At 68.8% G+C, this 57671-nt stretch carries 44 protein-coding genes (1 of these 44 running past the window's edge); 23 read left to right on the top strand and 21 right to left on the bottom strand.

Annotated elements, in window-relative coordinates:
* The 3 genes from HNQ61_RS23580 to HNQ61_RS23590 all read left to right on the top strand — a co-directional run.
* A partial coding sequence (locus HNQ61_RS23580) for an ISAs1 family transposase (RefSeq protein ID WP_183685819.1) occupies positions 1-292 on the top strand: 292 nt, incomplete at its 5' end.
* A 144-nt stretch (positions 293-436) separates the two neighbouring features.
* A complete protein-coding gene (cmk, locus tag HNQ61_RS23585) occupies positions 437-1156 on the top strand; it encodes a (d)CMP kinase (protein WP_205762069.1) in 720 nt (239 codons plus the stop codon).
* Positions 1157-1258: 102 nt separating this feature from the next.
* Positions 1259-3094: a 30S ribosomal protein S1 gene (locus tag HNQ61_RS23590; protein WP_170038742.1), complete on the top strand. Its 1836-nt coding sequence runs from the start codon at positions 1259-1261 to the stop codon at positions 3092-3094.
* Positions 3095-4897: 1803 nt separating this feature from the next.
* Here the strand turns inward: HNQ61_RS23590 and HNQ61_RS23595 are convergent.
* The 3 genes from HNQ61_RS23595 to HNQ61_RS23605 all read right to left on the bottom strand — a co-directional run bounded on the left by HNQ61_RS23595 (position 4898) and on the right by HNQ61_RS23605 (position 10870).
* Positions 4898-9769: an RHS repeat domain-containing protein gene (locus HNQ61_RS23595; protein WP_170038740.1), complete on the bottom strand. Its 4872-nt coding sequence runs from the start codon at positions 9767-9769 to the stop codon at positions 4898-4900.
* 458 nt (positions 9770-10227) lie between these two features.
* Positions 10228-10464, bottom strand: coding sequence for a hypothetical protein (locus HNQ61_RS23600; protein ID WP_170038738.1), 237 nt, complete (start codon positions 10462-10464; stop codon positions 10228-10230).
* 160 nt (positions 10465-10624) lie between these two features.
* Entirely contained in the window at positions 10625-10870 is a 246-nt protein-coding gene (locus tag HNQ61_RS23605) for a hypothetical protein (protein WP_170038736.1), read from the bottom strand.
* A gap of 347 nt (positions 10871-11217) precedes the next feature.
* Between HNQ61_RS23605 and HNQ61_RS23610 the strand changes: the two genes are divergently transcribed.
* Together HNQ61_RS23610 and HNQ61_RS23615 are read left to right on the top strand one after the other, a co-directional pair.
* The gene (locus tag HNQ61_RS23610; RefSeq protein WP_170038734.1) at positions 11218-11571 is read left to right on the top strand and encodes a hypothetical protein; all 354 of its coding nucleotides are present in this window, start codon (positions 11218-11220) and stop codon (positions 11569-11571) included.
* A 269-nt stretch (positions 11572-11840) separates the two neighbouring features.
* Complete coding sequence (locus HNQ61_RS23615; RefSeq protein ID WP_205762059.1) at positions 11841-13040, top strand: S8 family peptidase; 1200 nt, start codon at positions 11841-11843, stop codon at positions 13038-13040.
* 142 nt (positions 13041-13182) lie between these two features.
* On the opposite strand, the gene HNQ61_RS23620 is transcribed toward HNQ61_RS23615, so the two are convergent.
* The 4 genes from HNQ61_RS23620 to HNQ61_RS23635 all read right to left on the bottom strand — a co-directional run bounded on the left by HNQ61_RS23620 (position 13183) and on the right by HNQ61_RS23635 (position 15265).
* The gene (locus HNQ61_RS23620; RefSeq protein WP_170038730.1) at positions 13183-13470 is read right to left on the bottom strand and encodes a hypothetical protein; all 288 of its coding nucleotides are present in this window, start codon (positions 13468-13470) and stop codon (positions 13183-13185) included.
* Between the two features lie 144 nt (positions 13471-13614).
* The gene (locus HNQ61_RS23625) at positions 13615-14178 is read right to left on the bottom strand and encodes a hypothetical protein (RefSeq protein WP_170038728.1); all 564 of its coding nucleotides are present in this window, start codon (positions 14176-14178) and stop codon (positions 13615-13617) included.
* 119 nt (positions 14179-14297) lie between these two features.
* Positions 14298-14801, bottom strand: coding sequence for a DMT family transporter (locus HNQ61_RS23630; protein ID WP_170038726.1), 504 nt, complete (start codon positions 14799-14801; stop codon positions 14298-14300).
* Entirely contained in the window at positions 14798-15265 is a 468-nt protein-coding gene (locus HNQ61_RS23635) for a DMT family transporter (protein ID WP_170038724.1), read from the bottom strand. Before HNQ61_RS23635 ends, HNQ61_RS23630 begins: the two co-directional genes overlap by 4 nt.
* A gap of 306 nt (positions 15266-15571) precedes the next feature.
* Here HNQ61_RS23635 and HNQ61_RS23640 point away from each other — a divergent pair, with 306 nt between their 5' ends.
* Both HNQ61_RS23640 and HNQ61_RS23645 read left to right on the top strand, forming a co-directional pair.
* The gene (locus HNQ61_RS23640) at positions 15572-16039 is read left to right on the top strand and encodes a hypothetical protein (protein WP_170038722.1); all 468 of its coding nucleotides are present in this window, start codon (positions 15572-15574) and stop codon (positions 16037-16039) included.
* Positions 16036-16608, top strand: a complete 573-nt coding sequence (locus HNQ61_RS23645) for a helix-hairpin-helix domain-containing protein (protein ID WP_170038720.1) — start codon at positions 16036-16038, stop codon at positions 16606-16608. The genes HNQ61_RS23640 and HNQ61_RS23645 overlap by 4 nt, the downstream gene beginning before the upstream one ends.
* Before the next feature lie 72 nt (positions 16609-16680).
* On the opposite strand, the gene HNQ61_RS23650 is transcribed toward HNQ61_RS23645, so the two are convergent.
* The gene (locus tag HNQ61_RS23650) at positions 16681-17664 is read right to left on the bottom strand and encodes a PDDEXK family nuclease (RefSeq protein WP_170038718.1); all 984 of its coding nucleotides are present in this window, start codon (positions 17662-17664) and stop codon (positions 16681-16683) included.
* 151 nt (positions 17665-17815) lie between these two features.
* Positions 17816-19327, bottom strand: a complete 1512-nt coding sequence (locus HNQ61_RS23655; RefSeq protein WP_170038716.1) for a DNA recombination protein RmuC — start codon at positions 19325-19327, stop codon at positions 17816-17818.
* Positions 19328-19450: 123 nt separating this feature from the next.
* Between HNQ61_RS23655 and HNQ61_RS29920 the strand changes: the two genes are divergently transcribed.
* The gene (locus tag HNQ61_RS29920) at positions 19451-19597 is read left to right on the top strand and encodes a type II toxin-antitoxin system HicB family antitoxin (protein WP_170038714.1); all 147 of its coding nucleotides are present in this window, start codon (positions 19451-19453) and stop codon (positions 19595-19597) included.
* Positions 19598-19845: 248 nt separating this feature from the next.
* The gene (locus HNQ61_RS23665; protein WP_205762057.1) at positions 19846-20664 is read left to right on the top strand and encodes an ATP-binding protein; all 819 of its coding nucleotides are present in this window, start codon (positions 19846-19848) and stop codon (positions 20662-20664) included.
* A 66-nt stretch (positions 20665-20730) separates the two neighbouring features.
* Here HNQ61_RS23665 and HNQ61_RS23670 read toward each other — a convergent pair whose 3' ends face one another.
* The 3 genes from HNQ61_RS23670 to HNQ61_RS23680 form a co-directional block, all read right to left on the bottom strand.
* Positions 20731-22179 carry a hypothetical protein gene (locus tag HNQ61_RS23670; RefSeq protein WP_170038710.1) on the bottom strand — a complete coding sequence of 483 codons (1449 nt, stop codon included), beginning with the start codon at positions 22177-22179 and terminating at the stop codon, positions 20731-20733.
* Positions 22180-22326: 147 nt separating this feature from the next.
* Positions 22327-23067: a hypothetical protein gene (locus HNQ61_RS23675; protein ID WP_170038708.1), complete on the bottom strand. Its 741-nt coding sequence runs from the start codon at positions 23065-23067 to the stop codon at positions 22327-22329.
* Complete coding sequence (locus tag HNQ61_RS23680) at positions 23067-24749, bottom strand: hypothetical protein (protein ID WP_170038706.1); 1683 nt, start codon at positions 24747-24749, stop codon at positions 23067-23069. Before HNQ61_RS23680 ends, HNQ61_RS23675 begins: the two co-directional genes overlap by 1 nt.
* Before the next feature lie 568 nt (positions 24750-25317).
* Here HNQ61_RS23680 and HNQ61_RS23685 point away from each other — a divergent pair.
* Positions 25318-25569 carry a hypothetical protein gene (locus tag HNQ61_RS23685; RefSeq protein WP_170038704.1) on the top strand — a complete coding sequence of 84 codons (252 nt, stop codon included), beginning with the start codon at positions 25318-25320 and terminating at the stop codon, positions 25567-25569.
* Between the two features lie 169 nt (positions 25570-25738).
* Here the strand turns inward: HNQ61_RS23685 and HNQ61_RS23690 are convergent, their stop codons facing one another.
* A complete protein-coding gene (locus HNQ61_RS23690; protein ID WP_170038702.1) occupies positions 25739-26563 on the bottom strand; it encodes a murein L,D-transpeptidase catalytic domain-containing protein in 825 nt (274 codons plus the stop codon).
* A 337-nt stretch (positions 26564-26900) separates the two neighbouring features.
* Between HNQ61_RS23690 and HNQ61_RS23695 the strand changes: the two genes are divergently transcribed.
* Positions 26901-27725: a HEAT repeat domain-containing protein gene (locus HNQ61_RS23695; RefSeq protein ID WP_170038700.1), complete on the top strand. Its 825-nt coding sequence runs from the start codon at positions 26901-26903 to the stop codon at positions 27723-27725.
* A 107-nt stretch (positions 27726-27832) separates the two neighbouring features.
* On the opposite strand, the gene HNQ61_RS23700 is transcribed toward HNQ61_RS23695, so the two are convergent.
* On the bottom strand, positions 27833-32782 hold the full coding sequence (locus HNQ61_RS23700; protein WP_183685824.1) for a DUF3320 domain-containing protein: 4950 nt from the start codon (positions 32780-32782) through the stop codon (positions 27833-27835).
* Between the two features lie 378 nt (positions 32783-33160).
* A complete protein-coding gene (locus HNQ61_RS23705; protein ID WP_170038696.1) occupies positions 33161-33943 on the bottom strand; it encodes a DUF5995 family protein in 783 nt (260 codons plus the stop codon).
* A 323-nt stretch (positions 33944-34266) separates the two neighbouring features.
* On the opposite strand from HNQ61_RS23705, the gene HNQ61_RS23710 reads away from it, so the two are divergent.
* A complete protein-coding gene (locus HNQ61_RS23710) occupies positions 34267-36174 on the top strand; it encodes a CHASE3 domain-containing protein (RefSeq protein WP_170038694.1) in 1908 nt (635 codons plus the stop codon).
* A gap of 411 nt (positions 36175-36585) precedes the next feature.
* The gene (locus HNQ61_RS23715; protein ID WP_170038692.1) at positions 36586-38268 is read left to right on the top strand and encodes an AMP-binding protein; all 1683 of its coding nucleotides are present in this window, start codon (positions 36586-36588) and stop codon (positions 38266-38268) included.
* Positions 38269-38391: 123 nt separating this feature from the next.
* Here the strand turns inward: HNQ61_RS23715 and HNQ61_RS23720 are convergent, their stop codons facing one another.
* The 3 genes from HNQ61_RS23720 to HNQ61_RS23730 form a co-directional block, all read right to left on the bottom strand.
* A complete protein-coding gene (locus HNQ61_RS23720) occupies positions 38392-39717 on the bottom strand; it encodes a PAS domain-containing sensor histidine kinase (protein ID WP_170038690.1) in 1326 nt (441 codons plus the stop codon).
* A gap of 2 nt (positions 39718-39719) precedes the next feature.
* On the bottom strand, positions 39720-40532 hold the full coding sequence (locus HNQ61_RS23725) for an alpha/beta fold hydrolase (RefSeq protein ID WP_170038688.1): 813 nt from the start codon (positions 40530-40532) through the stop codon (positions 39720-39722).
* A gap of 427 nt (positions 40533-40959) precedes the next feature.
* Positions 40960-44604 carry an ATP-binding protein gene (locus HNQ61_RS23730; RefSeq protein WP_170038686.1) on the bottom strand — a complete coding sequence of 1215 codons (3645 nt, stop codon included), beginning with the start codon at positions 44602-44604 and terminating at the stop codon, positions 40960-40962.
* Positions 44605-46224: 1620 nt separating this feature from the next.
* Here HNQ61_RS23730 and HNQ61_RS23735 point away from each other — a divergent pair.
* The 3 genes from HNQ61_RS23735 (at position 46225) to trpD (ending at position 49395) form a co-directional block, all read left to right on the top strand.
* Positions 46225-46707 carry a hypothetical protein gene (locus tag HNQ61_RS23735; protein ID WP_170038684.1) on the top strand — a complete coding sequence of 161 codons (483 nt, stop codon included), beginning with the start codon at positions 46225-46227 and terminating at the stop codon, positions 46705-46707.
* A 424-nt stretch (positions 46708-47131) separates the two neighbouring features.
* A complete protein-coding gene (locus tag HNQ61_RS23740) occupies positions 47132-48343 on the top strand; it encodes a GAF domain-containing protein (RefSeq protein ID WP_170038682.1) in 1212 nt (403 codons plus the stop codon).
* A gap of 8 nt (positions 48344-48351) precedes the next feature.
* Complete coding sequence (trpD, locus tag HNQ61_RS23745; RefSeq protein WP_170038680.1) at positions 48352-49395, top strand: anthranilate phosphoribosyltransferase; 1044 nt, start codon at positions 48352-48354, stop codon at positions 49393-49395.
* Between the two features lie 143 nt (positions 49396-49538).
* Here the strand turns inward: trpD and HNQ61_RS29340 are convergent, their stop codons facing one another.
* Together HNQ61_RS29340 and lexA are read right to left on the bottom strand one after the other, a co-directional pair.
* A complete protein-coding gene (locus HNQ61_RS29340; RefSeq protein WP_276510319.1) occupies positions 49539-49673 on the bottom strand; it encodes a hypothetical protein in 135 nt (44 codons plus the stop codon).
* Positions 49674-49815: 142 nt separating this feature from the next.
* Positions 49816-50439, bottom strand: coding sequence for a transcriptional repressor LexA (gene lexA / locus HNQ61_RS23750; RefSeq protein WP_170038678.1), 624 nt, complete (start codon positions 50437-50439; stop codon positions 49816-49818).
* Positions 50440-50532: 93 nt separating this feature from the next.
* Between lexA and trpC the strand changes: the two genes are divergently transcribed.
* Genes trpC through trpB form a run of 3 tightly spaced genes read left to right on the top strand, consistent with a single transcriptional unit; the run spans position 50533 to position 53206 of the window.
* Complete coding sequence (gene trpC, locus HNQ61_RS23755) at positions 50533-51342, top strand: indole-3-glycerol phosphate synthase TrpC (RefSeq protein ID WP_170038676.1); 810 nt, start codon at positions 50533-50535, stop codon at positions 51340-51342.
* Complete coding sequence (locus tag HNQ61_RS23760) at positions 51339-51989, top strand: phosphoribosylanthranilate isomerase (RefSeq protein ID WP_170038674.1); 651 nt, start codon at positions 51339-51341, stop codon at positions 51987-51989. Before trpC ends, HNQ61_RS23760 begins: the two co-directional genes overlap by 4 nt.
* Positions 51990-52003: 14 nt before the next feature.
* Positions 52004-53206 carry a tryptophan synthase subunit beta gene (gene trpB, locus HNQ61_RS23765; protein WP_170038672.1) on the top strand — a complete coding sequence of 401 codons (1203 nt, stop codon included), beginning with the start codon at positions 52004-52006 and terminating at the stop codon, positions 53204-53206.
* A gap of 12 nt (positions 53207-53218) precedes the next feature.
* Here trpB and HNQ61_RS23770 read toward each other — a convergent pair whose 3' ends face one another.
* Positions 53219-53428 carry a hypothetical protein gene (locus HNQ61_RS23770; RefSeq protein WP_170038670.1) on the bottom strand — a complete coding sequence of 70 codons (210 nt, stop codon included), beginning with the start codon at positions 53426-53428 and terminating at the stop codon, positions 53219-53221.
* Between the two features lie 294 nt (positions 53429-53722).
* On the opposite strand from HNQ61_RS23770, the gene HNQ61_RS29720 reads away from it, so the two are divergent.
* The 4 genes in view from HNQ61_RS29720 to HNQ61_RS29725 are tightly spaced (each overlapping or abutting the next) and all read left to right on the top strand, a layout consistent with a single transcriptional unit that may run on beyond the window.
* On the top strand, positions 53723-55402 hold the full coding sequence (locus HNQ61_RS29720) for a HEAT repeat domain-containing protein (RefSeq protein ID WP_170038668.1): 1680 nt from the start codon (positions 53723-53725) through the stop codon (positions 55400-55402).
* On the top strand, positions 55399-56850 hold the full coding sequence (locus tag HNQ61_RS23780) for an HD-GYP domain-containing protein (protein ID WP_170038666.1): 1452 nt from the start codon (positions 55399-55401) through the stop codon (positions 56848-56850). Before HNQ61_RS29720 ends, HNQ61_RS23780 begins: the two co-directional genes overlap by 4 nt.
* The gene (gene trpA / locus HNQ61_RS23785; RefSeq protein WP_170038664.1) at positions 56828-57643 is read left to right on the top strand and encodes a tryptophan synthase subunit alpha; all 816 of its coding nucleotides are present in this window, start codon (positions 56828-56830) and stop codon (positions 57641-57643) included. Before HNQ61_RS23780 ends, trpA begins: the two co-directional genes overlap by 23 nt.
* Positions 57640-57671, top strand: the beginning of a protein-coding gene (locus tag HNQ61_RS29725) for a methyl-accepting chemotaxis protein (RefSeq protein WP_205762055.1). The gene runs 2086 nt beyond the window's last position; only the first 32 of its 2118 coding nucleotides appear in the window; the start codon lies at positions 57640-57642; its stop codon lies beyond the right edge, outside the window. The genes trpA and HNQ61_RS29725 overlap by 4 nt, the downstream gene beginning before the upstream one ends.

Below are 57671 nucleotides of genomic sequence, written 5' to 3' on the forward strand. Positions count from 1 at the left end.
GAAGCCGTACCACGAGACGGTGTTCTACATCAGCAGCCACACGGCTTCGGCGGAGGCGTTCGCCCGCATCGTGCGCGGCCACTGGCAGGTGGAGAATGGTTTGCACTGGGTCAAGGACGTGGTGCAGGGCGACGACGCGTGTACGACAAAGGCGGGCAATGCCCCCGAGAACCTCAGTCTGCTACGGAGCCTTGCCCTGACCCTGTACCGCCTTTCCGGGGAGTACTCTATCAAGCGTGCCCTGCGGCGCTTCGCCCATGACCTCCCTCGCCTCATCCAACTCCTAGTATGAAACAGCCCTGGGGGTCGGGGGAGGGGCCCCAAGCCGGCGACGAGACAGTCTGTCCGATCCGCAATCGCACTGACGCACTCACGCACCCAGCACTCACGCACTTTCGCACTTTACGCACTTTCGCACTCCTTCCCAAGCACTCCCGTGACACCTCCCAAACGCCCCGACGGAATCATCATCGCGCTGGACGGGCCAGCGGGGTCGGGCAAGAGCTCCACCGCCAGGGCCGTGGCCGCGCGGCTGGGCTACCGCCACCTGGACTCCGGCGGCTTCTACCGCGCCATCACGTACGCCGCCCTGCGCGCCGGCATCGACCCGGACAGCTGGGGTTCGCTGACGCACGCCCAGCTGGACACGCTGGACGTCCACGGCCACGCCACGGAAACCGGCTACCGCATGACGGTGGGCGGGCGGGACGTGAGCGCCGAGATCCGCGCGCCCGAGGTGAACGCGCACGTGTCGCAGATGGCCGCCGTGGCCGGCGTGCGCGAGTGGCTGATGGACGCGCTGCGCGAGGCGGGCGCCCGCGGCGGGCTGGTGGCGGACGGGCGCGACATCGGCACCGTCGTCTTTCCCGACGCGGAGCTCAAGGCGTACCTCATCTGCGACCCGGAGGAGCGCGCCCTGCGCCGCCTGCGCGAACAGGGTGCGGACGACCTCTCGACCGAGCACGTGCGGGCCGAAGCGGCCCGCCTGCAGGGGCGCGACCAGATCGACAGCAGCCGCGAAGCCGCCCCTCTGCGACAGGCCGACGACGCAGTTGTGATCGACACCACGCAGCTCACCTTCGACGAGCAGGTGGCACGCATCGAGGGGCTCGCGAGGGAGCGGGCCGGGATTGACCGGAACGCGGATGTGTCATAGATTATTCCGTTTTCCCGGGCTTCGCCCCATCACCCTTTCACCCTCAACCCGCCGCGGGCAGCCACACCGCCTGCGGAGAGTCTACGGGAGACCCGCGTCCACATGTCCGACACCACTGAGCAGTTCGCTCGCGAAGACGGCGGCATTGCCACCGTCGAGACCCCCAACCGCAACTGGGGGAGCGAGCTTACCATCCAACAGATCGCCGATCGCGCCAAGTCGCTCGGCATTCGTCCGGACCTCTTCGACGAGGACGAGTACACCTCGGACGAGTACGAAGAGCTTCTCGCGATGTATGAGCCTACCCTCAGCAACATCGAGGAAGGCGAGATCGTCAAGGCCCGCATTCTCCGCATCACGGACAAGGCCGTGATCCTGGATCTGGGCTTCAAGAGCGAAGGCGCGGTCACCCGCGACGAGTTCAAGGACCCCGACTCGCTGCAGATCGGCGACGAGGTCGAAGTCTTCCTGGAGAACCTGGAAGACGAGGACGGCGTCGTCGTCCTGAGCAAGAAGAAGGCGGACTTCCTGCGCGTGTGGGAGAAGATCCGCGAGGCGTACGAGGCCGGCACCGCCGTGCAGGGCATTCTGACCCGCAAGATCAAGGGCGGCGTCACGGTGGACCTGATGGGCGTCGACGCCTTCCTGCCGGGTTCGCAGATCGCGCTGCGCCGGGTTCCGAACATCGAGGACCTGATCGGCGAGAACTACGAGTTCAAGATCATCAAGCTCAACAAGCGCCGCCGCAACATCGTCGTGTCGCGCCGCGTGCTGCTTGAGGCCGACCGCGAGATCAAGCGCGAGAAGCTCAAGAAGGAGCTCGAGGTCGGGCAGGTGCGCAAGGGCATCGTCAAGAACATCACCGACTTCGGTGCGTTCATCGACCTGGGCGGCATGGACGGCCTGCTGCACATCACCGACATGTCGTGGGGCCGCGTGGGCCACCCGTCCGAGGTGGTGGGGATCGCCGACGAGCTGGAAGTCAAGATCCTGGACATCGACTGGGAGCGCGAGCGCCTGTCGCTGGGCCTGAAGCAGCTGCAGGACTACCCTTGGAAGGACGTCGAGAAGAAGTACCCGGTGGGCGCGCGCGTCCGCGGCCGGGTGGTCTCGATCACCAACTACGGCGCCTTCGTGGAGCTGGAGAAGGGCGTCGAGGGCCTGGTTCACATCAGCGAGATGAGCTGGACGCGCAACGTCCGGCACCCGTCCAAGATCGTGTCGCTGGGCGATGAGATCGAGGCCGTGATCCTGAAGGTGGATCCGGAAGGCGAAAAGATCTCGCTGGGCATGAAGCAGATCGAAGAGGATCCGTGGCACGCGCTGCCGGCCAAGTACCCGGTGGGTACGCGCCTCAGCGGCAAGGTGCGGAACCTGACGAGCTTCGGCGCGTTCGTGGAGATCGAGCCGGGCATCGACGGCCTGGTGCACATCTCCGACATGAGCTGGACCAAGCGCATCCAGCACCCCTCCGAGGTCGTCAAGAAGGGTGACGACGTCGAGGTGGTGATCCTGGGCGTGGACGCCGACAACAAGCGCATCTCGCTGGGCCTGAAGCAGACCCAGGACGACCCGTGGGGCGACATCGCCACGCAGTACCACCCGGGCCAGGAGATCACCGGTCCCATCACCCGCCTGCAGGACAAGGGCGTGGCGGTGGACCTGGGCAACGACGTCGAGGGCTTCGTGCCCGTTTCGCAGATCGGCGTGACCGGCCTGCAGAACCCGGCGGACCTGTTCGCCGAGGGCGACGAGCTGGAAATGCGGATCACCGAAGTCGACGCGGCCAACCACCGCATCGTGCTGGAGACGATCCGCGTGCCCAAGTTCGAGGGCGGACAGCCCACCCTTCCCGTCGCCGCCGCGCAGGATGCCGATGAGGCTCCCGCCGGTGACGAGCCCGCGGAAGAGACCGCTCCGGCGGGCGACGAGGCGTAAGCTTCAACGCTTTTCGGCAGTGTTTTGAGAATGAGGGCGCGGAGCTTCGGCTTCGCGCCCTCATTCTTGTTCTGGCCAGGTGTCGGGCGGGGGCCGGGTTCACCACCGTTTCACGCGGGGGGCGCGGAGGTCACGCGGAGGTCGCGGGGACAGCGGGAGATCCGGCCGCGTGATGGTCAGCCGAGATCGTGCGCCGGGGATGCGAAACGGGCGCGGAGCATCGGCTCCGCGCCCGTTTCGCCTCGTAAGAACTCAGCTGCTCCCATGCTGGGTGTGGGACAGCGCGGCATGTCTCATCGAACGGGTAGCCCGGGACTCGGTCGATCGACTGGAATACGCAACCGGATTGCGCCGGACCAACGATCGTAAACTCCAAGGGGCCTATTCAGCCCGGAGGACTCAGGCCAATCGTTTCACTGCACCGAATGGCCCTGAATGCGATCGAACGATTGGAAAACGCAACCAGGTCGGACCGGAACAAAGATGCGGGGGGGAATTCCTGCGTCTCTGCGATCCGCGAAGATTGGAACGCCGTCCAGTTCTCCATGCTGTTTCAGGTCTCTGACAGCCTTGTGTGACATGGTTTGTTCCGGGTAGTTCGCCGCGAAGCTCTGCCCCTCAAAGCGGACAGCCCGATTTGCATCGAAGGTCCGCACCTGTTCTGAATAGGGCGGCGATCCCGTCCGGTAAACGTCTGTGTATCTGCGGCCGCTGATCAGTGTGTCGCCCGTCGCGGCGTCAATCCGCGCTTCGACTTCCCGCAGGCCGTGGTCAGCTACAACGCACAGCCGTATGGGTGTTCTCTGGAGTCTGCTGTTCGCCTGTCGTTCGCCGCCGCCTGGGGAGAAACAAGCTGCGAGCACCGGAAGAACTACAACCCAAGCCTTGACTGTTCCCCAAGACAGACGCCGGCAGGCAGCATCGTGGCGGGGGATGCATTGATCTGCTTTCATCGTCCTCGGCAGTAGGATGCGCTCTCGTCGAGACTGCGCCCGATTTCCGTGGTCGAGTAGTCACTGGATCCCCCCCCCCCGTGTGATCTACTCGGATCGACCAGCCGTGAATTGTCCTGTGCGACGTAGACACGATTGTTGAACGCACCGAGTTGGCGCTGAATCATGTCACGGCCCGATATAGCCACACGAACCACGGAAAGTGGTATTCCGAAGGCTCGACAGTGCAAACGCGCGCTCCTGTGGGCGTGCCGGTCGGAGTTGAGAGTGAGGTTCTGTGAGCGGCAGAACCTTCCAGAGTACAGTGGCTGTTATCGCACGGGGTGGAGTTGAATGCGCTCAAACGATTGAACAACGCAGCCTGGATTCACCAAGACGAAGAGGTGCGCAGGTGGCACGACCCTGTCGGTCACCTCTCTGAAAATTGGGGCACCTTCCATTTCCGTGTACTTGACGAGGAAGTGGATGTTCTCGGGTGCGACTGTGGTCTGTGGATCATTTGCCACATACGTGTGTTCGCCAAGATACACTGCCCTTCGTGTATCGAAGGTTTGTACGTGTGCTGAGTAGGGAGGTGAGCCCGTCCGGTAGAGTTGCCGCCATTTTCGACCGCGCACCAGCGTGTCGCCCGCCGCGGAGTCAATTTGAGCCTCAATCAACTGTACATGGTCATCAGCGAAGGCGCACAGCCGGATAGGTGTTGTACGAATGTCACCTGGCGCCAGCCTCTCCAGTGCTCGAGCGCCCATGCAGCCGGATAACATCGGCAGGAGGATGGCGCAGATCGCAGGAGTCGGCGTAGCCAAATGCCGAAAGACAGCACGCAGTGTGCTCGTGAATAGGTGCGTTTTCATTTACCCTGACAGTAAAGGGCGCTATCATCGACTGAACGCCCGATTTCCGTGATCGCGAAATCACCATACCTTTCGCCCAGCCGGCTGCTCGGATTGGGAAGCCCGTGAACCGCCTCGTGAACTACCGTCAGGCGCCGTTCCTCCATCGTGGGTCCCGGACCCGCATACAGGTACATCACGACACCACCTAGCACCGCGTGCGTGGGCGCGTTACCCCAGACGATTGAGTCCCCCAGTAAGGGAACAGGGTTTTCGAACATCCCGAGCTGGGGCCCGATCATAGCGCGGCCGGATGCGGCTACACGACGACAGAAGCTCGTGTTTCGCAGCCCTTCCAGGCTCGACAGCGCGAAGGCGCGCTCATCTGAGGTTGCTGGGCGCAGTTGGCACTTGATGATGCCTGCTCGACATGAGCCGGTTGATGCCCAGTCGTCGTAACCCAGGCCCAGCGAGCTGTCGCACGAGATGAACGTGGGGCATCCGTTGCCACGCAGAGGGCCTCCACTCCAGGAATCGAACCGGCCGCCGTTCGTCGTCATGTAGTACGACGAAGTTCCGCCGTCCAGGCACCACGAACTCCACCGCTGGCTGAAGAAGTCGATCTGGAGGTCGCAGGTCTGGAAGAGCCCGCTGTGATCGCTGCTGTTCACCGGGTCATTGCCGGCGTAGGCGTACATGTTGATGCCGCCCTCCAGCCCGATCGGATCCTCGCTGATGAAACGCTGCAGGGTTGGCTCGTACCAGCGCGCACGGACGTAGTACAGGCCGGCGTCGGCGTCCCACTCGCGCCCGATCCAGCGCAGCCGGTTGGCCATGCCTTCGCTGACGTATTCCGCCCCGCCGAACGGATCGTACCTGTACTGGTTCACCACGTTACCCGCGGCGTCGATCATGGCCAGCACGCTCCCCTGGCGGTCAGCCGCGTAGTAGTGGCGCACGCCGTTCCTGAGAATGCTGTGCACCTGGTCGGTGCCCGGATAGTAGGTGTACTCCGCCGCCACCGACCCGTCCAGCGGCACCAGATCCAGCAGGACGTCGTCGCCGTCGTACAGGTAGTGCTCGTCGCAGCACGACCCGGGACGCCGCTTGGCAACTCGGTGACCCAGCCCGTCGTAGCCGTAGGTGGCGGTCAGAACTCCGTTCAGCCGCACCTCGGCGAGTTGTCCAAAGCCGTCCCACGTGTAGGCGTATGTCTGCGTTCCGTTGCCGCGCGAGGTGAGATTGCCCTCGCCGTCGTACTGCGCCGTCCATCCCCGGTAGCTGGCCAGGCGGTTCCCGTTCAGCGTCTGCGCCCCCGAATCCGTGGGGTTGCCCACCTTGTCGTAGCTGAACACGCGCTGCGCCAGCAGGGTCCACTGCTGGTCTTCGGGGCAGTCCCACCCCGTGCTTTCCTGCAGCGTGCAGCCGGTGTGGCTGGTGGCGCGCTGCCGGTCCGTCACCTGCTGCAGGCGTCCGTTGGGATCGTACAGGTAGTCGCGGGTGCGGTTCTGCGCCGCGTTGGTGCGGGATGAGATGCGGTTGCCCGTGTCGTACCTGTATCCCGTTCCCGCCACCGAGTTGAGCCCAGGAGCCGAATACGTCACCCGGCTCAGCTGGTGCGTGGACGTGTAGTTGTAGGTGGACGACACCCCGTTGGGAAGGTAGATGGACGCGAGACCGCCCTCGCCGTTGTAGTTGAGGTAGGTGACGCCCCCGCTGAAGTCCCGCAGGGAACTGAGCTGCAGGGTGGTGGATGAGGCCTGTGTGCGCATGGACCGCCACGCGCCGCCATTTACGCGATACTTGAGGGTGTCGGGCGTTCCCTGCGCGGCGTACGTGTGCGCCACCTCGTACGCCGTTACTCCTCCGGCGCCCAGCGGGCGAAGCGTCACGGTGCGGGAAAGGCGGCCCTCGCCGTCATAGTGCAGCGTGTCGGTACTCTCTGTCAGAAAGAGCGTACCGTTGCTGACCGAAACCCACCGCGGGGCTGCCGGGTTGCCCGGCACTTCCGGGCTGTACACGAACGAGCGGACGCGATTGGGAACCGTCGCGTGGCTCGTGGTAATGAGCGTGGGGCGGTCCAGCGCGTCGTACGTGATGCTGGTCGCCACGCCGCGGCGGTCCGTGGTGACGGCGACGCGGCCGTACCGGTCGTAGACGGCCTCCCGGTGCTGGCCCGGCACATCGGCCGGCCGTGCCTCGCGCTCCACCCAGCCCAGCTGGTTGCGCGTCCACCGGAACACCTGTCCACGGGCGTCCGTCACCGAATCCACGAACACCGCGCCGTAGTGGTACCGGGTGATGCCCGCGTCGGGCGCCGTCATGGTGGTCGGCCGCCCGACCGCGTCGTACACGGTGGTGGTCAGCTTGCCATCGGGCGTAACCGTCTGCGTGCTCCTGCCCCAGGCGTCCCACGCGGTGGTCTGCGTTACCCGTCCGCCGGCCGCGGTAACTGCCCGTGTGTTCTGCCACCCGCTGGCTTCGTACGCGGCCACCGTGGTGTGCCCGGCGGAATCGACCTGGGTCAGCACCCGCCCGCGCGCGTCGTAGGTGTAGCGGGTGGTGCCGGAGCCCGCCGTCCTTACGCTGTCCAGCAGCACGCGCCCGCCCGCGGGGGTGTAGAAGAGGCGCGTTTCCGGCGTGGCGCCATACACCCGGCTCACCCGCTGCCCGGGGCCGTTGTACTCCATGTACGTGGAGCGGGCGAGGCTGCCATTGAGCACGCGGCTCATCATCCGCGGGCCGCTCCACGCCGTGCTGTCGGTGTTCCCCGACGCGTCCTGCGCCCATGTGACCAAGGCATCGGCGTTGCGGCGAGCGAACGACGTGTACCCGCGGGAATCGCGTACCTCCACGGCCGCCCCCCATCCATCCACCCGGAAGCGCGTGGTGTCGCCGCGCACGCCCGCGGCCCACATCCATGCCGTTTGCGGCTGAACCGCCGTTCCAGGGGCGGATACGGTGCCCATCCCCGGCGCGGGGAGCACCGCGAATTCGCGGGAGCGCAGCAAGACGGTATCGCGGTACGACGTGCTGCCCTGCGCCCGGTACACGGGCCCGATCACGTGCGAGAGCTTGCCCCACGGGTCGTACGCGAGGTCTGTGCGGTTTCCGGCGCGGTCGGTGTACCCCGTCAGCCGATGGTTGGAGTATGTTGCGCTGGAAATTGAATACACGCCGTCCGGGTCCTGCACCGCCACCAGGTCTGTGCCGGAGTAGACGGTCGTCGCGGTCGGAACCGAGCCGCCGTTGAAGACAAAGGCCGAGAACAGGCCACTCGCCGGCTGATAGGTGAGGGCGTACAGGTTGCCCGTGGGATCCTGCATCGACGCGACCTCACCCGTAATGCAGGTCGCGCAGGGGCCGCCATGGTAGTTGATGATCGTGGCGTTTCCGGAGGCGTCCACCACCCGAAGCAGTTTGCCCGTGGCGTCGAACAATGCCGAATCACCTTCCAGCCCTGACCGCGCGTATCCGGAACTGGTCCGCGCCAGCGTGGTGAACTCACTCGCTGGCGAGAGATAGGTGCAGGGGCCGCTCAGGGAGCACGTCGCCGGGGCGCGGAAGAAAGCGCCGTTTCCACCGCCGTCCACGAGTGTGACCCCGGACAGGTCCATCCCTCCCGTGGGAAGGATGATTCTCTGCTGTCCGGCAAGGCTCCAGCCGGCGCCGTACACGCTGCCGGTCTGGTTGATAACGACGAGCCGCACGCCGAGGGTGTCCGTCTGCAGGGTCCCGCCGTACGATCGCGTCACTTCGGCGCGGTAGCGGTACGTTCCCGTCGCCAAGCCGGATGCGTCGAACCAGGCGGACAGACGCTGCGTTCCCGCCGCGCTGGCGTAGTGCACGATGGTTTCGGTGCCTCCCAGCAGGGGTTCGGCGGCTCCGTTGGAGCGGACCAGGCGCAGCCCCACGGAGGCGGGTACCGCGCCTGCGTCGTTGGTGAGATCCAGCTGAACGAACCCGCGGGGCTGCGCGCGGGCGCTCGAGTACAGCAGTGCGGCGGACCTTCCCTGATCCAGGCTGATGTAGGCGGGCGTTGCATACGCCAGCGTCGCGTCAAAGCACGACGCCTCGCACAGCGCGGGTCTTCGCACCCCGTCCGGCGACACCAGGGTCAGGCGAGGCCTGTGGGTGAAGGTGGCGCGGAGGGTGTCGGACAGGTTTCCTGCCGAGTCGCGCACCACGGCCTTGAACTCGTTCGGTCCCGGCTGCAGCGGCAGCGCGAGGGAGGATACGCGGGACGAGTAGCAGCCGCTGGTGCTGGTGCCCGGTGCGTCAGTGGTGACGAGCGGCGCATTGTTCAGCCACACCTCGCGCGTCACCATGTTCAACTTGTAGTCGTCGCACCAGCCAATCTGCACGGCGGCCGACGCTTGGGTAAAGGAGCCTCCCGCGGGAGTCACCTGGACGGTCGGCTTCACCGGATCCGGAGTGGTGAAGACGTAATAGGTGCTGTCGTTGCTGCAGGTCGCCGTCTGTGACGTTTCACAGGCACGCGCCTTTACCTTGTTGCTTCCGGCCGCAAACGTCAGCGAAACCGTCGCAACCCGGTGAACGTTGCAGACGCCGGCCGCTCCCGTGGAAATGGTATGTGTGACGAGCGTCCCGTTCAGCCAGATGCGGCTCGATCCGGAGGTGATCTGTTCCGCGTCGCAGTAGTGGATCGTGATGGATTGCGTCGCACCGTAGAACGTGCGGCCCGCCGGCTCGAACCAGATGTACGGCGGAGTCTCGGAGCCGGGTTCCACCACCTGCGTGGAGATGCCGCCATTTCCGTGTCCGTTCCCGTTCCCCTGGGTCGCGGCGGTGTTTGGAAAGATGGCGAAGAGGAGTGCCGTGGCCGGCAGGGCTGCGAACCGGATGCAGCGAAGCAGCAGGGATGCCATGCAGCGGTGGGGCAGAAGGGTTCCACACGTCCTGCGGGAGATCGCGACCGGGGCGAAAGGGGGAATTGCCGCCGGTTGTGTGACTTCGAGGAGCGCTCCTCCTGCTCTCTCACAGTAGGCGACGAACTCTGGAATCGGAACAGTGCGCTCGCTCGCAGCGATTTCCAAGAGAAATCTCTCAGCCCGGAGAAGCGCCACGTCGGCTGATCGTATCTTCAGCGAACCCCCAGTGCGATGTACCGTCCAAGCGTTCCTCAAGGCAACGAGGATGGCCGACGGCATGGAGGCGGGTGAGGTAGATGGGAAACGCCACGGCATTTCACGCGGAGGTTGCGGGGACAGCGGGAGGTCCGGCCGCGCGCTGGTCAGCCGAGGTCGTGAGGCGGGGATACGGAACGGGCGCGAAGCATCGGCTCCGCGCCCGTTGGCCTGTGCAACCCGGCTGTCCGCGGGCCGGGCTATCCTTTCGAGGCCAGTCCGGCCACGATCACGAGGACGATGAAGCCGGCAACGATGAGGAGGTGGTTGCGCCGCGCCGCAACGGCCCGCGCGGGCTGCACGACGGCCAAGGGGCTGCTCCACAGCAGCAATCCGTACCACCCCAGCGTGGCCATCGGCACCGCGACGACCAGCGGCCACCACGAGGCGAGCGCGAACGCCGCGACGATTCCCGCGATCGCAGTTCCCTCCTGCACGAGGGCGCAGAGGAAGTGCCGCGTACCACTCGGCTTGGCGGCCAGCCAGGCACCGCATTCCCGGCACGCCGTCGGCGAGCGCACCGTCGAGAACCGCTGCAGAGCAGATCTCAGTGGCTGGCGGCAGTTTGGGCACAGCCCGCCTTGGCTGGAGACCATGTCAGCGGTTCTCGGAATTCAGGTCTGCCAGGTCAGGGCGGCGCGGCCTCAGACGAATTAGAACGATCCCGAATGCCGCGGCGGGGACCAGAAACGCAGCCTGCCAATGCGGATACGGATCGCCGAGCAGTACATCGATCAACCCCGCGAATGCGGCCGCGAAGCACGCGACCATCCCGAATACGATCGATCCATGCTCGGAAAGGGGCTGGTTGAGCCGATGCCGTACGCTTTCCTTCTCCGTCATCGAGCGACCAGTCCAGCGGTGGTGAGCATGTCAGGCGCGAGCAGGATGAGTCGCCGATGGAGCCATCTGAGCCGGCCCACGTCAACCCAAGTCGGAAAGATGCTGGAGGTCACCGGCGAATCCAAGAACAATCGTTTTTCGAGGGTGCGGATCGCTCTGCTGATCGCCGATGCGCGTTATCCATCGCTTCGTTCAGGCACCGGCTCGTGAAGCTCTGCAGATTCCGGGTGCCGGAGCGGGAGGAATGCCCGCTGCTGTGCTATTTGCATTTCCGGACATTTAGTGTAATGTACATCTAAGCCCTGGCATTCCGCCCGGGCAGGTTCATCAGAGGTCAGGAGGACGGGATGAAGAACAGCTTCTTGCTGGCGGCAATGGTGGTGACGGCGCTCGCGGGCAGCGCGTCGGGCGCGCGGGACGCGCACGCCGGCCAGCCCGATGCGGGCACGCCGCTGGCCCTGGGGCTCGCGTGCAGCAAGGTGAGCGGGTGCACGGCGACCGCCTCGGGCGGCACGGGCACCGGATACACCTTCACCTGGTCGGGCGCCAGCTACGAAACGTCCGACGCGAACGGCACCGCGACCGCCGACGTGGTGTGCGGCGACAAGACCTCCGTCCGCGTCAGCTCCACGCTGTACGACAGCAGTTGGACGTCGGTGAGCCGCAGCGTCATTGTCCAGTGCAACCTCATCGAGCCGTAACGCGCATCGGCGCCTAAGGATGAAGAACCGGAGGGGCGCGGAGCTAAGGCTTCGCGCCCGCTTCGTCTACGCGCCTCATCCACCCCGAATCTGGAGCGCCAACCCGCCGATCTCAGGATGTGCAGCGATCGTGGGCCGCGCAGGGCCGGAACACGGATCAGCGATCGCGAATCAGGTTACTTGTATTTTCAGACGATAAGTATCATCATGGAAACGAGGCGTCCGGGCATTCCGCCCGGACGTCATCCAACCATGATTGAGGAGGAATGATGCGAAACCGGTTCTTGCAGGCGGCGATGATTACCGCGGTGCTGTCGGGTGCCGTCGCGGGGTGCGTGGATACCCCCACGGCGTCGTCCGCGCGGCCCGTTGCCGCCGGGATCGCGCCGCTGCTGGCGGCCGCGCCGGGGCAGGGGATTCGCGACCAGTACATCGTGGTGTTCCGGGACGGCGCGGCGGACGCGCCGGGGATCGCCGCGAAGCTCGTGAACGCGCACGGCGGCTCGGTCCGACACGCGTATCGTCATTCGCTGAACGGCTTTGCCGCCACGCTCCCCGCGTCCGCCGTGGAGGCGATCCGCCACAATCCCGCCGTGGCGTACGTGCAGCAGGACGGCGTGGTGCAGAGCGCCGCCACGCAGCTCAACGCGCCGTGGGGGCTGGACCGCATCGACCAGCCCAACCTGCCCCTGAACGGCACCTTCACCTACACGTACACGGGTGCTGGCGTGCGCATCTACGTCGTCGATACGGGACTCCGCTTTGACCACGCCCAGTTCGGCGGGCGCGCGGTGGCGGGATTTGATGCGCTCGGCGGCACGGGAGCCGACTGCAACGGCCACGGAACGCACGTGGCGGGGATTGCGGGCGGGAGCACGTACGGCGTCGCCAAAGCCGCCACGCTGGTATCCGTACGCGTGCTGGACTGCAACGGCGCGGGCTCCGCGAGCAACGTGATCGCGGGCGTGGACTGGATCACCGCCCATCGCGTGAAGCCCGCCGTGGCCGTCATGCCGCTGGGCGGGTCGGCCAACCAGGCGATGGACAACGCCGTCGCCAATTCCATCGCGGCGGGCGTGACGTACGTGGTGGTGGCGGGCAACTCCAACGCGGACGCGTGCGGCTTCTCCCCCGCGCGCCTTCCCGCCGCGCTTACGGTGGGCACGTCGACGGCGACGGACGCGCGGTCGTCCACCTCCAACTACGGCACCTGCGTCGACCTGTTTGCGCCGGGGATGAACATACCGTCCGCATGGCACACCAGCACGACGGCCACCAACACCCTCAGCGGCAGCTCCATGGCCGCGCCCCACGTGGCCGGCGCCGCCGCGCTCTACCTGCAGACGCACCAGACCGCCTCGCCCGCGGCCGTCGCCAACTCGGTCGTGAGCATGGCGTGGGTCGGCAAGCTCACCGGCATCGGCACGGGCTCGCCCAACCGCCTGCTGAATTCCAACCCCGCGCCGTGACGACGGGTGATCCGGCGTGAGCGGATCCTGGGCGCTGGGCGGGAAAAAAAGACGGGCGCGGAGCTTCGGCTCCGCGCCCGTCTTCGTCCTCACGACGCCTGTGCGTGTTCCAACCACGCCACAAGATGATGCTCGCCCCCGGTCAGGGGCCCGCAATCAGCCCGACGAGGATGACGGCTACGGCGAACCAGAAGATCGTGAGCCACCAACCGCGCCGGGCTCGTGCCGACTCGGCGGGCGTGACCACCGAGAGCGGGGTCAGCCACAGCAGCAGCCAGTGCCATCCGAACGCCCCGATGACGAACCCCGCGATCAGCGGCCACCAGGAACCCAGCAGAACCGCCGCGATCAAGCCGGAGATCCACGTCACCTCATGCGCGAAGCCATAAAGCAGACGCCACCCGAAGCCCGGCCTGGCGGCGAGGTACACACCGCATCCGCCACACGCGGCCGGCGAGTACACCGTCGCGAGCCGCTGCCGCGCGGACCGCAGCGGCTGCTGGCACGCAGGGCAACTCCAGCGTTCACGAGGTTTCACGTCGACCCGGTTCTTCGTTTCTGAGGGGGGCGGGCGTCAGTTCGCATCATTGGAGATGCTGGGATCCAGGATGAGAATCGCTCCCATCAGAATCCCGAGAACCAGAAACGGTGCTTGCCAGATAGGATATGGATCGCCGAGCCACAGGTCGATGAACCCTGCCAAGCCCGTCGCGAGGCACGCCACAGTCCCGAAAATCAGCGGTCCGCGTTCCGGGAGTGGGGCATTGGCCTTTGCCCACACACTTCTCTTTCCCGTCACCTGACGTCCCTCAGGTCTGATCGTCGCGGCCGCGGGGCTCGCTGGAACGGCTGCATCCCCCGGCATCGCCGCGGGCTGTGCATCGTCGCGCGCTGCCAGGGTGCGGCACCACACCTCGATTGCCTGGGAGGCGGTGAACACCCGCTTCCATGGCTCGGGGGGCGAGCTCACACCCAGCCTTCGCTCCACATCCGGGATGAAGTCGAAGGTAAGGTCCTCGTCCAACGCGAGGCTGAGGAGAGGCATGTCCAGAACGCCGGGCCTGATCGTGATCCCCAGGTTCTCCAACTCGCTGAGCACGATCGCGGTTACGTGTTCGCGGTGCGGCGACTCTCGCATGCCCCTCCTTCCCTATCGGTCCAACGTGGCCGCGTGTCCGGGATGATGGATACGGCAGCGCGATCCCGGAAATTCGGGGGCGGGCGAGAGCCTCACCTTTCGGGACGGAGACGGTCCTCTCAGGCCGCCTTCGTCCCCTGCGCGTGCGCAGGCCGCTCGTCCGCGGATGCGCCGTCCGCGGGCTGCTCGCGGTCGCGGGCCAGCATCGCCACCGCGCCCAGCAGCAGCGCCGCGCTCAGCAGTCCCGTTCCCGTGGGCCGCTGCGGCGCCTGGCCGAACCATCCCATCCCGGTGATGACCATCGCCCCCACCACCTGACCAAGCGTGACGGCAACGGTGCTGACGCCCACCCCCAGCCGCGCGGCGCCGGCCAGGCTCAGCGCGACGTAGGTGGCGCCGAACAGGCCGCCGGACAGCATCCACAGTGGCGGAATCCGCGTGGGGCGCACACCGTCCACCCCCACCAGCCACAGCCCCAGCAGCACGGCGGCGCCCACGACAAAGTTCACCAGCGAGGCGGAAAGCGGGGTTCCCAGCGAGCGGGCCAGCCGCAGGTTGAACGCCAGCCCGGCGGAAAGCCCCACGCCCGCCCCGATCGTCCCGATGATCAGCAGGAAGTTCATGGCATCCCCCACAGCCGCACGGCGAGCGCGGCCAGGGCCAGCACCACGGCGGCCGCGCGCCGCGGGTTCAACCGCCGCTGCACCAGCCCCAGCGCGCCCGTGTGGTCCAGCAGAATGGCGACGGTGATCTGCGACGCGATCACCAGCGTGGTCGCCAGGCCGGCTCCCAGGGCGCGCGTAAGGATCACGCTGCCAACGATGTACGCGCTCCCCACGGCGCCGCCCAGCCACGCCCATCCGGGCCCGCACATGGCGGCGCGCCAGTCGGCCCTGGGGCCCGGCGCGACGGAAAGCAGAAGCAGCAGAAAGACGCCACCGCCCAGGTACGAGGTGGCGCCGGTGAGGGTTACGGAGCGAAGCTGGCCCGCGAGCGCCGCGTTGATGGCGAACTGCGCGGGAAGAAGGCAGCCGCCCAGCACGGTGACGGCAAGGGGAAGGGCAATGCGTTTCGGTGAATCCGGCATGGATCGGTCTGCGGGTTGCTGGCGGCAATCGTGATGCTGCACCTTGTCACGGATGAGAAGGTGGAGCCCACGTGCCGGGGACTTTCAATGGATGCGCACCGGGTGAACACGTTCGGCGGATCAGCATCGGCCAGGTTCGGGCGGAGCGCAACGGCCCACCCGTCGCGCGGCCAGGGAGCGCGCGGCGGGTCGGATACGGACTTCCGTGGATTAGATGACGGCCAATCTGGCGCACCGCCCCGCGCACGTCTACGTTCGGCGCGCGGCAGATCGGCCGCTTCTGGCCAGAATGAGCGAGGGCGTACGGTGCGGAGCGCGTTCAGCGGGGATGAGGGCGGGGCGGGGAGCCCGCTGCGGCGCATTCTGCTGGCCCTGGTGCTGATGGGCATCGCCGGACTGGCGGCGGAACTGGTGCTGCTGGAGCACGTGGACGAATGGACGCAGTGGGTGCCGTTCGCGGCGCTCGCGGCGGGGCTGCTGAGCGGCGTGGCCGTGCTGCTGCGGCCGGGGCGCGCGACCCTGCGCGTCTTTCAGTGGGCGATGCTCGCCTTTGTGATCGCGGGCGCGGCGGGCGTGGTGCTGCACCTGCGCGGAAACCTGGAATTCGAACGCGAGATGGACGCCAGCCTGACCGGGCTGGCGCTGTTCTGGCGAGCCCTCCGCGGCGCCACGCCCGCGCTGGCGCCGGGATCGCTCGCCCACCTGGGGCTCATCGGCCTCGCCGTGGCGTATCGCCATCCGGCGGCGCTTTCACACACCAAGGAGAAATCATGAGGCACTCCCTTTCTTCCGCGCTCATCGTGGCGGCGCTCGCGTCCGCGGCGTGCGGCGGCGGCGACGCAGCCGAGCAGGCTCCCGCGGCGGACACCACGGCCGCCGCCGTCCCCGCGTCGCCCGCGCCGGCCCCGGCGACCGCCGCGCCGGCGGACTCGGCTGCGGCCGTCGCCCCGGCGCCCGCGGCCGCGCAGGGCGCGCTGATCGATCCCAATACCGCCACGGCCGAGCAGCTTGCCGCCATCCCAGGAATGACGCCGCAGCTGGCGGACGCGGTGGTGCAGGGACGTCCGTATGCCGACATGCGCGCAGTCGATCAGAAGCTGGCGGGGCTGACCGAGCAGCAGAAGGACCAGGTGTACGCGCAGCTCTGGAAGCCCATCGACCTGAACAAGGCGACAGCAGAGGAGATCGAGTTGATCCCGGGCGTGGGCGCGCGGATGCGCCACGAGTTCGAGGAGTACCGGCCGTACCGCGGCATGGAGCAGTTTCGCCGCGAGATCGGCAAGTACGTGAACGAGGCCGAGGTCGCCCGGCTGGAAAAGTACGTCAGCATCCCCGCCTCCTGATCCTCGGCGGGCCGAAAACGAGAACGCCGGGCCCGCATTCGCGGGCCCGGCGTTCCTGTCATCACAGCTCGGTCAGTCGAGTTCGTCCGGGTCGTACACACCACCTGCGGGGCCCTGTTCGGCGGAGGCGGAAAAAGTGAGGTGTGCCTCAGGGAACGCCTCCTGAAGGCGGCGCAACTCCGGAACCGTGTTGCGGCCCCACCGCTTGCTCACCGCGATCGTCTCATCACCCACCCGGGTCAGATCCTGATCCGCGGTCATGAAGTACTTCGGGTTCATGGGAAGCCCGTCGATAGAGTCTCCAAGCATGGACCCGAGCAGGTCATTCCGGCTCAGATTTCCTCGATACCGGGCGAACGGCAGGCTGTGCTTCAACGCCTGGGCGATGTCATCGATCTGGACTCCATTCCCGGTGAGCGACTGCACCGCCCTGAGAATGGCCCGCCGCTTTCGCAGTGCCGGGTACGTCACGCCGTAGAGGGAAACATCGTACCGCGTAAGGTCGCGCGTGGCGGAGCGCGTGGCGCGCTCCCGCTTCGCTTTTTCGGCCACCTGCACCTGATACTGGTGTGCCTGCGGGAGCGGAATCACCTGCTTCACGTCCAGCAGAAGCTCGTCCGCGTGCCAGTGGGGCTGCAGTTGAACGCAGCGGATGTCCAGATCACGCTCGTTCAGCCACATCACCGTCGAGGTGATCTCCCGTGAGAAGCCCGCCGCCACGAGTACGATGCGGACATCCTGCGCGAACGCGGTTTCATCCGCGCTTTCCCATTCCAGAAACTCCAGGAGCGAGGCGCGTGCATCCACGTCCCTGGAAAGCCGCGCGAGCATTTTTTCGTACGCGGACAATGCCTGGTCAAACGTGATGCGCGCCACCATGGCCGCGTAGCGCAGGGCCTGAAGCTCCATGTGAGCGCCAGTCTCATCGCGCTTCAGTTCGATGACCACAAGGTTGGCCTGCCGGTCGATCGCGAGCAGGTCAATCCTGCGCTGGCTGGTGTCCCAGTCGCCAAACTCCTCGGCGATGACGAGGGTGTCAGGCGCAATGATGTCCACATGATCCCGCAGCAGCGCCTGCAGGTCATTCCGTTCGCGCAGCCCGGCCGCCGCGAAGGTCGTGGCCGGGATCTCCTGCAGCCGGGCTGATTCGCGCCTGTACAGTGCCATGGGATGATGACCGATGTGATTCCTGGCCGCAGGAGCGGGATCAGGCGTCCGTCTCGACGACGGCGGCTTCGGTGAGGTCGGCGATGACGATGCCTTCGCCCAGGAGCAGGGTGCCGGCCTCCGCGGCGGGAAGCTCCTGCACGTCGCGCAGCTTGCGCTGAATGGCGCGCGTGCGCACGCCGGCCTGGTCCATCTCCTTGCTGGCCGCCTCCAGCTTCTTCTGCACCTTTTCCAGCACGCCGCCGAACTTGCCGAACTCCGTCTTTACGGCAGCGAGTACGTTCCACACCTCGCCGGAGCGCTTCTGGATGGCGAGCGTGCGAAAGCCCATCTGCAGGCTGTTCAGCACGGCCCAGAGCGTGGTGGGGCCGGCGACCACGACGCGCCAGTCGCGCTGAAGGCTGTCCGTAAGCCCCGGCCGGCGCACCACTTCGGCGTACAGCCCCTCGGTGGGCAGGAACATGATGGCGAAGTCGGTGGTCCGTGGCGGGTTCAGGTACTTGGTGCAGATGTCCCGGGCGGAGCCGCGGATGCGCTCCTCCAGCCCGCGCAGCGCCGCTTCCATTCCCGCCACGTCCGAGGCCTCCTGCGCGTCCACCAGGCGCAGGTAGTCTTCCTGCGGGAACTTGGCGTCGATGGGGAGCAGCACCTCACCGTGCTCGTGGCCGGGAAGGCGGATGGCGAACTCCACACGTTGCCCGCTGAACTCGTTTGTCGCCACGTTCGCGACGTACTGGTCCGGCGTCAGCACCTGCTCCAGCAGCCCGCCCAGCTGCACCTCGCCCCAGTTGCCGCGCACCTTGACGTTGGAAAGCACCTTCTTGAGGTCGCCCACGCCGCTGGCCAGCGCCTGCATCTCGCCCAGGCCCCTGTGCACCTGCTCCAGCCGGTCGCTCACCTGCCCGAAGCTTTCCGCCAGCCGCTGTTCCAGCGCGCCCTGAAGCTTTTCGTCCACCGTCGCCCGCACCTGCTCCAGCTTGGCGGTGTTGTCGGCGCGGATCTGCTCCAGACGCCCCTCTACTGACACGCGCAGCCGTTCCATCTGCTCGCCGTTGGACGTTGTCAGGCCGCCGATCTGCGTGCCGACGCTGTCCATCTGCAGCTTCTGCGCGGTGGAGATCTCGCCCAGCGTGCGCACGACGGAATCGTTGAAGCCCTTGAGCGTGGCCCCCACCTCTTCGCGCAGCTTTCCCGCGCCGCCCTGCTGCGCCTCCGTCATCTGCCCCAGCGCGGAAAGCACGCCGGCCATCTGGGTCTGCTGATCGGCCGAGAGGGTGCCCAGGTGCTGGAACACCGTATCGCTCATCGACTTGACGGACGCGGCCACCTCGCCGCGCAGACGTGCCGCCTCGCCGCCCGACTCTTCGCGCGAGCGCGCCAGTTCATCGCGGATGGCGCGTTCCGTACGTTCCTGCCCTTTGTCCACGGCATCCAGCCGCCCCGCGAGCAGCGAAACGCCGCCCCCGCCGTCCCCGCGCCGCAGCAGCAGGCCGAGCAGCACCGTGCAGACGAGAAGAAGCCCGAATATGGCGTACAGCAGAAGGTCGGTCATCAGTACATCCAGAGGGGGGGAGGGCGGGAAACTTAGCTCAAAGGCTGCATGTGCGGGAGCGCCTTGTGCTCTCCGTCAGAGCAGGACATAGTTCGGGGTCAGATCACTTCGACCCGGCGAGCCATGAGATACAAGGTCGTTCTGCAGCACTCGGAAGAAGGCTACAGTGTCCATTGTCCCGGACTTCCGGGCTGCTGGTCACAGGGTGCCACGGAGGAAGAGGCGTTGCTGAACATTCAGGACGCGATCACGGAGTATCTGGACGCGTAGCCGACCCGATCCGCGTCGAAAGTTCGGGCGAGGTGGAGCCGCGAGCTGACCAGGAGCAATCAGCACGAGCGAACATCCCCTGATCCCCTGCGCAAGCTCTGGATGCGACAATCGTTGAGCGAAGTTACTGCGTTCACCCGTTGGATGCTACTGGACCAGGATGGTAGAGCCTCGCGCCTGCAACACGCAGCCTGCGCGAAGATCGCCATCGCTGCTCTGTGCCGATCCGGTGCACCCGCATGTCGCATATGACGCTTTCACCCCTGTCCAACGCCGCCGAGACGCGCAGGATCCGCGCAAACAGCCCGTCCTTCGACCGGAGTGCACTCCGCGCGGCTACGCTCGCCGACCTCGACCGCGTGCGCTTCGAGCATGACTACCTGCCCGCCGCGTTCGCGCCCGACATTCTGGAGGCGAACGAGCGCACGCTGGAGCAGCGGCTGGCCGTCACCAAGATGATCGACGGCGTGGAAACCGCGGTGCCCACCGTGCTCGGCGTGCTCACCATCGGCAAGCGGACGCGTGACTTTCTGCCCGGCGCTTACATCCAGTTCCTGAGGATACAGGGAACCGCACTGGGCGACGCGATCACGGACGAGCTCGCCGCGGAGGGACCGCTTCCGGAACTGATGCGGCGCATCGACGACAAGCTGGAATCGCACAACCGCACGGCCATCGACATCACCTCCGGCCCCCGGGAGGAGCGGCGGTCGCTGTATCCGGTCGCCGCGCTGCAGCAGCTGGTTCGCAATGCCGTGATGCACCGCACGTACGAGGCGACGAACGCTCCCGTGCGCGTCTACTGGTACGATGACCGGATCGAAAACAGCAACCCGGGCGGACCATTCGGGATCGTGAGCATCGAGAACTTCGGCGAGCCGGGCGTGGCGGATTATCGCAATCCCAACCTGGCCGAGGCCATGCGCGTTCTGGGCTACGTTCAGCGCTTCGGATTCGGCCTCGCGATCGCCCGCCGCGCGCTGGCGGAAAACGGAAACCCGCCGCTGGAACTTGATGTACGGTCGTCCCACGTGACGGCGATCGTGAGGGCCGCGCCGGTCGCCTGAGTCACGGTTCCGTTGATGGCGAACTCGAGAGCGGCCCGCGATGTCTCGCGGGTCGCTCTCCATCCTTCAGAGGGCGCCTTCGGAGATGCCCATTCCGCCGCCGCCCAGTTCGATGGACCAGCGGTGGTGCGTGGCGGCGATCGCCTCGGATCGTGCATGGACCTCGCCTGCTCGCACCAGCATCTGCAGCGCGCGGGCGGTGAGTCGCGGAGCTTCCGACGCGGTGGGGAGAAACGGCGCGGAGAGCGCCAGCCGGGCGGCCATGTAGTAGTTGGCCGCGGCCGAGAGCGGACGCGTCCGGTACAGCGCCATCTCCCGTTCTCCCACGCGCACCGCGGGGCCGTCCGCCTGGGCAATGGCCATCCGCTCAAAGGCGGTGACCGCGCCGCGCAGCATGCGGTCCAACTCGCCGCGCCAGGCACCGCGCGATTCCGTGCCCTCCAGCACCTGTACGGATTGGGTGAGGGCCATCACGTATGCAAGTCCGCGCAGACTGAGCGTGGCGCCCCTGGCCTCCACCGCCCGGTCCTCCCGCGCGAGTCCGGCCGCCGCATCGCGGAACGCCAGGAACGACTCCGCCCGCGGCCTCTCCATCTGCGCCCACGCCCAGCCCAGCGCGATCAGGATGGTGGGGTCATCATCAGAAAGGGAGCGGGCTTCCGCGTAGTTGGCCACCACGGCGTCCAGGTCGCCGCGCGCCCACGCATCGCGAGCGGCGGCGCACCGGCGCGTCACCTGCCAGCGGCGCCGCATCTGCGCCGCGAGTGTGGCCAGGCGCAGCGCGAACGCCCCGCCCAGCACGCTGGCCGCCAGCTCCGCCGCATTGAACGACAGCATCAGTGCGGCCTTGCCGGGCGTGGCATGGCCGGAGTCCACGAGCCAGCCCGCCAGTGTGGGCCCGCCCACGGGAATGGGAAGCCCGGTAGGCGTGGCGAGATCCTGCCCGGCATGCTGCATCCACACCAGCACGCCCGTGATTCCGTGCTGATCGTACAACTGCTGCACGGCGGAAAGGTCGTGCCCGTGCTGCAGGCGATGGACAATCCCGCCGCCCCGGATGCCGGTGCCGGGAACCGTGTCCATCCAGCGGTGGATGGCATCGTAGTCCGCGCCGAACAGACGGCGGCTGACCGCCTGGTGCCCGGGCCCGTCGTGAAAGATGGCGCGCGTGGCGGTGATGATCTCCCGCTCGCACACATTCACGCCCAACGCGGAGATCCCGAGCAGCGCATCCGTCTGCCACGCGATGGCGAGCATTTCCGTCGCGGGGCCGGACTCCGCATACGGCAGAAACGTGGGCGACGCGAGGATCTCGTCGGGATCTTCGGGAACCCAGAGCCGCTGTGCACGGGTTCCGGCGTCGCGGACGGCGCCGCGTCCCGCCTGCGCCGCGCGCTCCGCCTCACCCGCCAGACGCCGCGTGAGACCGCCCGCTGTCCGGGCGAACTTTGCCAGGTACCGCGGGTCGTCCGCGCCGCGCACGACGGGAAAGCTGGTCAGATCGTCGTCATCCATCTGCGCACGCGGTCGGGGGAAGAGGGTGATCCGCCCCAGACACTACGGGCAACGGGTGCTCTCCGCATCCCCCGATGTCCCTTTTCACCTGATGATTGACAGTCCGGCTCCCGCCGCCGCGCGCAGGCCTGGCCGTCGTGATCGTTGTCAGCCGCAGGTGAGTTCGGCCGGCGAGGGGGCGAGGAGCACGTAGGGGCCGAGCGTCGCGCCGGTGGCCTTGATGTACTCGCTCCAGAACTCCCGGATGGTGACGCCGGCCGGCGTGCTCGCATCCGCGCCGACCACCACGATGCAGACGCCGGTCAGGTCGGGGATGGTGCCGAGCTTTCGCTGCTGGCCAATCCACCCCGGCGGCGGCATGCTCCTGAGCCCCTCCATCTCGATCCCGTTCGCGGACTGCAGCATGTCCGAAAGCAGGATGATCGTGGCCGGGCGATTGTCGGCGCCGTGAACGTACTGGCTGGCGGTGAACAGCGTGGCCAGGATGTCCGTATGCGGAATCCGGCCGACCCCGGTGGTGTCGAACACAATCGAGGCAATCGTTCGGAATGCGCCTTTGGTCCCCTTCAGGTTGTCCCGGTCCTTCGTGGTGATGAAGGTGGAGTCCGCGAGGTCCGGGATGGTGTTCAGGTAGCGCTTCAGTGCTCCCCCCACACCCGTGCGGTTCATCTCCATCAGTACGAAGTGATCACCGTACGAGAGACTGTCGATCGTCTTTTCGACAAAGGCGCGGCTGTCGCGCAGCGTCTCCGGGGTCTGGCTGCCGGAAAGGTCGACGGCGACAATCGTCTGCTTCGGACTGCGGGCGACGCGCGGGCAGTCACCCCTGCAACCGCAACCGGTCACAACTGCGACGAGGACGACCAGCCCCAAGGATCGAAATCGCATCACGCCAGCGCTCCGGTGGAGGTGTGTTCGCCGCCGCGTTCCGCGCGCGCGGCCAGCGGGCGCAGTTCGTGGAACTCCTTCAGCACGTCCTTGAGATCCGGCGGCACGGTAAAGAAGTGGCTGCGCTCGATCTCGGGCAGCTCCAGCGTGAACGGGCCCTGGAACGACACGATGCTGGCCGGGTCCAGCCCGCGCCGCCGTGCGTTTTCCGCCCGGAACAGCGGGATCACGCGCCGCAGCCGCTCCGTCTTTCCCTCCCACCCCTCCAGCGGATCGGAACGCAGCAGGTAGTTGAGGCGCGACACGTGTCCCTGCACCTCCACGTCCACCTCGTGAAGCGCGCGGCGGTGATCGGCTTCCTCATTCCGCAGCGACGTGAGGCGCGCGTTCAGTTCGGCGACGCGCGGATCGGGGCCCAGCACGTTGGTCTCCGCCGCCCGGGCGTGCAGGTACGACGCTACAGTTGCCGCCAGCACCAGCACCAGGTTGAGGAAGAATACGGGCAGGTTCATGTCGGCGATGCCGCGGGCGTACTGGGCGCGTCCCTCCAGCTCCCGCGCCTCCGTCTGCCGCGCCTGCAGCACCGGGTCCAGCGCCAGGATGGCGTCCGCGTCCCTGCGCTGCCTGGCCGCGGCGAGCTGGGCGGCGGCCGTGTCGCGCGCGGCGGCCGCCGTCGCGTACCGCCGCTCGGTGGCGTTCTGAATCTGGCCGCGCGACACCGCCAGCGCCGCCAGCACCAGCACGATCCCCGCGCCGCTGGCGATGGCGATGGGCAGCCGCTGCCGCCGGAACGCAGCCACGACGGGAATCGCCCTCGGCCGGTCTTCACCGCGCAGCGACAGGTACGCCCGCAGCGCGCCGCCTAGCGCATGGCACAGGAACATCAGAAACACGATCACGCCCAGCGCCAGCAGCGTGACTTCCGGCGAAAACAGAATTCTCGCGTACAGCCGGTACAGTCCGGCCCACAGTCCCAGGCGCTCCGCCTGGCTCATCAGCGTGCTCCACAGCTCCGTGGCGCCCGCCTCCTGCGGCAGCAGTTCGGTAAAGATGGGGACGTTGGCGATCCAGTCCACCAGCGTCACGAAGCCGATCAGCAGCCCGAAGCCGACACCGGAGATCATGGGAGCGTAGCCGAAGCGGACCTCGCGCTCGCCGCTTTCCGCGTGCACCTCGCGCAGTTCCGCCTCCGCGCGGGTGATGTTCTGCCCCGCGATGCTCAGCGATCCCAGGTGAAATCGAAGCTGGGCCACGGCGCGCGCGGCATGCTGCCCCGAGTCTTCGATGGCGTCCTGAACGCGCGTCTTTACCCGCTCGATCCAGCGGCGGTACAGCTCGGTGCACAGCGTGGCCAACGTGCTTTCCACCGGGATCGGTTCATCCATCCGCAGATCGTGCCGCGGCAGCCCGGCGGCGGCCCACTGCTCCGCCTCTTCCACCGCCTTGCGCTCGATGCGCGCGATCTCCACGTCGAACCAGAAGTCCGTCGCCTTGGTGATGGAGTGCACGCCGCCGGTGTGGTCGCCCGGGCGTGCCTCGGCGGTGTCCGCATCGGTGATGGTGACATCGGTGAGGATGGCATCCGGCGCCATGTCCGCGGCGGCCTTCTCCGCGGCTCCATTCTGCGGCGCGGTGGCCGACGACACGGAGGAGAACGATGAAATGTTGAAGGGCCACCTCATGCGCCGGGTGTCGCTCCCTTCAGTTGCGTTCGGGGTGTCGGATGACGGATTCAAAGCGGGAACCCTGGATTGGGGATGAATGGCCGCGGACGCGAGAACCGCCGCGCCCGTGCACCGCGCCGGCCGGCGGTTCGCCGCCATCCCGCGTGATGCTCCAGGAACCTTTGTCGGACACGTACCCGGGTGTTTCCCGCCGCGGGATGGGCTCACATTCGACGGCTGGATCAGCGCGCCGGCGTAACGGCCGCGAATCACGACCTCGCCAGGTGCGCGGGCGGAAGGGCTCGGAGAGAGCGCAGGGGAGGGCGCCGGTGATGCATCCGCGTCCGCGCGGACCGTCGCGCCGCGGGTAGCCGGTCGCCGGTGCCGGCGCTCAGGGCCGGCGCCGTCGGGAGTGTGTGGAGGGGCATCGCGCGGCTCGCGATCACGCCGGAGAAGCGGGGCGGGGAGGCGGTCTGGCGGACGTTTTTACAATCCTTATCCGACGCTCTTGTCAGAATGCAGGATGGATTCTATCTTCCGCGACGTTCGTATCTCTTCCCGTCAATATTCCCCAAGGAGCACGCACATGGCCCGCTATAGTCTGGATCCGAACAACCTGATGGTGCAGTCGTTTACGACGGGTGCCGAGTCGGGCACCGCAGAAACGATCGCGGATGAACCGGTGGCCGGAGTTCGCGACACCATTCTTGACTACACCTGCGCCGGCACCTGCAACCGCACCTGCGGCGCCACCTGCGGATTTACCTGCGACGGCAACATCCTCTGCGGTGTTCAGTCGATGGTGGCCTACTGCGCGAGCGAAGCCAAGGCCTGCTGATCGAACCGGGCGCCGCCTCTCCCCCGGGAGCGACGTCCGGACCACGGCAGCGCACTTGCCGCCGCCGCAACGCAGAAGAGCGGCCCGTGTCCAGACACGGGCCGCTCTTCTGTATTGTCGTCCACCCTGATCCCTTCCCGTCACCGGAAGCCGCGTTCCGCCGCCGGGCTCAGCCGTTGCCGGCGGCCCAGGGATCGCTGCGCAGCCAGTCGCGGTCCAGCGGCGAGAACAGAAACACCAGGCTGCCGTTGGCGAGTTCCGGAATCAGCCAACGCGCGCGGTTCTGCTCCACCGCCGGGCATCCCTGGCTGCGGCCGGCGCCCAGCCGCGTCACGTACGGCGCGCCGTGCATCACCACGCCGCGCTGGCGGGCCGTGCTGTTGAACATCCCCGAAAGCCCCGTCATGCGCATGCCGATGGAGCGGTACGGACGCCCGCTGTCGTGCCCCACGAAGGCGTAGGTTTCCTGCGCCAGAAACAGCCCCAGCGAGGTGGCGTGGCTTCCCTCGCGGTTGCTGAACCAGCGCGGAACGCCCGTGCGCCCCAGCTCCGATCCGCGGCCGTGCGCCACGGCGAAGGGCCCGTCCACCACGCGCAACGCCTCCATGTCGAACACGTACCCGCGCGGGGTGCGGCTGTCCAGCCCGTAATCCACAAAGTACAGGTACGGCTTGCGCACGTTTTCGGGGTGCGCCGCCTTGTAGTTGTAGTACGCGCGGAATGCCAGCCGCAGCGCGTCGGGGTCGCTGGTGCGCGACACGCGGCCGCGCAGGGCGTTGAGCGCGTTCTGGGTGCGGCTGTTCACGGCCCCGCTCTCGATGCCCATTCCGCCAAGAACGGCACGCGCGGCCTGCAGCGCGCGGCGAACGGGGATGGTATCGGTGGTGGCGGGTTCCGCGAGGAGCGGCGAGGCGGGGGTGGCGGTGTGGGGAACCGCGGGTGCGTCGCCCAGGTGAAGGGCGGCGGCGATCATCATCAACAGATCGAAACGCATGGCTCTCTGGATCGGGAGCACGCGGAGACGCGCGCTCGGATTGCTGCCGAGGGGGAGTTCGGTGCCGCGCGGCGCGGGGGCGCCGTGGGCGATTGTTTGCAGGTTGTGAGCACAATATCGGGATGTGGACGCGTGCTCCGCAAGGGGGACGTGCAATCCCGTAAACATCAGTCCGCGCCTGCTCCGCAGGGCCGTGTCAGCGCTGGAAACACGCTGCCACGCGGACACGGTGCACAGCCCCGGAACGACGTCCATTCCCCGTTGCGGATCGTGTTCACGGCGTGCACCTTGGGGGCGTGCCGCGCACCCTTTTCGTCCCGAACCCGCACGAGCGACAATGGACTACCACGAGCCGGTGAGCCGGCTGCTGGAATTGGGGGAACAGCCCGCCCGCCAGCAGCCGTGGCCCGACTACCTCGCCATGGGATTCACCTTCGCGGACGTGCCTGAGCTCATCCGCCTGGCGGGTGACGACGGGCTGTTCCTGTCCTGGGACGATGAGGACGAGGAGGGCAACGACGAATGGTGGGGGCCGATCCACGCCCGCCGGGTGCTTGGGCAGCTTGGGGCGGAGGATGCCGTGGCTCCCCTCATCGACCTGCTGCGCTGGGATGACAGCGACTGGGGAATGGAGGAGGTTCCCCGGGTGCTGGCCATGATCGGCACGGCCGCGCTCCCGGCTCTTCGCGAGGCGCTTCCACGATATGCGGATGATCCGGACCCTTCAGCGGCCGGGACCGTCGCCGCGGCGATGCAGATGATCGCCGAGGAGCATCCAGAGACAAGGGACGAGGCGGTGGCGGTGCTCGTGGACCAGATCCGGCGTCACGGGGAGCAGAATCCCGAGTTGAACGGCATGCTCGTCGCCTCGCTCCTGAGTCTCCGCGCCATGGAGGCCGCACCGGTCATTGAGGCGGCCTACGCGGCGGGCGACGTGGACGAGATGATCCCGGGCGACTGGGAGGATGTACAGGTGGAACTCGGGCTGATCCCCGAGCGCGTTACGCCGCGCCACAACTTCCTGTCGCAGGGGCTGGGACTTCGCGGCGAGCCGACCGGCCCGGGCGGGCAGCCCGGCTCCGCCAAGGCCCGCAAGAAGGCCAAGGACAAGAAGAAGGCCCAGAAGGCCGCCCGGCAGAAGAGCCGCAGAAAGAAGCGGTAAGCCGCCCTTCCGCCGGGGATGGCGCAGCAGAGCTGGCGGATGCGGGGCGATCGCCTACCCGCCAGGTCATCCGCCGCGGACGCGCGCCTGCGCGGCGGACCCGCGGTTCAGGAGGGGCTCTGGGCCGCGGGCGCCTCTCCTCGCAGGCGGATGCCGGTGCTGGCCTCGCCGATGCGGCCGGTGCGGAGGAGGTCGGAAACGGCTGAGGTCACCGCCTCGTCCAGCGCCGCGCCGGTGCGGCCGTACCCCAGAAGCGTTCGCACCTCCGTTGTCAGCTGCGAACGGCTGAACGAGTGGCCCTGCGCCAGAATGGCCAGCACGGCTTCGCGGTACTCCTCGGGGGAGATCCTGTCGGCGGGAATTCTGGTGCCGGCGCGCGACCGGACGGGGCAGGGTTCGCCTCCGTCCACGGTCCAGAAGAACTCGCCCCGCCGCTTCACCATCTTCGCGCCCTCGGCGGCGCTGCATGCCTGCTCGATCCACGCCTGGATGCGCGGTCCGGCGCGCGTGCCCCACATCCCGGTGATGCGGGCGACAAGGTCCGTGCGGTGGATGGGTGACTCCGCCGCCACGATTTCCCGCACCGTGCCCGCGAGCTGCCCCAGCGGCGTCGCCAGCAGATCCGTCCCCGCGAACCGCCCTTCCCCCGGCGTGAACGTATACGCCGCCGCCTTCGGGCGGACGTACGGGACGTCGGGACCCGATCTCAGCAGTTCCACCTCGTCCGCTTCCCGGCGTTCCGCCTCGGCACGAGCCCGCGCCGAGGCTTCTTCGCGCCCGGCCCGCTCCGCGGCCGCTTCTTCCGCCGACTCCGCGCGGTCCTGCTCAATCAGCTTCATCAGCCGCTCGATCTGTCCCGCGCGGTCCTTGAACCAGTCGGTGGACCAGACCCGGTGAATTCGCCAGCCGCGCGCCTCCAGAACCTGCTGCCTCAGCCGGTCGCGGTCGCGCGCGGTCTCGGAGCTGTGATAGGCTGCGCCATCGCATTCGATGCCGCACAGAAAGCGTCCCGGCGCCTCGTCGTCCAGCACGCCCATGTCGATCCGGTACCCGGCCACGCCCACCTGCGGCACGACCGTGAGCCCCCGGTGAGAAAGTTCGCGCAGCACGTCGGCCTCGAAAGGCGATTCCGTGGCCGCGGCGGCGTCCACCGCGGCGTTCTCCAGGCGGCCGTGCTCAGCGTACCGCAGAAACTCGCGCAGCAGCCGCGGCCCTTCCGACACCGTGGCCGTGGCGCTGATCTCGTCGCCGTGCATGGATGAGAACACCCGCATCTGCCGCCGGGCCCGGCTCACCAGCACGTTCAGTCTGCGCCCCCCATTCTGCCCGTTCAGCGGACCGAAGTTCATCCGCAGTACGCCGCTGGGACCGCGGGCGTAGGTTACGCTGATGAAGATGGCGTCGCGCTCGTCCCCCTGGATGTTTTCCAGGTTCTTGACAAAGAAGGGCTCCGCGACGCCCCGGTCAAAGAATGGCTCGAGGGACGGATCGTCGCGCCTGCGGCGCTCGAGTTCGTCCTGGATGGCGATCTGCTGCCGCATGTTGAAGGTGCCCACCCCCAGCGACAGCGCGGGCTCGCCCCGCTCCCGGTTCGCCGCCTGCTCTCTGGCGAAGCGGACGACCGCGTCGGCCACGCGCCGGGCCTCCACGGGGTTCACTCCCTTTCCCTCGTACACGCCGTCCGGCACGAACTCGAAGCTGAGTCCGCCCGTGCCCGTTTCCACGCTGGGAAAGGTGTACAGCTCCGAATCGTAGAACGAAACGTTGCTGAAGTTGATCAGCGACTCGTGCGCGCTGCGGTAATGCCACTTGAGGCGGCTCATGGATACGCCGGACCCCATGGACAGCTCCAGGATGCTTTCCGAGTCGTCCACCATGGGCGTGCCGTCTTCCGCCAGCACCGCTTCCACCTGTCCCGTCGACACGGCGAAGAAGTTGGTGGGCGGCAGCTGCTTGGGGTCGCCCACCACGACCAGGTTGCGGCCGCGCGCAATCGCGCCCACGGCGTCCTCGGAGGGCAGCTGCGACGCCTCGTCAAAGATCACCAGATCGAAACCCGGCTGGTTTCCGTCCAGAAACTGCGCCACGCTCAGCGGGCTCATCATGAAGCACGGCTTGATGGCGCGGATGGCGGCCTGGGCCTGCTGCATGCTCTTGCGCAGCGGCGCCAGCCCCCGCTGCCGGGCCATCTGCCCGCGCAGGTACGGCAGCTGGCCGGCCGGCTCCGCCTGCTGCAACCGATGCTGCACGCGCTCGCGCAGCCGCGCCACCAGCGCCGCGCGGTTCTCCCGCAGCACCAGCTGGTCCAGCCGGCGGAATTCGCTCAGCCGCTCCTCGTGGGTCAGCGTGTTGAAGCGGGCCAGCGGCTCCCGCTGCTGAACCACGCCGGAAAGCCACTTCATGCAGAACGCGCGAAGAAAGACCGCGGGCAGAGCCGGCACGGGTAGCACGCCGGAAAGGGCGTCCGCCAGCAGCTCGCGCGCGATCCCCCCATCCACCGTGCGCCGCGCGGCCTCGAACGCCGCCCAGCGCGGGGCCAGCGCGATCCCGTCCACCAGCTCCCGCGCCCTCGATTCGATCCCGTCCAGGGGCTCGGCGGCCAGATAGTCGCCCGGCCAGCCGACCATGCCCCGCAGGCGGGCCAACCGGTCGCCCACCTCACCCGCTTCGGCGCGGAGGGCATCCACGCGAGACAGGTCCGGGCCCGCCTGCGCCGCAACCTCGGCGGCACGCGCTTCCAGCCCGTGCCGCACGCAGGCACCGCGAAACTCCACTACCCACTGGATGTAGGCGTCCAGCGCGTCCCACCGGGAGCGCTCTCCGTCCCAGAGCCCGCCGAACAGCTCGCGGGCACGGGGCTCCGCCGCCTTCAATGCCGCGCTTTCCGCGCGCAGGCGGTCCACCTGCTTCATTTCCACCGCCTGCTCCAGCAGCGAGCCGGAAAAGGCCGGCAGCCGGTAGGCGAGCCAGCGTTTGCGGATGGCGCGCCAGCGCCCGTCCAGCCAGGACAGCAAGCTGAACGCTCCCTCCGCCTTCCGCTCCACGTACGCCGCGTCGCCCGCGTGCTCCTGGTCCAGTACCTCGGCGCGAAACCGGGTCTTCACGCGCTCCTTGAGCCGCGCCACCTCGCGCCCGCGCTCCACCAGCGTGACGGCTTCCGCGGGCGGGGCGTTCCAGGCAGGATTCTGCAGCACACCCGGGGGCGCGCCCGGCGAGCGGCCCAGCACCTGCGCCACCTGCGCCGCCGTTTCCACATCCGCCAGCGTACGAACCGCGGGGAGTCCGAACGCGGCGCCCGCCTCCGCCGCGCCCCGCGCGAGTTCGGCGGCCCGCGCCGCCAGATCCGCGGCGGCGTCGCGCACGGATTCCAGATCGTCCTGGGAGTAGAAGGTCCGCCCGGTGTCGCGCCAGGGATGGCTCGCGGGTACGCCGATTTCGGCGGAGGTGGCGGCGAGGTCCTGCAGGTCGCGGAGGATCTGGTCCAGCTGCTCGCGTGTCACCGCATCGACCGCCGCTTCCAGGCGCACGCGGGGCGCCTCCAGGACGCGGCTCAGGTCGCCGTACATCCGGTACGGCGACGCAGCGAGTGCGCCGAACGGCGTGTGGACCGCCCGCGCGTACTCCGTCAGCGTGCGGCGCACGCCGGGGAGCCGCTCGGTGGAGGCCTGGGGTACGGCGATCTGCTGGAACGAGGCGTCCAGGGCCGTGCCCAGTTCCTTCATCACCGTGCGCTTGTTGGCCTTCGTGGAGTGCAGCTCCAGGCAGAATTCACCAAAGCCCGCCTGCACCAGCCGGTCGTGCACGACTTCGAGCGCCGCCATCTTTTCCGCCACGAACAGGACGGACTTGTCGGCGGCGAGCGCGGCCGCGATCAGGTTGGTAATCGTCTGCGACTTGCCCGTCCCCGGGGGGCCTTCGATGACCAGGTCGTGCCCGCGGGCCGTGGCCGCGATCGCGCGAAGCTGGCTGGAGTCGGCGTCCACCACCTGGAACGTGGTTTCGGGAGGATAGTCCGCGTCCAGTTCCATCGTCCGGACGTCGGCGGGAAGGCCCACGCTCTGTCCTCCCGTCCGCGTGACGAGCTGCCTGATCAGGCGGTGGCTGGACACCGAGGCCGCATTCGCCTCGAGGTCCTTGTACATCACGAACTTCTGAAACGAGAACAGCGCCAGGTAGATGTCCGTCTTCACCGCCCATCCTTTTCGCCCCGCCACCTGTGCCGACATCGCGGCAAAGAGCGACTGCAGATCGTACTCGTCCGGGATGGCCGCGGAATCCGGGAGTTCCGGCAGCGTGGTCCCGCGGCTCCGCAGGTACTCGGCGAGCGCGGGGTTCACGAGCGGATCGTCGTCCGCCGCGCGCACCTCGTATCCGGCGCGCGCCGACTTGCGCGTCAGCTGTACGGGAAGCAGAACGAGGGGCGCGCGGTACACCTGGTCGGAGCTGTCGGATTCGGTGTAGTGCAGCATCCCCAGGGTGAGAAAGAGCGTGTTCACGCCCTGTTCCTCGATGGAGAGCCGCGCCTGCTCCTCCAGGCGCCGGAGGGAGCGGTCCAGCGCCTCGGGAACGGAGGTGGTCTGCAGCCACGAGTCCGTGTGCCGCTCGTCCAGCGCGGCGGGATCGTACGGCGCAAAGTCCAGCCCCGCCCCCGCTTCCTCCTCTTCTTCCGCCGGGTCCGGAACCATCGAGGGCTGGCCGGCGGTGCTGCCGGCCACGGCCGCCGTGCCCTCGTCGTGATCCGCCGCTTGCGATCCATCGGAACCCGCGGCCGGAGCCGCCCTGCCCGGCTGCTCCGGCGCGGCTTTGAACTTCAATGCCTTGCCGCCCAGGTAGAGCGCGCGGAACACCTCCGCCGGGTGCTCGTCGGCGACGGTGATGGTGGCGACCCTGTTGACCTTGAAGTTGAGGGCGCGATTGCGCCGGGTGAGGTCGATCAGCCTTCGCTTCCAGTTCTCCACGGCGGCCTGCACGCGGTCCTGGCCGGTGCTTGGCGGTGGAGCGTCATGGGCGGTCTGTGCAGGCTGAACGCCCGGGTCGGAAGCGGAATCGTGGGGCATGCGGCGGGTTCTCCGGCCGGCGGCAGGGCCGGCGCGTGCAGGGCAGGTTCAAAAAGGCACCGGGCGGGCCGGGTGCCTCGACACTCAGGTGGTGACGCGGATTTCTGGCACGATAGAGACGGCGCAAACATCCAGCAAGGCGGACCGCCGGAGACGGGTGGCACGCAGGCGGGACGCATGCAGACGTGCCGGCTGGAATCCCCGCGCGGGCGTGTGCCGCCGGTCCAGAATGGCTGCGCTCTGCCGGCAGGGCGCAGCCCGGTTGGCGCGTGCCGGTCTGCACCGGAACGCCGATCATCGTCCGCCGGCACGCAGACCGGCGAGCCGCGGACGCGCAGGCGGCGGCTCCGTTCGTCGGAGTCCGAAGCGGAGCGCCTCCTACTCCGCCACGACCTGGATGTTGTAGCGGATGTCGGTGGATTCGGCGCCGTGAATCCAGCTCTGCACGAAGCCGGGAATTCCGTGCAGCGGATACAGCGCGCGCCCGGCCTCCGCCACCATCCCGTCGCGCGCGTCGATGACGGCGTTCCACCCCTCGCGCGGCGTGTTCGACAACTCCGTGGCGAGCGCCCAGGCCACGTCGCGCGCCACGTCGATGCCGAAGTCGAACACGCGGTCCTCCAGCCCCGGCGCGATCTCCTCGATGCGCTCCAGCCGCGGCGAAATCTCCCCCAGCTCGTCCTCCACCACCTTTACCAGCCGCGACAGGACCGCGTTGATGGTCTTGAAGTCCGGCCACAGCGCCTGCAGTTCATCCGGCGTGGGCGCCACCGTGGCCGCGGCGATCCCCAGGTCCAGATTGATGTGTGCGTTCATCCCCACCAGCAGGTGCTGAACGACGAGCGGGCCCGGATTGTCCAGCAGCGCAAAGGCCGCGCGCCAGGCCAGCGACGGCTGTCCGCCCGCCGAATGCTCGTCCCACGCGGCCAGAAAGCGGTTGGCGAACACCACGTCCAGCCGCTCCATACGCGCGTTGTCCTGGAACACGTTCCCCGCCACCAGTGCGCGCCGCACGTTGGTCGTCACCCGCTCGTACAGCGCGGCGAAGTAGCCGATGCGCGTTCCCCCGCGCAGCGCGTCGTCCAGAATGCCGTTCAGGCGCACCAGCACCTGGTCGATGGTCTCCGGGAGCGCGGCGGTGGCGGAATCGGTCGTGTTCATGGGGAACGGGAGATCAGGGGAAGAAGCGGAGTTCGCGCCGTAATTGGCGGCTTCGGCGCATCCTCCGCAACCGGCCGGCGGCCCGCGCGCTCCCGCGGATGGGCCGCGGCGCGGATCGGTGTGGCGGATCGTGCCGATCCATCGAAAACGGCCGCGTACGATGGATGTCGGCGGATCGCGGGACCGCGACGCGTGGCGGGGGCGCGGTGCCGCTCATCCTCCCCTCCCTCCGTCGTTTGCGGTGGATGGACGATCGGGCGATGACGGCGCGGAGCACGGGTGCGGACGGGGTGGATGGTGCGCATCGTGCGTGGCCCGCGCGCATGGACGAACCTTCACCCGCCCCGCCAAACGGCCGTTTCCGGCCCACGCTCCGGCACCCGTGGTCGCGGCGGCTCGCCCTGTTCGGCCCCACCCTCATCGTTCTGCTGCTGGGCGCGATGATGCTGGGCGGCGTGCGGCGCGCGACCGCCAACGCCCGCGCGGTGGAGCGCAGCTACCAGGTCACCGTGGCGCTGGAACGCGCGCTCAGCTCGCTCAAGGACGCCGAAACCTCGCAGCGCGGCTACGTGCTCACCGGGGACGAGGCGTACCTTGCGCCCGCGCGCAACGCCCGGCCACGCATTGCCCGCGAACTCGCCGAGGCGCGCATGCGCATCGCCAGCGCCGCCCAGCGCGGCCGGGTAGACGCGCTGGAGCCGCTGATTGACCAGCGGCTGGACCTTGTGGAGCAGATCGTGGAGTTGCGGCGCACGCGCGGCCGCGACGCCGCCGAAGCCGTCATCCGCGCGGGCGGCGGCAAGGCGCTCATGGACACGGTGCGCGTGCGCGTGGCGGAAATCGAGCGGGAGCAGGACGCGCTGCTCACCGTCCGCAGCCAGCGGGAGCGGCGCGGCGCCGACTCGCTTTCGCTGCTGCTGGCGGGCGCGGTCATCGCCTCGGCCGTGCTGGCGCTCATGGGCAACCTGCTGTTCGCGGGGCAGGCGCGCAGCGAGGCCGCCCTGGCCGCCGGCCTGCGCGACCGCGCGGACGACGAGGCGGCGCTGCACACCCTGGCCCGCGCGCTGGCGCAGGCGCTGAGCGTGCGCGAGGTGCTGGAGTGCGTGGCCGGAAGCGCCGTGCGCTCCACCCGGGCGTTCGGCGCGTACATCGAGCGGGCCGAGGCGCACGAGGTGCGGGTGGTGGCCGGGGCGGGGGAGGGAATTCCGGAGCTGGGGACGACGGCGCCGTACCCCGGATCGCTCACGGACGAGATCATCGATTCCGGCAAGCCCGCGCTGGCGCTGCAGGCGTCGGACATCGGCGAAAGCATGGCGCCCTACCTTCGCCGCAGCTGCGAGCGGTGCGGCGGGCTCATGGTGCCGCTGCAGACGGGAAAGGAACTGCTGGGCGCGCTGGTTCTGCTGCGCACGGACGAACAGGGCGCATTTGGCGACCGCGAGGTGCGGCACGCCCGCGCGCTGGGCGACCTGGCCGTGGCGGCGCTGCGGCGGGTGCTGGTGCTGGAGGCGGAGCAGGCGGCCCGCGCGCAGGCCGAGGCCGCCGTGCAGACGCGCGACCAGGTGCTGCGCGTGGTGTCGCACGACCTCAAGAACCCGGTGCACACCATCCGCATGGCCGCGCAGTTCCTGCAGGAAACGCCGGATCTGCCGGAGCCGCAGCGCCAGCGGCAGCTGGACGTGGTGGTGCGCGCCACGGGCCGCATGAACCGGCTGATCATGGACCTGCTGGACGCCGCGCGCCTGCAGGCCGGGCACGCGCTGGCGGTGGACCCCGCCCCGGTGCGCCCGGCGGATCTGCTGGCCGACGTGATGGATGCGTTCCGCACGCAGGTGGCCGACCGGGGCCAGCAGCTGGCGTGCGGCGCGCCGGAGCCGCTGCCGCAGGTGATGGCCGACCGCGACCGCGTGTTTCAGGTGCTGTCCAACCTGGTGGGGAACGCCGTCAAGTTCACGCCGCAGGGCGGGCAGATTGGCGTCAGCGCCGCGCCGGGGGCGGACGGCGCGGTGTGCTTCACGGTGCGCGACACCGGATCGGGCATTCCGGCGGAGAACCTGCCGCACCTGTTCGATCCGTTCTGGCAGGCCAGCAGCACCGCGGGGCTGGGGACGGGGCTGGGGCTGGCCATTGCGCGGGGGCTGGTGGAGGCGCACGGGGGATCGATCGACGTGGCCAGCCGCGTGGGGGAGGGCACCGTCTTTTCCTTTACGCTCCCCGCCGCCGCGGAGTGATGGTCATCGTCCCAGCCTGACCGCTGATTCTGGCTGTTGCAGGTGAGCCACACACCTGTTCGCGAGGTTTTCCGCCGTCCTGACGGCAACTTCAGTTGCTCCGCCGACGCCTTTCGATAGCAGAATCATCGACTCAGCTCTGCTGTGCACGCTTCTGCTCATCGCCGGCCTGTGAGGCCCCTCCCCCGACCCCTCCCCGTGCAAACAGACGCACGGAGAGGGGAGAACTCACGCCAGGACCAAGGTCCTTGTGCAGGTGAAGCCTCACAGCAGTGCCGTGGGGCTTTCCGCCGTTGTTGCGGCAACGCGGCAACTTCATATCAGTTGCTCACGCCGCCGCATCCTCGCCTTCCGCCGCGCCGGTGCTGATTTTGCGCCCCGGGTGCAATCCACATCCGGGAGGGGCGACGAATGATTCCGCAGAACGAGTTCGCCGAGGCGCGGCGATTCCTGCTGGACCGGCGCGGGGACTACGACGCGGCGTACGAGGGCTTCCAGTGGCCGACGCTGGAACACTTCAACTGGGCGCTGGACTGGTTTGACGCGTACGCGGCGGAAAACGACGCGCCCGCGCTGCACCTGGTGGATGACGCGGGGGTGGAAACCGTCTGCTCGTTCCGCGAGATGTCGGAGCGCAGCAACCGCGTGGCCAACTTCCTCCGCGCCCAGGGCGCCCGCCGCGGCGACCGGCTGCTGCTCATGCTGCCCAACGTGGCGCCGCTGTGGGAGGTGATGCTGGCGGCCATCAAGCTGGGCGTCGTCATCGTCCCCACCACTACGCAGCTTACGGTGGACGACCTGCGCGACCGGGTGCGTCGCGGCGCCATCCGCCACGTGATCGCCGATGCGGAGGGCGCGCCGCGGCTGGACGAGGTGCCCGGCGCCTTTACCCGCGTGATCGTGGGCGAGGAGCGCGCGGGGTGGACCGCGTACCACGGCGCCGCCGCGCACGCCCCCGTCTTTACCCCCGACGGCGAAACGCGCGGCGGCGATCCCATGCTGCTGTACTTCACCTCCGGCACCACATCCGTCCCCAAGCTGGTGCTGCACACGCACCGCAGCTATCCGGCGGGCCATCTCTCGACGATGTACTGGATCGGGATCCGCGAGGGCGACGTGCACTGGAACGTGTCGTCGCCGGGGTGGGCCAAGCACGCGTGGAGCAACGTCTTTGCCCCGTGGAACGCCGGCGCATGCGTGTTCGTGTTCAGCTACGCGCGGTTCGATGCGCGGCGCGTGCTGGACATGCTGGTCCGCCATGCCGTCACCACGCTGTGCGCGCCGCCCACCGTGTGGCGCTTTCTGATCAACGAAGACCTGTCTGCCTGGCCCGTGCGGCTGCGCGAGGTGGCCAGCGCGGGCGAGCCGCTGAACCCCGAGGTGATCGAGCGGGTGCGCGCCGGGTGGGGATTGACCATCCGTGACGGATACGGGCAGACGGAAACCACGGCGCAGATCGGCAATCCGCCGGGGCAGCCGCTGCGGCCGGGGTCCATGGGGCGCCCGCTGCCGGGGTACCGCGTGGCCCTTCTGGACGCGGACGGCAACGAGGGTGACGAGGGAGAGATCGCGCTGCGGCTGGATCCGCCGCCCGCCGCGCTGATGTCCGGCTACCTGGACGACCCCGCGCGGACGGATGAGGCCATGCGTGGCGGCTACTATCGCACCGGCGACGTGGCGACCCGCGGCGAGGGCGGCTACATCACCTACGTGGGGCGCACAGACGACGTGTTCAAGAGCTCGGACTACCGCATTTCGCCGTTCGAGCTGGAGAGCGTGATGATCGAGCACCCGGCCGTCGCCGAGGCGGCCGTGGTGCCGAGCCCTGATCCGCTGCGGCTTTCCGTCCCCAAGGCGTACCTGGTGCTGCGCCCGGGATTCGAACCGTCGCGCGAACTGGCGGCCGAACTGTTCCGCTTTGTGCGCGAGCGGATGGCGGCGTACAAGCGCGTGCGGCGCATCGAGTTCAGCGATCTTCCCAAGACCATCAGCGGCAAGATCCGCCGGGTGGAACTGCGCGATGCCGAACAGGCCGGCGCGCATTCCGATGGCGAGTACCGGATCGAAGACTTCCCGGAACTCAAGGATTCCTGAACGTCCCAGCGCACCTCCAACGGAACAGCCTCGCACAGAGACACAGAGCCGCAGAGAAAAACAGGAAAAGCTTTTGTTGTTCCTTCTCTGTGTCTCTGCGGCTCTGTGTGAGGCTTTTTTGCTCTAGTCGGCGGCGGGAAGCGTGAGGGTAAAGGTAGAGCCGACGCCTTCTTCGCTGCGCACGCGAAGGTCGCCGCCCATTCCGCGCGCCAGGTCGCGGCTGATCGACAGCCCCAGTCCCGTGCCCTCCGACCGGCGCGTGCGGCTCATGTCCACCTGCACGAACGGCTCGAACATCGCCGCCTGCTTCCCGTGCGCGATGCCGATTCCCGTGTCCGTCACCCGCACGAACACCACGCCGGGCTGCTCCGCGCGCCGCGACGACGTCACCGCAATGCGTCCGCCCGGTGGCGTGAACTTGATGGAGTTGCTGAGCAGGTTGATGATGATCTGCTGCACCTTGTCGCGGTCCGCGCGCACCGCCACCGCATCCACGTCCACGGAAAAGGCCAGCTGCTTGGCCGCCATCTGCGGCTCCACCATGGGCGCCACGGAGGCCAGCAGGTCGGGGATGGGCACGTTCTCCACCATGTACTCCACCCGGCCGGACTCGATGCGGGCCAGGTTCAGCACGTCGTTGATCAGCCGCAGCAGGTGCTGCTGGCTGCGCCCGATGCGGTCCAGCGCCAGCAGCTGCGGCTCCGTCACCGGGCCGTGAATCCCCATCTCCAGCAGCTGCACGTATCCGGCGATCGCGTTCAGCGGAGTGCGCAGTTCGTGGCTCATCACCGCCAGAAAGCTGCTCTTGGCCTGGTTGGCCTCTTCCGCCGCGGCGCGCTGCCGCACCAGTTCCTCCGAGCGCTCCAGCAGTTCGTTGTTGATGGCCTGCATCTCCTCGGCCTGCGTCTCCATCTCAAACGCCTGCTCCTGCAGCTGCTGGTGCTGAAGCTCCAGCTCCATCGCCTGCTGCTCCAGCAGCTCGTTGGCGTGGCGCAGCTCCTCTGACCGGGCCTCGGCGGCGGCCTGGGCCTGTTCCGCCGTGCGGCGCGCGCGCAGAAGCTCGTCCTCGAACTTGCGGCGCTCGCGCACCTGCATGAATACGCAGTCGCTGGCCCACGCGCCGTCCCGCTCGCGCCGCGCGGCGTTGGCCAGCACCCCCACGTCCTGGCCGTCCTGGTGGCGCAAAAGGAGAAAGATCTCCTCCGCGCCGCCGTGCAGGCGCAGCAGGGGAAAGAAGTGCGTCTGATAGAAGATGCGCGTTCCCATCCCCATCACACTCTCGATGCGCCGCCCGTCCAGCTCGCCGGGCGCGTAGCCCAGCATGCGCGCAAAGGTGGCGTTTGCCGCCACGATGGTGCCGTCGTCCATGAACGAGGCAAAGCCGGCGGGCGCGTGGTCCAGCAGTTCATCCAGGCGGCGCTCTTCCGGCGCGCCGGCCGTTTCCGTCATGGTCACGCCACGGCGGCGGGCTGCAGGTAGTCGCGGATCAGCCGGATCGTCTCGTCGGGATGGCTCATGTGCGGGCAGTGGCCCGTCGCCTCCATGACGCGAAGGGTGCTGTCCGGCATCTCGCGGTGCAGGTAGTCGCCCACCTCCAGCGGCGCCACCATGTCGTCGGAGCACTGCAGAATCAGCGACGGCACGCGGACCTGCGCCAGATCCGCGCGGTTGTCGGAAAGAAAGGTGGCCTCGGCAAAGCGGCGCGCCACCACGGGATCGGTGGAGCAGAAGCTGGTGGCGAGTTCGTCGCCCAGTTCGGGCCTGTCGGTGTTCTTCATGATGGCGGGCCCCAGGAAGTTGGCCCAGCCGATGTAGTTGTGGTCCATCATCTCCAGCAGCCCTTCGATGTCCTGCCGCTCAAAGCCGCCCACGTACGGCGGATCGTTGATGTAGCGCGGCGACGGACCGATGAGCACCAGCCGGGCAAAGCGTTCCGGCTCGCGGTTGGCGGCCAGAACGGACACCATGCTGCTTACGGAATGCGCCACCAGAACGACGTCGCGCAGATCCAGCGCGTGCACCACGTCCAGCAGGTCCTGCGCGTAGCCGTCCAGCGTGGAGTAGCGCGGGGCGTCGTACGCGCGCAGGTCGCTGTTGCCGGAGCCCACGTAGTCGAACAGCACGATCCGGTACTCGTCTTCAAACGCGGGCGCCACCAGCCGCCACATGTTCTGGTCGCACCCGAACCCGTGCGCGAACAGCATGGGCTGCGTGCCGCGTCCGGAGACGCGGACGTTGTTGCGCGTGAGAATGTCCGGGTTCATGTGCCGTTCGGTGCGAGGTAGGCAGTGCGAGGCCGCCCCGGACTGCAAGCATCATGCGATGCAGTTTCGGGGCGGAAAAGGAGAACTGACACAATCGTCCGGAGCCGCGGGCCGGCGCGCGGTGGAGGGCAGTTCCCGGAGCGATACGTTCCGGATCTCAAATCTCCCGAAGCGTCCGGGCTCCCTCAACAGCCCGTACGCGGAGGACGCGGGGGAGGGCGGGGGGACGCGGGGGAACTGCATGGGGCAGGGGGAAGAAACCGAGGGAAAACCGCTCGGGGGAACAGCGTGAAGAAAAGGCGGGGGATGGAGGCGATCCGCTGCCCCCATCCCCCGATCAGTTCCCCCGCGTTCCTCTCCGTCCGAACCCCCGCGTCCCCCGCGTGAAACCTCATGGCCATGGCCGCGAACGAGCCGGGGATGCGGATCACCCCGCTCCGGCGCCGTCCATCGCGCGGGGCAGCGCGAGGGTGAACGTGGACCCCGCGCCGGGTTCGCTCCGCACCGTCAGCTCGCCATCCATCGCCCGCGCAAGCTCCCGGCTGATCGCCAGCCCCAGCCCTACCCCCAGCTGGCTTTCTTCCGCCAGGCTGCCGCGCCGGTCCACCTGCACGAACGGGTCGAAGATGCTTTCCAGCTTTTCCGCCGGAATCCCGCGCCCCGTGTCCGTTACGCGGATGTGCACCCGGGCCCCGTCGGGCGCCGCGCTCACCGTCACCCGCCCGCCGGAGGGCGTGAACTTGAGCGCGTTGGTGAGCAGGTTGATCAGCACCTGCTGAATGCGCTCCGGATCGCCCAGCGCCGTCAGCCCGGGCTCGCACTGCTCGCAGGCGTAGGCCAGCCGCTTGGCCGCCATCTGCGGCGCAATCAGCGGCTCCACCTGGTTCAGCACCTCGCACACGTCCACCTCGGCGCACTCGATCTCCAGCCGCCCCGCCTCCAGCTTGGCGAAGTTGAGCACGTCGTTGATGAGCGAAAGCAGCACTTCCTGGTTGCGCTTGATGCGGTCGAACGCATGGTGCTGGGCGGCGTTCACCGGGCCGTGGATCTCCAGGTCCAGCAGGTCCAGGTACCCCGCGATGGCGTTGAGCGGCGTGCGCAGCTCGTGGCTCATGTTTGCCAGAAACTCGCTCTTGGCGCGGTTGGCCTCGTCCGCCAGCCGCCGCGCCTGCTCCGATTCCGCCAGCACGATCTCGCGCTGCTGCTCCACTTCCTTGCGCTCGGTGATGTCGATGACGGAGCCGATGTAGCCCAGGTACGCCCCGCCCGCATCAAAGCGCGGCACCGCGGCGTCGATGGCCCAGCGGTACTCCCCGTCCGCGCGCCGTAGCCGGTACTCCACCCGGAACGGCGCGCGCGTGGCGTTGGACGTGATGAACGTCTGCTCCGCGAACGGCCGGTCGTCCGGGTGCGTGGCGTTCAGCCAGCCGAAGCCCAGCCCGGTTTCCGGCGTCTGCCCGGTGAAGTCGTACCACTGGCGGTTCAGGTGCGTGCACACGCCGTCGGGATCGGTCACCCACATCATCACCGGCGCGTTGTCGGCCATGTTGCGGAACCGGCCCTCCGTCTCGCGCAGGGCGGCGTTCACCTGCCGGAGCTCGTTGTTGGCGGACTCCAAGTCCACCTGCGTTTCCTCCAGGTGGGCCGTCTGCGTCTGCAGCTCCTCCGTCTGCAGCTCCAGCTCGACCGCCTGCTCCTGCAGCCGCTCCTTGGCCTCCAGCGCTTCGCGGTACAGCTCCGCGTTCTCTTCCGCGGCGGCGCGCAGGCGGGCGGCGGCGTCGCGCCGCACGCGGGCCAGCTCCAGGTGCGCGCCCACCCGCGCCACCAGCTCGCGCGCGGAAAACGGCTTGGCCAGGTAGTCGTCCGCGCCCGCCTGCATCCCCTCGATGCGCGACTCTTCCCCCGCGCGGGCAGACAGCAGGAGCACGGGAAGCTCGCGGGTGCGCGGGTTGGCGCGCAGCGCCTGCAGCAGCTCAAACCCGTTCAGTCCCGGCATCATCACATCGGAAAGCACCAGGTCCGGCAGGCGCGCCTGCACCGCGGCCAGCGCGGCCACGCCGTCCGGCACCGTGTCCACGTGCCACTGCCGGCCCAGCAGGCGGGCCAGGTAGGCGCGCATGTCGGCGTTGTCGTCCGCGATCAGGATGGTGTCCGCGCGGCGCTCGCCGGCGGGCGCCGGCATGTCCGCGTCCAGGATCCCTTCCGGCACCCCCGCCGTCCCCGGGCCGTCCGCCGGGGCCGCCGGCGCCTCCGGAATCCACGTGAGCGCCTCCTGCACGAAGGCGCCGCCCGTGGCGGATTCCACGACGCGCGGCGCGCCGATCTGGCCGGCCGGCAGGTGGCGGCTTCCGGCCGGCACGCGCACGGTAAACGTGCTCCCCTCGCCCACCGTGCTTTCCACCTCGATGGTGCCGCCGTGCAGCGCCACCAGCTCGCGCACCAGCGCCAAGCCGATCCCCGTTCCCTCGTGCGTGCGCGACGCGGCGCCCTTTACGCGGTGAAAGCGGTCGAAGAGAAGGGGGATCTCCTCCGCGGGAATCCCCGTTCCCGTGTCGCGCACCCGCAGCTCCACCGCGTCGCCCGCCGCGTGCAGGGCGACGGTCACCGTGCCGGAAAAGGTGTGCTTGAAGGCGTTGCTGAGCAGGTTCAGGACGATCTTTTCCCACATGTCGCGGTCCACGTACACCGGCTCGGGCAGCGCGGGTGCGTCAATCTCCAGCCGCAGCCCCGCGCGTTCCAGGGCGGAGCGGAACAGGCTGGCGAGGTCGCGGGTGAACGCGGCCAGGTCCACCGGCTCGTACGCGGCCTGCACGCGCCCCGCCTCGATGCGGCTGAACTCCAGCAGCGTGTTCACCAGCTTCTGCAGCCGGCGCCCGTTGCGCTGCACGGTGTCCCAGCGGGCCCGCTCGTCTTCCGTCAGCGCCGGGTCCGCGCGCCCCTCCTCGGCCGGGCCCAGAATCAGGGTGAGCGGGGTGCGGAACTCGTGCGAGATGTTGCTGAAGAAGATCGTCTTGGCCTGGTCCAGCTCCGCCAGCGCCTGCGCGCGGCGCCGCTCCTCTTCGAACACGCGGGCGTTGGCCAGGCTGGCCGCGATCTGCCCGGCCACCAGCCCCACGAATCCCTCGTACGCCTCGTCGAACGGGCGAAAGGGGTTCAGCCCGGCCACCAGAAACCCCGCCGGCCGCTCCTGCCCCGGCCGCGCGATGGGGACGGCGATGGCCGCGCGCGGGGGCACGTCCCACGCCCCGGTGGGGAGCTCGCCCAGGCTGGCGGGAAGCGGGTCGATGACGAGCCGCGCACAGCCGGCCAGCAGTTCGCCCGCGGGCCATGCCTGCGCGGCGGCGCCGGCCTCGATGGTTTCGGGGGCGCCGGGGTCGCCCGCGCGAAAGCCGGTGCAGGCGGCCAGCCGCGCACGGGTGTGGCCGTCCTCGAACAGGTAGGTGAGGGTGAAGGGCAGGTCCTTGCGGCTGCCGGAGACCCCGCGCTCTACCGCGGCCAGCACCGCGTCCTCTCTCCCGGCCGCCGCCAGCTCCGCGGCCAGGTCGCGGAGCGTCGCCAGCCGGCGCTCGCCGATGACGCGCTCCGTTTCCTCCATCACCACGCAGAACATTCCCGACGAGCGCCCCGCGTCGTCCGTCAGCGGGCTGTACGAGAAGGTGTGGTACGTCTCCTCCGGGTAGCCGCTGCGCTCCAGAAACAGCAGCAGCCCTTCATCCCACGTGGCCTCGCCAGTGTCCAGCACCGACTGGATGCGGGGGCTGATGTCGTCCCAGATCTCCCCCCACACTTCGCGCGTGGGGCGGCCCAGCGCCCACGGGTGCTTCTTGCCCAGCGTGTCGCGCCGGTACGCGTCGTTGTAGAAGAAGCTGAGATCGGGGCCCCAGCCCATCCACATGGCAAAGCGCGAGGTGAGCAGAATGCGCACGGCGGTGGTCAGGCTCTGCGGCCACTGCTCCACCGGGCCCAGCGCCGTGGCGGCCCACGGGTGCTCGCGCATGAGCGTGCCCATTTCGCCGCCGCCGGCGAGGAGAATGGAGGCGGGCGGCGTGCGTGGATCCATGCGATCGGTCATCGTGCGAGGCGCTCTCTGCTTGAAACCAGTCGTGCGGCCGGGGCCGCGGGCGGCCGCGGGTGCCTCTGGGCGCGGCCGTACGATGGATGAACTTCGCCGTTCTCGAACCTCCGCCGGTCCGGCCGGCTGCCGCAACGTGCGCGGGCAGCGCGGGTTGGATGGATGCGGCGGGACAGAATCCAAGGTATGCGCAAACTGTTCCACCCGCGAGATGCGGTGCGCGCCAGGTTCACTGCGGGTGGCGGAGGGGCCGGAAAGGGCGGGGGAGCGGGGCTCGCGGGCGGCCCCCGGCCCGTGATCTTCCCATCCCGCCGGGCGCAATGAACCCGGTCCAATCCGCCATGTCCAGCGTGGACGGGTTCCCATTGCTGGCTCCCCGGTATTCGCTGCCGACCCAGAATCTCGCGGGTCACAACGAACAAAGCGCCGTCGCGGCTCGCGACGGCGGTTCACGATCCCAACGCGCACGACCGGGAAGCGGTTCCCCACACACGCGAGCGGTGGGTGGATCTCACGGCATGTGCCAAAACTTGCGCTCTATCAGGGGCGCGCCTACGTTTTCCAGGGCGCGCTCATGCTCGGTCTGCAGCCTGTCGCCACCGACCTCGCCCACAAGGCGGGTAGAATCGCGGAGGCACACAGTTGCCGTTCATCCTGATCGAAGCTCACGAGCTGCTTTCGAGGGCTGTGGCGGGGACTCCGGCAGTACCGCGAAGTCCCGCACGCGACAGGGAGCGTGCCCTGGCGCACAGGCTCCGTGGGATTTTGAAGAACGCCGCCCGGCGATAACTCGGGCGGCGATTTTGTTCAGTGCCCTGAACCGAGCAGGCCCCCATTCCGCGAGTCGTCCCCAGGGAGTGTGTCCGAGGGAGTCGGCGCTGTGTCCATCGTTGCGCTCGTCCCGGCTGAGTCGGGCAGCAACCTGATTGCCGCAGGCCGCCGTCCCGTTGCGTCACTTTCTGGAGCGGTTGCAGACTGAGCACACGCGCCGAGCGCCAGAACGACTGCGGCGGCTGCCGCTGTCCAACGCGCCATCGTTGTATCTCCTGTCCTTTCCCGTGATTTGATGCTGACCGGGCGCAAAGTACACGAAGCGCGCCTATTGCGCCACGTAGATAAGCCATGCGCCAGGTGATCCTTTGTGCGACGAGCATTGCTACTCCAATCGCTCCTATCGGTCTGAATTACGGATGGCGGTGTTCTGGTGCGGAATTGTGCGATACGCGGCACGACGATCAGTACGGCTCTCCAGAACAAGCTTCGCACGACGTTCACGGACACGGCTGCTGCCCGGGTCTGCGGAGAGATGCTGGCGAATTTCAATAGAGCGATGACGGCCGGTGCTGTCTTTCGTGGACGGACTGACAGCAGCATGGGGACCGATAGTACGGAAAGTCACGACGGGGCCTACTACCGGGGGCACATCCACTTCGATCCGTCCGCGCTTGCCGCGGCAGCGAACGGAGATCCAGCGGCAATGCGCGAGATCGCGATTACCGCCTTGCATGAAGGTGCACACTACGGTGGATCATTCCACTACATCGATCCTACGTGGGATTCGCAAGGGCGTGACCGCTACAGCGAAGCGCCCTTCGACCGCCTGAACCCCGGACCCAACTCATGCGTGCCAAGATGACTTTCGCCCACCGGTGGGCGATGCTCGCCGCCGTGCTCCTGGCGGCGCCACTCCACGCACAGCACACAGGTAACTGGCGGGCCAGCGCCGTCCATGCCGTGATGGATTACCGCGCGAGCGTCTTGGCCGACACCACCGCCAAGTTCGAGCGGTGCAGCGTTGATGAACAGGTCGGCGCCGAAGCACTGGCAACCGGCGGCAGCGCGAGCCTCGTTCGAATGATGGTGGGACCGTGCTGGTCGCCGGGGACGCGTCACTTCGTGCGGATCAGTTCGATTTCAGGGGACCAGAACAGCGCTACGGTCCGGGTGAGGGTTTACCGTGGGGAATGGGAGCACGACGAAACGTACTCGTTGCTTCCTCTCCGCAGGCCGGAACTGATGTGGGTCGATTCCGTGTCGTTGTCATCAGGGGCACAGTTCTACCGCGCGCGTCCGATTTCGGGAGTTGAAGCGCCCGCGCAGTAGATCGGCGAAGGAATCAACTGACTCGCCCCGCCCGGCTGAACGATAGCCGAGCGGGGCGACAGGCATAGGGTCATGATCGGAAGCAGGTGAAGCGTCACGGCGCGTCATGACGTCGCCGCAGCGAATCCACAGGATGACCCGGGACTACGTTGGAGGCCGAGGTGCGACCCTCATCCCGATGCGGTTCCTCCGTGCCCTCCGTGTCTCCTCCGTGACCTCCGTGTGAAACGGCAGTTCCTCCACCGCCACTCCGCACCACGCACCGATCCGGGAGACGCACCCGGCGGCCCGCGCATCATCATCAACCGATGTCGTTCATGTATCCATGCCCATGCAGAGCGGCGGGTCGATTGACACCCATCCCCTGCATCGGTAACCTTGCAGACTCCCTTTGACGTACCCTCCACGAAATCCGGACAGGGCCATGTTCTTCCCCGTTCGGCTGCATGACGCGGTCGATACCGAAACCGTGCTGCGGCGCCTGCTTCCGGTGCTGGCCGGCGCGCGCGAGCGGCGTGTGGCGTATGCCGCGTTCAACGCCGGCCGCGGGCTGCTGGACCAGCGCTGGACCGTGCTGGACAGCGGCGAAGTCGAAGTCGCGCCGCTGGAACTGGAGCCCTCGCGCCTGCACTCGCTGCTGATGGACGACGTGGGCGGCGACCGCCCGCTGCGTCCGGCGGAAAGCGTGGCCGTGTGGGTGCTGCGCGACCTGCTTCCCGGCATTGACCCCGACAAGTCGTGGGTTCGCGTGCGCGCCATCGCGCACGACGGCGCGCTGCTGGGCGCACTGATCGTGGCCGAGCCGCGCCGCTTCTCGTTCAGCCGCAAGACGGAGGGCCCGGTGCCCGCCGCCGGCGACGTGCTGGAGATGGCGCTGGCCCGCGCGCTGGCCCTGCGCGCCGCCGGCCCCGCGCTGGGCGGCGAAAAGCCGGTCAGCCTGGCGGAATCGGTGCTGGAGCGGCTGCGCGAAAGCGAGCGCGCCGTGGCCGAGGCGCGCGCGGAGATGGAGCGCAGCCGCGGCCGCATCGAGGCGCTGGAGCGGGCCGCGTCCGGCGCCACGGAGCTGCTGATGGACGCGCACGTGGACCTGGACCGCCGCGCCGCCAAGCACCAGCGCCAGACGCGCGTCATGTTCCTGCTGCGCAAGCTGATGGAGCGCAACGCGGCGGGAATGGAGCCGCGCGAACTGGCGGTGGAGATCGTGCGGACGGTGGCCGAGGCGTTCGGCGGCGGGCGCTGCTCGCTGATGCTGGTGGATGAGACGGGCGACAACCGCGAGCTGCGGCTGGGCGCCGCCATCGGCCTGCCGCCGGAGCTGGTGGCGGACGGCGTGCGCATTCCCATGGGGAGCGGGGTGTCCGGCCGCGTGGCGCGCACCCGCCTTCCCCTGGTGGTCCGCGACCCGCACGACAGCGGCGACGCGGCGCTCATGGGCGACGACTGGTACACGAGCGACGCCTTCGTGTCGCTGCCGCTGGTGTCGCGCGGGCGGCTGCTGGGCGTGCTGAACCTCACCAACTTCCGCGCGGGGACGGTGGACGACACCGAAGTGGAGCAGCTGCGGCTGGTTTCGCTCTGCGTGGGGCTGCTGGCGGACCACGCCGGCCTTCCCGAGCGCCTGTTCCTGCCCGCCTGACCGCACCCATGAGCGCAGACCTGAATTTGCTGGACGCGGACCTCACCGAACTCATCCGCCGCGCCGCCGACCGCCCGCTGACCGCGGACGAGGCGGAGCGCGCCTTTGGCGAGGTGATGGACGGCCGGGCGTCGCCGGTGCAGATGGCGGCGCTGCTGGTGGCCATCCGCGTGCGCGGCGCGACCCCGCAGGAGGTGGCGGGCGGCGTGCGCGCCCTGCGCCGCGCCATGGTGCCCGTGCACGCCCCGCCCGAGGGGCTGGTGGACACCTGCGGCACCGGCGGCGGCTCGCTGACCACGTTCAACATCAGCACCGCGGCGGCGCTGCTGGCCGCGGGGGCCGGGGTGCGCGTGGCCAAGCACGGCAACCGCAGCTTCACCAGCAAGTGCGGCAGCGCCGACGTGCTGGAGGCGCTGGGCGTGCGGCTGGAGCTGGATCCGGAGCGCGAGGCGCGCGTGCTGGAAGAGGTGGGAATCGTCTTCATGTTCGCGCCGCTGCACCACCCGGCCATGCGCCACATCGGCCCTATCCGGCGCGAGCTGGCCATGCCCACGCTGATGAACATTCTGGGCCCGGTGACCAATCCCGCCGGGGCGAAGCGGCAGGTGGTGGGGGTGAACGATCCCGCGCTGCTGCCGCTGATTGCCGGCGCGCTGCAGGAGCTGGGGCACGACCGCGCGCTGGTGGTGCACGGCCAGCCCGGGCTGGACGAGATCAGCCCGCTGGGCACGACGGAGGTGATGGAGCTGAACGCCGGCCAGGTGACGCGCCGCACCTTTGATCCGGTGGCGGAACTGGGGTGGCCGCGCTTTGAGGTCGCCGGGCTGGAGGGCGGCGAGCGCGATGAGAACGCGGCCAAGGTGCAGGGCGTGCTGCGCGGCACCGTGGGCGGCTCCGCGCGCGCGGCCACCGTGCTGAACGCGGGCGCCGCGATCTACGTGTCGGGGATGACGGACACGCTGGTGGCCGGCGTGGCGATCGCCGAGTCCACCCTCGAAAGCGGCGCGGGATACCACAAGCTCCAGCAGCTTCGCGACGCCACCCGCGGCTGAGAAAAAGAAGGGCCTCACACAGAGCCGCAGAGGCGCAGAGAAAGATACGACAACGAAGAGGAGGGACGGCGAGTGGTTCGCTGTCCCTCCTCTTTTTCTTTTCTCTCTGCGGCTCTGCGCCTCTGTGTGAGGCCTTTCCTGCCTTAGCGGGAAAAGACGGCGCGAAGCTCGAACGGGCCGGGGATGGGCGGAGGCGTCTTTTCCTCCAGCACCATCATGCGCCTGTCGTTCTTGCCCAGCTTGCCCACCACGAACAGCACCGACGATTCGGACTTCATCTCCGTACCTTTCCCGAGCGGGTGCCCGGCGCGCGGGCAGAGAGCGGTTTTCCTCCGCCTCCAGGCGAGCCGCCCGAGGGCGCGCCGGATGCGGAGGTGGCGAAGACGCGGGCGGGGGTGCCGCGCGTGCTTCACCGGACGGTCAGTACTTGCGGATCACGCCGACCACGATCCCCTGGATCGCGACCTGCTCCGCCGGATAATACATGGGCTGCATGGCCTCGTTGGCCGGCTGCAGCCGGATGCGGCCCCCTTCGCGGTAGAACTTCTTGACCGTGGCCGAGCCCAGCTGCGTGCCGTCGCTCACCAGCGCCACCACCATTTCGCCGTTCTCCGCCGTCTGGCGCGAGTTGACGATGATGTAGTCGCCGTCGCGGATCTGCTCCTCGATCATGGAGTCGCCCTTTACGCGGAGCACGTAGTTGTTGCCCCGGCGCACCATGTCGTGCGGAACCGTGATGGTTTCCTGGTCGCCGCCGTCCGGCATGGCCTCGATGGGGAGGCCGGCCGCCACCGCGCCCATCAGCGGCAGTTCCAGCGCCGGTGCGTGCAGGTCCGCCCGCACCACCTCCAGCGAACGGCTCTTGTTGTAGTTCTTCCGGAGAAAGCCCTTTTGCTCCAGATTGGTCAGGTGCTCGTGCACCGTGGCCAGGGAGTTGTAGTTGAAGTGGTCGGCGATCTCCTCGTAGCTCGGCGAGTAGCCGTTCGTGTCGACGAAGCTCTCGACATAGTCGAGGATCTGCCGCTGCTTCTTGGTGAGCGCCATCCGCGTCTCCGCAGGGTTTCTGGTTGCTGGTCCGAACAGGTGCCGAAGAAGAATATCACCCGAAGGCAAACCGAAGTCAAGGAATTCGTTGCAATGAGCAGTACGAGCATCCTGGACCGCATCGTCGCCACCAAGCGCGACGAGGTGAAGGCGGCCTCGGGACGCCTTGCGGAATACCGCGACATGACGCGGCAAGTGCCTGCACCGCGCGGCTTTGCGGCCGCCCTGACCCATCCGTCGCACGTGCGGCTGCTGGCGGAGGTAAAGCGCCGCTCCCCCTCCGCCGGCGACATCCGCCCGGGCGCCGATCCGGCCGCCATCGCCCGCGACTACGCCGCGGGCGGGGCCGCCGCGCTCTCCGTCCTCACCGATCGCGACTACTTCGGCGGGGGGATGGACGCGCTGCACGCCGTGCGCGCCGCCGTGGATCTGCCCCTGATCCGCAAGGACTTCGTCATTCACCCGGTGCAGGTGTGGGAAGCGCGCGCGGCGGGGGCGGACGCCGTCCTCCTCATCGTCCGCATTCTGGATCCGTCGCAGCTGGCGGAGCTGCACGCGCTCATCCGCGAAACGGGGATGGACGCGCTGGTGGAGGCGCACACCGAGGCGGAGCTGGAGGTGGCGCTCGCCGCGGGCGCCACGCTGGTCGGCGTGAACAACCGCGACCTGGACACCTTTGCCACCGACCTGGAACTGTCCATCCGCCTGGCGCCCCGGCTGCCGGAATCTGTCACCTACGTGGCGGAAAGCGGCATCCGCACGGCGGCGGACGTGGACCGGCTGGGCGCGGCGGGGGTGAACGCCATCCTCGTGGGCGAATCGCTGATGCGCCAGCCGGACGTGCGCGCCGCCGCCGCCGCCCTGGTGGAGCGTTCCCGCGCGCCGGGGATGCGCCCCGCATGACGTGGCCCCCGGCGGTGAAAGTGTGCGGCCTGATGCGGCCGGAAGATGCGCTCGCGGCGGCGGAGGCGGGAGCGGACTACCTGGGGGTGATCCTTGCCCCTGGCGGGAAAAGGACCGTGACGGCGGAGCGGGCAAACGTTATACTAGGCGGCCTGCGTCCCCGCCGCGTGGGCGTGTTCGTGGACGCGGACGAGGCGGAACTGCGCGCGGCGGGCCAGGCGGCGGGGCTGCATGTTCTTCAGCTGCACGGAGATGAGCCCCCCGCGCTGGCGGACCGAATGCGCGCCGCGGGGTATGAGGTGTGGAAGGCCGTGCGCGTTCGCGAGGCCGGCGACGTGCTCGCCGCGGCGGAGCGCTACGCCGGTTCGGCAGACGCGCTGCTGCTGGACGGATACAGCGCGGCGGCCCACGGCGGCACCGGAACCGTGTTTCCGTGGGAGGCGGTGGCGGCCATCCGGGGCGGTCTTCCCGCCGGGCTGCGCATCATTGCCGCGGGAGGGCTGCGGCCGGACAACGTGGCGACGGCGGCGCGGCTTCTTCGCCCCGACGCGGTGGACGTCAGCAGCGGCGTGGAGCGGGAACCGGGTTTGAAGGATGCCGGCGCGGTGCGGGCCTTTGTACAGGCGGTCCATTCTCTTTCTCCCTGACGGCAGTGACAGGCATGGCGCTGGAAGCAGGAATTGCGGAGGCGGTTTCCGGGCGGTTCGGCGTGTTTGGCGGACGATTCGTTCCCGAAACGCTCATCACCGCGCTGGACGAGCTCACGGAGGTCTACGCCGCGGCGCAGGCCGACCCCACCTTCTGGGATGAACTGCACGCGCTCTGGCGCGACTTCGTGGGGCGCCCCACGCCGCTGTACCGCGCCGACCGCCTGGGCGCGGCGTCCGGCGGCGCGCGCGTGTACCTGAAGCGCGAAGACCTGAACCACACCGGCGCGCACAAGATCAACAACTCGCTGGGGCAGGTGCTTCTCGCCCGGCGCATGGGCAAGCGCCGCATCATCGCCGAGACCGGGGCGGGGCAGCACGGGGTGGCCACCGCCACGGCGTGCGCGCTGTTCGGCCTGGAGTGCATCGTGTACATGGGCGAAGAGGACGTGCGGCGGCAGGCGCTGAACGTCTATCGCATGAACCTGCTGGGCGCGGAAGTCCGCCCCGTCAGCAGCGGCACGCGCACGCTCAAGGACGCCACCAACGAGGCGATCCGCCACTGGGTCACGCACGTCCGCGACACGCACTACATCATCGGCTCCGTCGTCGGGCCTGATCCGTATCCCCGCATGGTGCGCGACTTTCAGAGCATCATCGGCAAGGAAACGCGCGAGCAGATCCTGGCGGTGGAGGGACGGCTTCCCGCGGCGGTCATTGCCTGCGTGGGCGGCGGAAGCAACGCCATCGGCATGTTCCACCCGTTCGTGGGCGACGCGGACGTGCAGCTTGTGGGCGTGGAGGCCGCGGGCGACGGGGTGGATACGCCGCGCCACGCGGCCACCCTCACCGCCGGGCGCCCGGGCGTGCTGCACGGCTGCCTGAGCTACCTGCTGCAGGACGAGGCGGGGCAGGTGGCGGAGGCGCACTCCGTGTCGGCCGGGCTGGACTACCCCGGCGTGGGCCCGGAGCACTCGCACCTCAAGGACAGCGGGCGCGCGACCTACACCAGCATCACCGACGCGGAGGCGCTGGACGCGTTTGCGCGGCTGGCGCGGCTGGAGGGGATCATTCCCGCGCTGGAGTCGGCGCACGCCATCGCCCTGCTGCTGCGCGACGGTGCGCAGTGGAAGGACGCCGGCCCCGTGGTGGTCTGCCTGTCCGGCCGCGGCGACAAGGACGTCGCCCAGGTCGCGGAAATGACCGGCGCCCGCTGACCGTCGTCCAGATCACCCGGCTGATTGATCGCCGGGTGATCCGATCGATGATTTATCGGGCGCTCCGCGGATGACCATCGAAATCTCCCGCTCGGGTGTCGTTGGATGATCCCGGTGATGATCATCGGAATCTTCTGCTGATGCGTCGCTGGATGGCGCGCGGCGGGTCATCCCGCGATCGTGGACCGGATCGCGTGCACGTCGTCGGTTGATGTCCGTCATCGTCCGTCGATGCGGGTCCGCCGGATGAGCCTGATCGCCGGGGGATTCCGCGGGCCAACATCGGATGATGCATGTCATCGTCCGATCGATGGTGGTCCTCGCCGGGTGATCCGCCGACCGGTCAGAGGATGCTCGTCATCTGATGAATGCCGGTCATCGCCGGATGATGCCGGTCGTAGAAAAGGTCGTGCGGATGGTCATCTCCGGATCACCCGCCGACTGCTGGATTGTACGTGATCGTCATCGCGCATCCCGTGTTGCCACACCTGCTACACTTCTGATTCCGCGCGTCCCGTGACCGTGACCCTGCCCTCCGCCGGCCGTTCTGACGCCGCCTCCCCCTGGGAAGGCGACGCTTCGGTGCGCGCGGACGTGCAGGAGGTGGCGCGCGGATTCGCCAAGGCGCTGCGCACGCACCTGCTGTACGAGGGGCACTCGCCGGCGCTGGACCGCTTCGTGGAGACGCTTCGCGAGCGCTTCGCCACGCTGTGGGAGCGGCTGCCGTACCTGGTGCTCCAGGTGGAGGAGAGCGCGCTGATCTGGGAGGGGACGGCCGCCTTTACGGGGGAGGAGCGCGACAACCTCGCATTCTCCCTCTACAAGGACGGCGTCCGCGAGCTGACCTTTCAGCCCGGGTTCGAGGGCGACGACCTCACCGCGTTTCTGGAACTGCTGGCCCGCATCCACCGGCTGCGCGCGGACGAAGAGGACCTGCTGACGCTGCTGTGGGAGCACGACTGGGGCTACTTCCGCTACCGCTACGTGGAGCCGCTGTCGGAGGGCGTCAAGCTTCCCGAGGGCGGCGAGGGCGCGGCGGGACGCGCGTCGCAGCCGCCGCGCGAAGATCCGGCCCCGCTTTCCACCGTGTCCACCGAAGACTTCCGCGAGGCGCTGTACTTCCTGGATGAAGGGGAGATGCGCCGGCTGGAGGGCGAGCTGGACAGGGAGATGCACCGCGACCTGTGGACGGACGTCCTGAACGCGCTGTTCGACCGGTTGGAGGACGGCGAGGCGGAGCGGCAGGGGACGGTGGTGGAGATCTGCGGCGACCTGCTTCCCACCCTGCTGGGCGCGGCGCGGCTGCAGACCGCCTCGTACATGCTGGGCGAGCTGGTGCGCATTGCCACCTCGCGCCGCCTGGCGCCGCCGGTGATGCGCGCGGTCCGCGGCCTGTTTGACCAGATGGCCCGCGCCGACACCGTCGCCGAGCTGGCGCGCATCGTGGACGAGGCGGGCGAGGGGCTGAGCCGCGAGCACCTGTCGTCGCTCCTCTCCTTCTTTCCCCCCGAGTCGCTGGGCCCGCTGCTGCGCGCGGGGGAGAGCGCCGCGTCCGAGCACGCGCGCGCCGCGCTCATGGGCGCGGCGGAGCGGCTGGCCGGCGCCAACGCCGCCTCGCTGCGCGGATTCGCCTCCGACGCGGACCCCGGGATCGCGGCGGGCGCGGCGCGGCTCATCGGCCGGCTGCGGGTGACGGAGGCCGCGGCGGACGTGGCACGGCTGCTGGCCCGGCCGGAGCCCCGGCTGCGCCTGGCCGCGGTGGAGTCGCTGCAGGAGCTGCGGTCGCCCACGGCCAGCGGCGCGCTGGAAGGGGCGCTGGAGGACGCGGACCGCGAGGTGCGCGTGGCCGCGGCCCGCGCCATCTCCGCGCTGCGGTGGACGGCCGCCAAGCCGAAGCTGGAAACGGCGCTGGACAGCAAGCGGCTGCGCGAGGCGGACCTCACGGAGCGCATTGCCTTCTTTGAGGCGTACGGCGGATTGACGGGCGCGGAAGGAGTGCCGCTGCTGGACAAGGTGCTGAACGGAAAGAGCTGGCTGGGCCGGCGCGAAAGCGGCGAGATGCGGGCGTGCGCCGCGCTGGGGCTGGGACGCATCCGCCACCCCGCAGCCGACAAGGCGCTTTCCGCCGCCGCCGCCGACACCGACCCCGTGGTTCGCAACGCCGTGGGCCGCGCCATCCGCGCGCTTCGCCAATGACGGAAACCGCCACCCACCCCGCGCTGGTTTCCGGCGACGAACGCGGCCTGCAGCGCCGCGGCCGCGACCTGCTGTTTTCCGTCAGCGGCGCGCTGCGGGCGCTGCAGCTGTATCCGCTGGAGAACCAGACGGTCGTCAACGCGCTGGCGGAGCTGCACGCCATCACCCAGGACCTGCTGGCGGCGGAAGAGCAGCTGACGGTGCGGTTCGTGGGCGACTTCTTCTTCATCAACGACCTGCGCCTGCGCATCGACCTGCAGAGCTACGCCACCTACGGCGCCGTGGGCCGCGCCCTGTCGCGCCACGGCATCGGCGAGCTGGAGGTGTTTCGCGGCGTGGACGTGCCGGAGTGGACGGCGCTGCTGGCGCTGGTGAACACCGAGCCGGTGGCGGCGGACCCGTTCGGCGGCTTTCTGGAGCGGCTGGGGCGCACGGCGGTGCTGCACCTGGCCGTGGGCCCGGACCGCGAAAGCGAGCCGGACCTGCGCGACAACGAGGCGCGGCGCGTGGCCAAGCGGGCGTACGCGCAGACCGTGGCCGTGGCGCGCGAGGTGATGACGGGGCTGCGGATGGGCAAGGGCGTAAGCCTGCGCCCGGTGAAGCGCGCCGTGCAGTCCATCGTGGACCAGGTGCTGAGCAACGAGGCGTCCATCGTCGGATTGACGAATCTGCGCGACTACGACGAGTACACCTTCACCCACTCGGTGAACGTGTGCATCTTCAGCGTGGCGCTGGGCAAGAAGCTGGGGCTGAACAAGCACCAGTTGTACGAGCTGGGGCTGGGCGCGCTGCTGCACGACGTGGGCAAGGTGCGCATGCCGGTGGACCTCATCAACAAGCCCGGCGCGCTGACGGAGGCGGAGTTCGCCATCCTCAAGGAGCACCCGGCGGAGGGGCTGCTGCAGCTGTTTGACATGCGCGGCCTGGCGGAGCTTCCCCTGCGCGCCATGCTGATGGCGTACGAGCACCACATGAAGCTGGACCAGACGGGATACCCGATTTCGGTCCGCCCGCGCCAGCCCACGCTGTTCAGCCGCATCGTGGCCATCGCCGACGGGTTTGACGCGGCGACCAGCAAGCGCAGCTACCAGTCGCAGCCCTGGCCCGCGGACAAGGTGCTGCGCGAGATGCGCGACAACCCGGGGCGCGGTTTCGACCCGCTGCTGGTAAAGGCGTTCATCAGCATGACGGGGATCTACCCCGTGGGCAGCGTCGTCATCCTGGACAGCTTCGAGCTGGCGGTGGTGACGGCCCGCAATCCGCGGGCGGAGTCGGTGCACCAGCCCATCGTGCAGGTGATCTACGACGCGCTGGGGATCCGGCTGGAGCCGCCGCGCACGCTGGACCTGGCCGAAACGGATCCGTCCACGGGACGGCCGCTCAGAAGCATCATCAAGACCACCGATCCCGAGCGTTACGGACTGCATGTCGGCGACTACTTCGTCTGATCCTTCGCTGCACCTCTCCTTTGCGGCCGCCCGCGCGGAAAACCGCGCCGCCCTGATCCCCTACGTGACCGCGGGGCACCCCCGCACCACCGACACCGCCGCGGTGCTGGACGCGCTGGCGGAAGAGGGCGCGGACGTCATCGAACTGGGCGTGCCTTTCAGCGACCCGCTGGCGGACGGGCCCACCATTCAGCGCTCGTCGTTCGAGGCGATCGCGCAGGGGGTGGACGTGCGCTGGACGCTGGACCAGCTGGCGGACTTCCGCGCGCGCCACCGCACCTCCGTGGTCCTGTTCACCTACCTGAACCCGGTTCTGCGCCACGGCGTGGACCGCTTTCTGGCGGACGCGCACGCGGCGGGCGCGCAGGGCGTGCTGCTGACGGACCTGCCCGTGGGCGCGGACCCGGAGCTGGAGGGCAAGTTCGCCGCGTCGCCGCTGGACCTGATCCGCCTGATCGCGCCGACCACGACGCCGGCGCGGATGCGGGAGATCGCCGCCGCGGCGCGCGGGTTTCTGTACTACGTGAGCCGTACCGGCGTGACCGGCGCGCAGGTGGAGCTGCAGGAGGGGCTGGCGGCGGAGGTGGAGACGCTGCGCGCGGCCACCTCGGTGCCGGTGGCAGTGGGCTTCGGCATCAGCACGCCGGAGCAGGCGGCCACGGTGGCGCGCGTGGCGGACGGCGTGGTAGTGGGGAGCGCGCTGGTGGAAACGCTGCGCACGGGCGGGGTGGACGAGGGGCGCCGCTTCGTGCGGGCGCTGCGGCACGCCGTGGACGGCGCCCGGCGGCCGTGAACGAGCCCCGCCTGGCGACGGCGACCAT

Origin of the sequence: Longimicrobium terrae, assembly GCF_014202995.1 — a bacterium.
GTDB classification, from domain to species: domain Bacteria; phylum Gemmatimonadota; class Gemmatimonadetes; order Longimicrobiales; family Longimicrobiaceae; genus Longimicrobium; species Longimicrobium terrae.

Coding starts and splice junctions, on each gene's coding strand:
- HNQ61_RS23590 (WP_170038742.1), top strand. CDS start 1,259: ATGTCCGACACCACTGAGCAGTTCGCTCGCGAAGACGGCGGCATTGCC.
- HNQ61_RS23595 (WP_170038740.1), bottom strand. CDS start 9,769: ATGGCATCCCTGCTGCTTCGCTGCATCCGGTTCGCAGCCCTGCCGGCC.
- HNQ61_RS23605 (WP_170038736.1), bottom strand. CDS start 10,870: ATGACGGAGAAGGAAAGCGTACGGCATCGGCTCAACCAGCCCCTTTCC.
- HNQ61_RS23610 (WP_170038734.1), top strand. CDS start 11,218: ATGAAGAACAGCTTCTTGCTGGCGGCAATGGTGGTGACGGCGCTCGCG.
- HNQ61_RS23615 (WP_205762059.1), top strand. CDS start 11,841: ATGCGAAACCGGTTCTTGCAGGCGGCGATGATTACCGCGGTGCTGTCG.
- HNQ61_RS23625 (WP_170038728.1), bottom strand. CDS start 14,178: ATGCGAGAGTCGCCGCACCGCGAACACGTAACCGCGATCGTGCTCAGC.
- HNQ61_RS23630 (WP_170038726.1), bottom strand. CDS start 14,801: ATGAACTTCCTGCTGATCATCGGGACGATCGGGGCGGGCGTGGGGCTT.
- HNQ61_RS23635 (WP_170038724.1), bottom strand. CDS start 15,265: ATGCCGGATTCACCGAAACGCATTGCCCTTCCCCTTGCCGTCACCGTG.
- HNQ61_RS23645 (WP_170038720.1), top strand. CDS start 16,036: ATGAGGCACTCCCTTTCTTCCGCGCTCATCGTGGCGGCGCTCGCGTCC.
- HNQ61_RS23655 (WP_170038716.1), bottom strand. CDS start 19,327: ATGACCGACCTTCTGCTGTACGCCATATTCGGGCTTCTTCTCGTCTGC.
- HNQ61_RS29920 (WP_170038714.1), top strand. CDS start 19,451: ATGAGATACAAGGTCGTTCTGCAGCACTCGGAAGAAGGCTACAGTGTC.
- HNQ61_RS23665 (WP_205762057.1), top strand. CDS start 19,846: ATGACGCTTTCACCCCTGTCCAACGCCGCCGAGACGCGCAGGATCCGC.
- HNQ61_RS23670 (WP_170038710.1), bottom strand. CDS start 22,179: ATGGATGACGACGATCTGACCAGCTTTCCCGTCGTGCGCGGCGCGGAC.
- HNQ61_RS23675 (WP_170038708.1), bottom strand. CDS start 23,067: ATGCGATTTCGATCCTTGGGGCTGGTCGTCCTCGTCGCAGTTGTGACC.
- HNQ61_RS23680 (WP_170038706.1), bottom strand. CDS start 24,749: ATGAGGTGGCCCTTCAACATTTCATCGTTCTCCTCCGTGTCGTCGGCC.
- HNQ61_RS23685 (WP_170038704.1), top strand. CDS start 25,318: ATGGCCCGCTATAGTCTGGATCCGAACAACCTGATGGTGCAGTCGTTT.
- HNQ61_RS23690 (WP_170038702.1), bottom strand. CDS start 26,563: ATGCGTTTCGATCTGTTGATGATGATCGCCGCCGCCCTTCACCTGGGC.
- HNQ61_RS23695 (WP_170038700.1), top strand. CDS start 26,901: ATGGACTACCACGAGCCGGTGAGCCGGCTGCTGGAATTGGGGGAACAG.
- HNQ61_RS23700 (WP_183685824.1), bottom strand. CDS start 32,782: ATGCCCCACGATTCCGCTTCCGACCCGGGCGTTCAGCCTGCACAGACC.
- HNQ61_RS23705 (WP_170038696.1), bottom strand. CDS start 33,943: ATGAACACGACCGATTCCGCCACCGCCGCGCTCCCGGAGACCATCGAC.
- HNQ61_RS23710 (WP_170038694.1), top strand. CDS start 34,267: ATGGACGAACCTTCACCCGCCCCGCCAAACGGCCGTTTCCGGCCCACG.
- HNQ61_RS23715 (WP_170038692.1), top strand. CDS start 36,586: ATGATTCCGCAGAACGAGTTCGCCGAGGCGCGGCGATTCCTGCTGGAC.
- HNQ61_RS23720 (WP_170038690.1), bottom strand. CDS start 39,717: ATGACGGAAACGGCCGGCGCGCCGGAAGAGCGCCGCCTGGATGAACTG.
- HNQ61_RS23725 (WP_170038688.1), bottom strand. CDS start 40,532: ATGAACCCGGACATTCTCACGCGCAACAACGTCCGCGTCTCCGGACGC.
- HNQ61_RS23730 (WP_170038686.1), bottom strand. CDS start 44,604: ATGACCGATCGCATGGATCCACGCACGCCGCCCGCCTCCATTCTCCTC.
- HNQ61_RS23735 (WP_170038684.1), top strand. CDS start 46,225: ATGCGTGCCAAGATGACTTTCGCCCACCGGTGGGCGATGCTCGCCGCC.
- HNQ61_RS23740 (WP_170038682.1), top strand. CDS start 47,132: ATGTTCTTCCCCGTTCGGCTGCATGACGCGGTCGATACCGAAACCGTG.
- trpD (WP_170038680.1), top strand. CDS start 48,352: ATGAGCGCAGACCTGAATTTGCTGGACGCGGACCTCACCGAACTCATC.
- HNQ61_RS29340 (WP_276510319.1), bottom strand. CDS start 49,673: ATGAAGTCCGAATCGTCGGTGCTGTTCGTGGTGGGCAAGCTGGGCAAG.
- lexA (WP_170038678.1), bottom strand. CDS start 50,439: ATGGCGCTCACCAAGAAGCAGCGGCAGATCCTCGACTATGTCGAGAGC.
- trpC (WP_170038676.1), top strand. CDS start 50,533: ATGAGCAGTACGAGCATCCTGGACCGCATCGTCGCCACCAAGCGCGAC.
- HNQ61_RS23760 (WP_170038674.1), top strand. CDS start 51,339: ATGACGTGGCCCCCGGCGGTGAAAGTGTGCGGCCTGATGCGGCCGGAA.
- trpB (WP_170038672.1), top strand. CDS start 52,004: ATGGCGCTGGAAGCAGGAATTGCGGAGGCGGTTTCCGGGCGGTTCGGC.
- HNQ61_RS23770 (WP_170038670.1), bottom strand. CDS start 53,428: ATGACGGACATCAACCGACGACGTGCACGCGATCCGGTCCACGATCGC.
- HNQ61_RS23780 (WP_170038666.1), top strand. CDS start 55,399: ATGACGGAAACCGCCACCCACCCCGCGCTGGTTTCCGGCGACGAACGC.
- trpA (WP_170038664.1), top strand. CDS start 56,828: ATGTCGGCGACTACTTCGTCTGATCCTTCGCTGCACCTCTCCTTTGCG.